42 protein-coding genes are annotated in these 41,272 nt (G+C 55.5%); 22 read left to right on the plus strand and 20 right to left on the minus strand.

The features are described from left to right. A partial coding sequence (locus VGJ94_03335) for an MBL fold metallo-hydrolase (protein HEY3275628.1) occupies positions 1 to 208 on the minus strand: 208 nt, incomplete at its 3' end. A 205-nt stretch (positions 209 to 413) separates the two neighbouring features. On the opposite strand from VGJ94_03335, the gene VGJ94_03340 reads away from it, so the two are divergent. Together VGJ94_03340 and VGJ94_03345 are read left to right on the plus strand one after the other, a co-directional pair. Continuing rightward, entirely contained in the window at positions 414 to 713 is a 300-nt protein-coding gene (locus tag VGJ94_03340; protein ID HEY3275629.1) for a hypothetical protein, read from the plus strand. A 560-nt stretch (positions 714 to 1,273) separates the two neighbouring features. Next, positions 1,274 to 1,585 (plus strand): hypothetical protein, encoded by a 312-nt coding sequence (locus tag VGJ94_03345; GenBank protein ID HEY3275630.1) that lies wholly within the window; start codon positions 1,274 to 1,276, stop codon positions 1,583 to 1,585. Between the two features lie 16 nt (positions 1,586 to 1,601). Here the strand turns inward: VGJ94_03345 and VGJ94_03350 are convergent, their stop codons facing one another. The 3 genes from VGJ94_03350 to VGJ94_03360 are packed head-to-tail and all read right to left on the minus strand — an operon-like array spanning position 1,602 to position 5,093. Beyond that, on the minus strand, positions 1,602 to 2,267 hold the full coding sequence (locus VGJ94_03350) for a molecular chaperone TorD family protein (protein HEY3275631.1): 666 nt from the start codon (positions 2,265 to 2,267) through the stop codon (positions 1,602 to 1,604). Next, positions 2,260 to 2,847 (minus strand): 4Fe-4S dicluster domain-containing protein, encoded by a 588-nt coding sequence (locus VGJ94_03355; GenBank protein HEY3275632.1) that lies wholly within the window; start codon positions 2,845 to 2,847, stop codon positions 2,260 to 2,262. Before VGJ94_03355 ends, VGJ94_03350 begins: the two co-directional genes overlap by 8 nt. A 23-nt stretch (positions 2,848 to 2,870) precedes the next feature. Beyond that, complete coding sequence (locus VGJ94_03360; GenBank protein HEY3275633.1) at positions 2,871 to 5,093, minus strand: molybdopterin-dependent oxidoreductase; 2,223 nt, start codon at positions 5,091 to 5,093, stop codon at positions 2,871 to 2,873. 176 nt (positions 5,094 to 5,269) lie between these two features. Between VGJ94_03360 and VGJ94_03365 the strand changes: the two genes are divergently transcribed. From VGJ94_03365 to VGJ94_03380, 4 genes are all read left to right on the plus strand, one after another. Next, positions 5,270 to 5,950, plus strand: a complete 681-nt coding sequence (locus VGJ94_03365; protein HEY3275634.1) for an MBL fold metallo-hydrolase — start codon at positions 5,270 to 5,272, stop codon at positions 5,948 to 5,950. Positions 5,951 to 5,959: 9 nt separating this feature from the next. Further along, positions 5,960 to 6,481: a gamma carbonic anhydrase family protein gene (locus VGJ94_03370; GenBank protein HEY3275635.1), complete on the plus strand. Its 522-nt coding sequence runs from the start codon at positions 5,960 to 5,962 to the stop codon at positions 6,479 to 6,481. A gap of 10 nt (positions 6,482 to 6,491) precedes the next feature. After that, positions 6,492 to 6,917 carry a hypothetical protein gene (locus tag VGJ94_03375; GenBank protein ID HEY3275636.1) on the plus strand — a complete coding sequence of 142 codons (426 nt, stop codon included), beginning with the start codon at positions 6,492 to 6,494 and terminating at the stop codon, positions 6,915 to 6,917. Between the two features lie 182 nt (positions 6,918 to 7,099). Next, the gene (locus VGJ94_03380) at positions 7,100 to 7,558 is read left to right on the plus strand and encodes a DUF3237 domain-containing protein (GenBank protein ID HEY3275637.1); all 459 of its coding nucleotides are present in this window, start codon (positions 7,100 to 7,102) and stop codon (positions 7,556 to 7,558) included. 348 nt (positions 7,559 to 7,906) lie between these two features. Here VGJ94_03380 and VGJ94_03385 read toward each other — a convergent pair whose 3' ends face one another. Both VGJ94_03385 and VGJ94_03390 read right to left on the minus strand, forming a co-directional pair. Next, positions 7,907 to 8,248, minus strand: coding sequence for a cupin domain-containing protein (locus VGJ94_03385; GenBank protein ID HEY3275638.1), 342 nt, complete (start codon positions 8,246 to 8,248; stop codon positions 7,907 to 7,909). A gap of 95 nt (positions 8,249 to 8,343) precedes the next feature. Further along, positions 8,344 to 9,666, minus strand: coding sequence for a glutamine synthetase family protein (locus tag VGJ94_03390; protein ID HEY3275639.1), 1,323 nt, complete (start codon positions 9,664 to 9,666; stop codon positions 8,344 to 8,346). A gap of 245 nt (positions 9,667 to 9,911) precedes the next feature. On the opposite strand from VGJ94_03390, the gene rplU reads away from it, so the two are divergent. The 12 genes from rplU to VGJ94_03450 all read left to right on the plus strand — a co-directional run bounded on the left by rplU (position 9,912) and on the right by VGJ94_03450 (position 21,235). Further along, entirely contained in the window at positions 9,912 to 10,241 is a 330-nt protein-coding gene (gene rplU, locus VGJ94_03395) for a 50S ribosomal protein L21 (protein HEY3275640.1), read from the plus strand. After that, on the plus strand, positions 10,231 to 10,488 hold the full coding sequence (gene rpmA / locus VGJ94_03400; GenBank protein HEY3275641.1) for a 50S ribosomal protein L27: 258 nt from the start codon (positions 10,231 to 10,233) through the stop codon (positions 10,486 to 10,488). Before rplU ends, rpmA begins: the two co-directional genes overlap by 11 nt. Continuing rightward, a complete protein-coding gene (gene obgE / locus VGJ94_03405) occupies positions 10,485 to 11,480 on the plus strand; it encodes a GTPase ObgE (GenBank protein ID HEY3275642.1) in 996 nt (331 codons plus the stop codon). The genes rpmA and obgE overlap by 4 nt, the downstream gene beginning before the upstream one ends. Then, positions 11,473 to 12,582, plus strand: a complete 1,110-nt coding sequence (gene proB / locus VGJ94_03410; protein ID HEY3275643.1) for a glutamate 5-kinase — start codon at positions 11,473 to 11,475, stop codon at positions 12,580 to 12,582. The genes obgE and proB overlap by 8 nt, the downstream gene beginning before the upstream one ends. Beyond that, positions 12,579 to 13,823 carry a glutamate-5-semialdehyde dehydrogenase gene (locus tag VGJ94_03415; GenBank protein HEY3275644.1) on the plus strand — a complete coding sequence of 415 codons (1,245 nt, stop codon included), beginning with the start codon at positions 12,579 to 12,581 and terminating at the stop codon, positions 13,821 to 13,823. The genes proB and VGJ94_03415 overlap by 4 nt, the downstream gene beginning before the upstream one ends. Next, positions 13,823 to 14,458, plus strand: a complete 636-nt coding sequence (nadD, locus tag VGJ94_03420) for a nicotinate-nucleotide adenylyltransferase (GenBank protein HEY3275645.1) — start codon at positions 13,823 to 13,825, stop codon at positions 14,456 to 14,458. Before VGJ94_03415 ends, nadD begins: the two co-directional genes overlap by 1 nt. Beyond that, the gene (gene rsfS, locus VGJ94_03425) at positions 14,458 to 14,844 is read left to right on the plus strand and encodes a ribosome silencing factor (GenBank protein HEY3275646.1); all 387 of its coding nucleotides are present in this window, start codon (positions 14,458 to 14,460) and stop codon (positions 14,842 to 14,844) included. The genes nadD and rsfS overlap by 1 nt, the downstream gene beginning before the upstream one ends. Beyond that, positions 14,825 to 15,193 (plus strand): TraR/DksA family transcriptional regulator, encoded by a 369-nt coding sequence (locus tag VGJ94_03430; protein HEY3275647.1) that lies wholly within the window; start codon positions 14,825 to 14,827, stop codon positions 15,191 to 15,193. The genes rsfS and VGJ94_03430 overlap by 20 nt, the downstream gene beginning before the upstream one ends. Beyond that, entirely contained in the window at positions 15,194 to 16,567 is a 1,374-nt protein-coding gene (locus VGJ94_03435; GenBank protein ID HEY3275648.1) for a hypothetical protein, read from the plus strand. 62 nt (positions 16,568 to 16,629) lie between these two features. Then, on the plus strand, positions 16,630 to 17,325 hold the full coding sequence (locus VGJ94_03440) for a ComF family protein (protein ID HEY3275649.1): 696 nt from the start codon (positions 16,630 to 16,632) through the stop codon (positions 17,323 to 17,325). After that, complete coding sequence (locus tag VGJ94_03445; protein HEY3275650.1) at positions 17,322 to 20,375, plus strand: AsmA-like C-terminal domain-containing protein; 3,054 nt, start codon at positions 17,322 to 17,324, stop codon at positions 20,373 to 20,375. Before VGJ94_03440 ends, VGJ94_03445 begins: the two co-directional genes overlap by 4 nt. Beyond that, positions 20,372 to 21,235 (plus strand): Rossmann-like and DUF2520 domain-containing protein, encoded by an 864-nt coding sequence (locus VGJ94_03450; protein ID HEY3275651.1) that lies wholly within the window; start codon positions 20,372 to 20,374, stop codon positions 21,233 to 21,235. The genes VGJ94_03445 and VGJ94_03450 overlap by 4 nt, the downstream gene beginning before the upstream one ends. 73 nt (positions 21,236 to 21,308) lie before the next feature. Here VGJ94_03450 and VGJ94_03455 read toward each other — a convergent pair whose 3' ends face one another. After that, a complete protein-coding gene (locus VGJ94_03455) occupies positions 21,309 to 21,779 on the minus strand; it encodes a RidA family protein (protein HEY3275652.1) in 471 nt (156 codons plus the stop codon). A gap of 173 nt (positions 21,780 to 21,952) precedes the next feature. Here VGJ94_03455 and VGJ94_03460 point away from each other — a divergent pair, with 173 nt between their 5' ends. Further along, positions 21,953 to 22,849: a hypothetical protein gene (locus tag VGJ94_03460; GenBank protein ID HEY3275653.1), complete on the plus strand. Its 897-nt coding sequence runs from the start codon at positions 21,953 to 21,955 to the stop codon at positions 22,847 to 22,849. On the opposite strand, the gene VGJ94_03465 is transcribed toward VGJ94_03460, so the two are convergent. Beyond that, complete coding sequence (locus VGJ94_03465) at positions 22,834 to 23,244, minus strand: pyridoxamine 5'-phosphate oxidase family protein (GenBank protein HEY3275654.1); 411 nt, start codon at positions 23,242 to 23,244, stop codon at positions 22,834 to 22,836. The two genes, VGJ94_03460 and VGJ94_03465, sit on opposite strands and share 16 nt — an antisense overlap. 244 nt (positions 23,245 to 23,488) lie before the next feature. Beyond that, a complete protein-coding gene (locus tag VGJ94_03470) occupies positions 23,489 to 24,103 on the minus strand; it encodes a TetR/AcrR family transcriptional regulator (GenBank protein HEY3275655.1) in 615 nt (204 codons plus the stop codon). A 210-nt stretch (positions 24,104 to 24,313) separates the two neighbouring features. Between VGJ94_03470 and VGJ94_03475 the strand changes: the two genes are divergently transcribed. Then, positions 24,314 to 25,936, plus strand: coding sequence for a methyl-accepting chemotaxis protein (locus tag VGJ94_03475; protein ID HEY3275656.1), 1,623 nt, complete (start codon positions 24,314 to 24,316; stop codon positions 25,934 to 25,936). 312 nt (positions 25,937 to 26,248) lie between these two features. Here VGJ94_03475 and VGJ94_03480 read toward each other — a convergent pair whose 3' ends face one another. From VGJ94_03480 to VGJ94_03530, 11 genes are all read right to left on the minus strand, one after another. Beyond that, the gene (locus VGJ94_03480; GenBank protein HEY3275657.1) at positions 26,249 to 26,917 is read right to left on the minus strand and encodes a DUF4013 domain-containing protein; all 669 of its coding nucleotides are present in this window, start codon (positions 26,915 to 26,917) and stop codon (positions 26,249 to 26,251) included. Positions 26,918 to 26,919: 2 nt separating this feature from the next. Continuing rightward, on the minus strand, positions 26,920 to 27,714 hold the full coding sequence (locus VGJ94_03485) for an SDR family NAD(P)-dependent oxidoreductase (GenBank protein HEY3275658.1): 795 nt from the start codon (positions 27,712 to 27,714) through the stop codon (positions 26,920 to 26,922). Next, on the minus strand, positions 27,711 to 28,658 hold the full coding sequence (locus VGJ94_03490) for a hypothetical protein (GenBank protein HEY3275659.1): 948 nt from the start codon (positions 28,656 to 28,658) through the stop codon (positions 27,711 to 27,713). The genes VGJ94_03485 and VGJ94_03490 overlap by 4 nt, the downstream gene beginning before the upstream one ends. After that, positions 28,639 to 29,550 carry a ParB N-terminal domain-containing protein gene (locus tag VGJ94_03495; GenBank protein HEY3275660.1) on the minus strand — a complete coding sequence of 304 codons (912 nt, stop codon included), beginning with the start codon at positions 29,548 to 29,550 and terminating at the stop codon, positions 28,639 to 28,641. Before VGJ94_03495 ends, VGJ94_03490 begins: the two co-directional genes overlap by 20 nt. Positions 29,551 to 29,721: 171 nt before the next feature. After that, positions 29,722 to 31,917 (minus strand): PAS domain S-box protein, encoded by a 2,196-nt coding sequence (locus VGJ94_03500; protein HEY3275661.1) that lies wholly within the window; start codon positions 31,915 to 31,917, stop codon positions 29,722 to 29,724. Then, positions 31,914 to 33,467 (minus strand): sigma-54-dependent Fis family transcriptional regulator, encoded by a 1,554-nt coding sequence (locus VGJ94_03505; protein HEY3275662.1) that lies wholly within the window; start codon positions 33,465 to 33,467, stop codon positions 31,914 to 31,916. Before VGJ94_03505 ends, VGJ94_03500 begins: the two co-directional genes overlap by 4 nt. Before the next feature lie 647 nt (positions 33,468 to 34,114). After that, positions 34,115 to 34,429 (minus strand): hypothetical protein, encoded by a 315-nt coding sequence (locus VGJ94_03510; protein ID HEY3275663.1) that lies wholly within the window; start codon positions 34,427 to 34,429, stop codon positions 34,115 to 34,117. Positions 34,430 to 34,755: 326 nt separating this feature from the next. Next, the gene (locus VGJ94_03515) at positions 34,756 to 35,568 is read right to left on the minus strand and encodes an ATP-binding cassette domain-containing protein (protein ID HEY3275664.1); all 813 of its coding nucleotides are present in this window, start codon (positions 35,566 to 35,568) and stop codon (positions 34,756 to 34,758) included. Between the two features lie 3 nt (positions 35,569 to 35,571). Further along, a complete protein-coding gene (locus VGJ94_03520; protein HEY3275665.1) occupies positions 35,572 to 38,391 on the minus strand; it encodes an ABC transporter substrate binding protein in 2,820 nt (939 codons plus the stop codon). 2 nt (positions 38,392 to 38,393) lie between these two features. Beyond that, on the minus strand, positions 38,394 to 38,660 hold the full coding sequence (locus VGJ94_03525; protein HEY3275666.1) for a hypothetical protein: 267 nt from the start codon (positions 38,658 to 38,660) through the stop codon (positions 38,394 to 38,396). A 75-nt stretch (positions 38,661 to 38,735) separates the two neighbouring features. Then, positions 38,736 to 39,620, minus strand: a complete 885-nt coding sequence (locus VGJ94_03530; GenBank protein ID HEY3275667.1) for an STAS domain-containing protein — start codon at positions 39,618 to 39,620, stop codon at positions 38,736 to 38,738. 198 nt (positions 39,621 to 39,818) lie between these two features. On the opposite strand from VGJ94_03530, the gene blaOXA reads away from it, so the two are divergent. Then, a complete protein-coding gene (blaOXA, locus tag VGJ94_03535; GenBank protein HEY3275668.1) occupies positions 39,819 to 40,604 on the plus strand; it encodes a class D beta-lactamase in 786 nt (261 codons plus the stop codon). A 78-nt stretch (positions 40,605 to 40,682) separates the two neighbouring features. After that, positions 40,683 to 41,174, plus strand: coding sequence for a hypothetical protein (locus VGJ94_03540; protein HEY3275669.1), 492 nt, complete (start codon positions 40,683 to 40,685; stop codon positions 41,172 to 41,174). Positions 41,175 to 41,272: the final 98 nt, after the last annotated feature.

A 41,272-nucleotide genomic window follows, 5' to 3' on the forward strand; every position in this document is an offset into this window, starting at 1 on the left:
CGATGCGCAGGAAATTACCTTTGATATCGTCTACATAATTATGGTCATCATGATCGTGGCTGGTGAGCACCACATCCGCCTCCTCGGTAATCTTTCCATAAGCAAGGGCCCCGTCGAATGCCCCGGACTGGTAAGGATCGATAATGATCTTCACGCCCTGATCGGTCGTAATCTTAAACGCCGCATGACCAAACCATTTGATCTTCATCCCTTGCCTCCTCACGTTTTTCTTGATAATAAACCGGGGGGGAAAAAGTGTCAAGGAACATGAAAAACCTTTCAGGGCGTAAAATCCTTGACAACAGGTCCTGCCTGCCGGGAAAATAGAGAAGTCGATTGAGATCACCAGTGCAGACAATAGAGACTGATTTTCCCCGCCATGGAAGGCAATGACATCTTGATATGGAGGTGCTATGGAACAGGGTCGGCTGGAGGCATATAACGAATGGGGAGAGTTACGTACCGCCCTCGTCGGTATCGAGGATCAGACCATGGAGCCGGAGTGGGTGGATGCCCTTAAATGGCTTTCCCCGGAGGGTAAACAATTCTGCCTGGACTACGGGGGCAGGAAAACGGAAGAGATCTTCCCTGACAAGGCGCGGGAGATCAGAAGCCAGCTTGTTCATTCTCCTCCCCCTCAACGCCACCATAGAATACGGCAGCGGCCCCCGCTGCCTCACCTGCGCGCTAAAGCGCGACCCGTAGACAAATAGGCCCAATAACCGTTTTCGTGTCTAACGAAACAATTTCACCAGGCGCGGTCAACACTCTCTTTAAATGAAACGTGCTTACCAAGAGCCCGCAGCGAACGCTGCGGGCCAATTCAACTGCACAGTTTTTTCCGGCATCCATATTACAAAAGAATAAAAGTGCCGGGTTGACTGGACGGCCGCACGGGCTGGAAAGTTCAGATTCGTTGCTCTGGGAGCATCGCAGGACCGTAGCCCCCTCCCAAGAGGTACAAGTTGCACTGTGGCCGGGTACCCGCACCCTCTAATCAAACCAAAAAGATAGGATCTGCGCCTGCGGGCGGCAAGTCCGAGGGCTCGAGCGAACCAGGGCGGCGGAGATGGGCTTTTCAGTTCGCGCCGGTGGCCATCAACAAAAATAAATCACCAGATAAACTATCGTCGATAAATCAACAATTTACGGCATGAAACGCCCCAAATCCTCTCCAACACCCTGTGCTCTTACACTGCTGGACGAAGAAGGCGGGCTGTGGTATAAAAAGTGTCTTACATCGGCGGCCTGACCGCCTTAAAAAGGAGCTGCTTTGGACACCTATTTTATTAAAATATCCGTAACCCCCCTGCCTGACAACCCCATGGTCACCAAAGTGGAGAGCGCCCACGTCCACTTTTGGATCGTGGAGCCTTCCCAGGAAGAGGCGCTGAAGCGGGCCACCCGCTACCTCGCCTCTTACAAATGGCAGATCGAGGCCATCGAATCCGGACCCGTGGCGACCAGCGCCGCTGATTTCGTGACCCAGCAGGAAGGATTGAAAGGCTGGTGGAAGGCGAAACAAAAAGGCTTCGCCGCCCATTTCGAGGCAAAGCCGATACCCGGGGAATTCAAGAAAAGCTGACGAGCCCCCGGCCGTCTTACGAGCTGAGCATCGCCTCGTGGAGCTTCAGATCGGCTCGTACCAGGGCTTCCGCCAAAGAAGCGGCCGCCTTGAAAAATGACGTCTCCGCTGTTTTTTCGATATGCGTGGCAAACAGGGGGATCCAGATTGCGAGGTGGTCCCTCACGAATGCCTGCTCCTCTTTCAATTCCTTGACGATGGGCTCAAATTCACGCTCATAAAGGCCCATCCTCTCCGAGAGATCGAGGCCCGAGAGAAAACGGAAAGCGAATTCAACGGCCACATGATCGTCGGGCTCTTTGAAGGCCTGCTCCTTCTCGAAACCCCCCTTTTTATATATTTCCATTATTTCACGGGTTGCGGCTCCATAGAGGGTGTGCTCGAGATAGGATGACTCGGACGGACATAAGGAGCCTTCCTTTCCCCCGGCGAAAAGGGCCGCATAATCCCTGGCCCCCTCCTTGAGCTTCAAATGGACGAGGGCCTCCTCCAGCTTTTCCGCCTTTTCCCACACCCCGGGCTCATCCCATATTGCTTTCATATGCGATAGATCAATGAGCTCTTCCCTCATGCGGGTCAAGGCCTTACGGGTCGGCTCGCTATAAAAGGAGGTGGCGAGGGCGCCGTAGAGGGAGGAAGAGATGGTCAGGCAATCGCGCAGGTTATCCGACCATTCAGACATAATAGACTTTCGGTTTTGTCCCCAGCTCCGGCTTCAAAGGTTTTGCGCCTGTCTTCAGGAGCCGCGCGACCTCGGACTTCGGATCGTCGGAGTCGCCGAACACGCGGGCGAGAGTAGTGCACGCCTCCACGCACATGGGCGGCTTCTTCGCGCTCACCCTGTGGAGGCACCAGTCGCACTTATCCACCTTGCCGGAGACGTGGCGGCGATGGGTCTCCCGCGCCTTTGCTGCGGCGCCTTCATAAGGAAGAGGGGGCGTGAAATAGCCCTTCTCCGGGTTCATATGGCGCGCCCCGTAAGGGCACGCCTCGATGCACCTGCCGCAGCCGATGCACTTGTCCTGATCCACTACGATGATGCCTTTGTCGTTCTTAAAGGTTGCCTGCACCGGGCAGGGGGGAACGCACGGGGGGTTCTCGCACTGCATGCACATCCCCACTTCCCACGTGGCATCGACGCGCTCTCGTATCACAGTGCGGTCACACCCCGGCATGGTCAGATTTTCCATTTTACACGCCACCGAGCACGTCTGACACCCGGTGCACATGTTCGTCTTTATCACCATTATATATGAGGCCATACTATCCCTCCCTGATGCGCCATTTATGCCTTTCTCACGTTACAGAGTCCCGATTTATAAGGGGGAAACCCCGAGATGGGATCGAAATTCCGGGTAACCATCACATTCACGTCCTGGCTGGGCCAGCCGTGGAACATGTCGACCATGCCCGCGCTCACCATCTCCGTAAGGTGGGCCTTAATCGTGATGGCGCCGTGGGCGTTCTCCAGCACCACTTTGTCGCCTTCCCTAATCGCCCGGGCCGCGGCGTCGCCGGGGTTGAGATTGACCACGGGCTCGGGCTGAAAATCGCTCACCCACGGCACATCGCGCCATTTGCTGTGGGTGAAAAAGGGAATCCGGGCCCCGGTCATGAGGACGAGGGGATACTTCTTCGCCATATCGGGACGGCTCGCGGGGCTCTCCACGGGCTCCTTGTAGACAGGAAGAGGGTCGAAGCCGTGTTTCTTGAGGATCGTAGAGAAAACCTCCACCTTTCCCGTGGGAGTATTGAAGCCGGGCAGCTTGTCTTTCCGAAGGTCTCCCGATGCATATTTCTTTGATTTCGGCGGTTTCGGGGCGGGCACGGTCATCATTGCGCCCGGCGCGCTCCTGAGCTGCGCCACGGTGAGGCCCGCGGGCTTCAGGTATTCATCGATGACCGCTTCGAGGTTCCCATTGGAAAAGGCATCGCCGCAGCCTGAGGCGGTCGCGATATCGGCGATGATCTGCCAGTCTTCACGCGCCTCCCCGAGGGGTGGGACGGGCTGGCGCTGATAGACGCTTCGTCCGAAGGTTGCGACCGGCGCGAGCCTCTCGAAGCAGGTTGCCGCGGGCAGTATGATATCGAGAAAGTCGTGGGTCCAGGGCCGGTAGAAGAAATCGGCGGCCACGCTAAAATCGAGGCGGGACAAGGCCTTCTGGTAGAGGTCGGGCTGGGGCCACATCTTCGCATTCCCGCCGAAGAGGAGCATGGCGCGGATGCGGCCTTTTTCCACATATTCCGGGAGATTGTTCACCTGGATCTCCGGGATCATCTCGGCCCATACAGGGTAAAAGTCACGGTCGGCGCGGTTCGCCACGAAGCGGGGAAGAAGGTCGGCGCGCCTGCAGAAGACGGGATGGCCGATCCAGTCGGGGGGAAGGGCAGGCGTGGGCGGTATGGCTACGCCTCCCGGCCTGTCGAGGTTACCCGTGATGGCCACGAGGGTGAGGACAGCCCTCACGTTCTGATTTCCGTTGCTGTGATGGACCACCGGGGAGGCGCTTATCATGACCGTGGTGGGCCCCTTGGCAAAAGCGCGGGCCCCCTCCCTGATCGCATCCGCCTTTACCCCCGTGATCGATGCCGCCTTCTCCGGGGTAAAGGACTTCACGTACTCCTTGAGCTCTTCGAAGCCGTGGACCCATTGGGTGACAAATTCTTTGTCGTAAAGGCCTTCTTCGATCACCACGTTCATCATGGCGAGGGCAAGGGCGCCGTCCGTACCTGGCCTCAAGGGGAGATGAACGCCTTCAAGGGTACGGACCATGGGGGTCTTCCTGGGGTCGACCACGAAGTAGCGCACCCCGGACTCTTTGGATTTAATGAGCCCTTTCATGGCGGTGGCGCCCGAATAAGACTGGTTCACGCCCCAGATGAAGCAGTTCTTCGTATCTTTGGAGGGAGCATTTCCCGCCGCCGTCTCTCCATAGAGAAGCATCCCCCCGAGACCGACGGACCTGGAGCACGTGGAGCTCTCGGTCCCGAAGTTGGGCGAGCCGAAGGAATAGGCGAGTCTCTGGAGGGGCGGCCGCATCTCCTTGGGGTCGCCCGTATAGAAAAGGACCTTATCCGCGCCGTGCTTCGCCTTGATCTCCTTGAGCCTTGCGCCGATGGTACGAAGGGCCTCATCCCAGGAGACACGCACCCATTTCGGCGGCTCTCCCTTGGGCGTAGTCCGCTTCAGGGGAAAACGGAGCCTTTCCGGGTGGTACTGCTCCTGAAGCTGGGCATATCCCTTGGAGCAGAGGGTATTGGCGGGATAATTGAAATCCCGTCTCGACTCGACCCTTGTAATGACGGAACCCCTCGTGAAATAGGTAATGCCGCATTTCGGCACATGGTTACACCCGTCGCAGTACGTATATCTCCTCGTCTCCCCATCGATACCTTCACTGCCGTCCGCCTTCACCTTCCGGAGAAGGCCGGGCGCGCTGCATAAAAGCATACCGGACGAGCCTGCCACCATCACATCTTTCAGAAATTCCCTCCTGGTCCGCTTCATGGTCTGCCCTCCTCGCGTCATGCGCGACTGCTTCGTAGATCATACGAAAGAGGAGAGAGGGTGTCAAGGTTTAGCGAAATTGAAGGGCACGAAGTCTAGTCCCGGGGCGCGGAACCGAATATAGTCTTAAGTTTGAAAAAATGATATCATCCTTTTTATAAGACAGGAGGTAGCCTATGAAGGCAAAGGAAGTAACGGAAAAGGTGTATATAGTAGGAAGCTCCGACTTATCCGATTCCCGGGATTGCTCGGTTTATCTGATCGATGCAGGGGACCTGGTGCTCGTTGACGCGGGGGCCGGTCCCGGCTTTGACCGGATCGTATCGAATATTAAGAATTTAGGTTTCGACCCGGGGAAGATCTCCACCCTCATCCTCACCCATTGCCACATAGACCATGTGGGCGGCGCCCACTTTTTCAAAGAGAAATACGGGCCCCAAATCGTGATGCACGACCTCGACGCCCGGGTGGTAGAGCGGGGCGACCAGAGGATGACCGCCGCCTTCTACTATAATATTAATTTCAAACCCCTGCCGGTGGACATCAAGTTTGCCAAGGAGGAAGAGCACCTTTCCGTCTGCGACCATGACATCGTCTGTCTCCACACCCCCGGCCACACCCCGGGCTCCATGTCCGTCTATCTGGACATAGGCGGCAAGAGGGTGCTTTTCGGCCAGGACATCCACGGACCTTTCATGAAAGATTTCGGCTCCGATCTCCGCCAATACCGGGAATCAATGGAGAAACTCCTCGCCCTCAAGGCCGATGTACTCTGTGAAGGCCATTTCGGCGTCTACCAACCCGCCGTCAGGGTCGCCGATTATATCGAGCGCTACCTTGACGAGTACGGCGAATAGGAGGAACCTATGACAAGAGGAGGCTATATCACGCCCTTCGGCGGCGCCACCCCTGTAATTCATGAAAAAGCTTACGTCGATATATCGGCCCGTATCATCGGGAACGTCTCGATTGCCGCAGGCGCGTCCATCTGGCCCGGCGCGGTACTCCGGGCGGACAGCGACCTCATCCGCGTAGGGGAGAGGGCCGCAGTCCTCGACCTCGCCCTCATCGAGGCCCCTGAAAATCAATCAGCCATTTTAGAAGAAGAGGCGCTGATAAGCCACGGCGCGATCATCCACGGCGCCCTCATAGGGGCCCGATCTCTTATTGGGATTGGGGCGATCGTACTCGACGGAGCCGTCATAGGCACAGGCTCCATAGTCGCCGCCGGAAGCCTCGTCCCGCCCGGCATGGATGTCCCGCCCAATTCGCTCGTCATGGGCACCCCCGCCAAACGGGTCAGGGAAACCACCCCCGAAGAGCGGGAAAATATGATGAAACAGCTCCACGGCCTTTACAGAAAGTCCCGCATCTATCTCAAAGCATAAGGAGGAGATCATGAGCCTGCAAGAAGAGATACAACAGGTATTCGCCGGCCTTCAGGCCGAATTTTCCGAGAAAAAGGGTATTATCAGTGCGGAATATACGGTAGCAGAACGAAAATCGTTCCTCTCCAAGAAGAAACTCGCCTATATCGCAAAATACCGGATCGATGAGACAAAAAAAGAAGTCCGCTTCACCGAAATGCTCAAAGAGTCAGGCTCCGGCTTCTCCTCAGGAGAAGAAAGCGGCTTCGGCTTCAAAAAAGAGACCTACAAAACCGGCTTCGGGGGCAGTGAGGGCACCATAGAAGAGCAGAGTACCCTCTTCGGTAAGAAATACTCCTACACCTTCGACTATGGAAAAATAAGAAAAGCCGTAGAAGAAAAAGTCAAAGCCGCAGGATATGGGTTCAAATATCAGATAACCCCGATAGGGCTGTAAAGAAAGAGAAGGCCACCCAAACAGTCAGCGCCCCCGGCGTATATCTGCGCCTTAATCCCGAACATTGCGTCCCGCAGAACCGTGCTTACATTCTCATCAGGCCCTCACGGGGGAAGCGGTGCGGTGCAAGCATTTATCCTTGCGCCGCGCGAGAAACCACAAGAAACCAATTGGAGGATGACATGTTCGACTATTATTTGGAGCACCTTTTTTCCTATTCCGTGACCATGAACCCGCCGGAGGTGATAGGCCCGGTACCGGAGGGCATCAGGGTCAATCTCTATATCACGGGAGGAGAGATCGGCGGACCGAGGCTCCGGGGCATACTCCGCCCTCTGGGGGCCGATTGGCTCACCATCCGCAGGGACGGGATAGCCATACTCGACGTCCACGTCACAATCGAGACCCATGACGGCGCCCTCATATATGCACCTTATTCAGGCATGGGAGACATGGGTGAGGACGCGTACGAGAAGTTCCTCAAAGGCGAGCCGCCCCACACCGTGCAGCTCCGCACGGTCCCGCGCTTCCAGACCGCCCACCCCGAATACCAGTGGCTCAACCGCCTCCAATGCCTCGGCATAGGGGAGGTAAATCTCGACCGCCTGGACGTCCATTACGACCTGTACGCAGTGCGGTAAGGTGGAAGTTCAAACCTTCCGGAGCCGTTCGGAAGATCTTAACTTCCACCTACTTGTATATCTTTGCCATTATGGCTTAGCATTTAATAATCTGCCAAGCCAGGCTGCAGTCTTTCGCAGAACAAGGCGATTAGGAGGAGCCGACGCAGGCGTATTTCTCATACGTCAAGGAGAGCGACGACGCGGGCAACGCAGGGCTGCGGAAGAATCCAGCCTGGTGCCCACGAGGGGCTGAAGTCTTTCGCATATCAAGGCGGCAAGGAGGAGCATGGTGAAGGCGTATTTTTAATACGTCGAACCGTGCCACGACGCAGCCAACGCGGAGATGCGGAAGAATTCAGCCCCTCGTTAATCGGGGTAGGCGGCTACTACTAGTATCACCATCATATTCTCTTTATCATTCTTGAGCCCGTGCGGCTCGCCTGCGGGGAGCCATATCGCGTCGCCTTCTTTTACTTCCCTTTCCTCGGCGCCCACTTTCATTATTCCGCCGCCGTTTAAGACGAAGTATATCTCCTCCACTTCATCCACGTGCTCGTCGATCGCGTTGCCGGGAGGGAGCATGGCATAGGCGAGAAATTCCATTGATTTAAGGAACTGGCTGGTCATGATCATCCTGGCCATTGCGCCGCGGTGGGCTACGTAGGTGGTGGCGAGCACTTCGGGGTCGGTCATGTTTCTTACGATCATCGGGCCTCACAATGAGACTTCTTCAGTCTCTTAAGGGTATTTTTCGGGAGCCGGAAGGCCATAACCCTCTTCCGGGAATCCGCCAATCAGTCATTCTACAGGATCGGCAGGTAGTTGTCTACCTCGTATTTCGAGACGTGGGTCCTGAAACGGTCCCACTCTATCCGTTTGTTTTCCATGAGCTTCTCGAATACGTGGTCTCCCAGGGTCTCCCTGATGAGGGGGCTCTTCTCCGCCTCCTCGATGGCCTCAGAGAGGCTGCCGGGCAAAGAGCCTATCATAAGCTCCTTCCTGCGCGAATCCGTCATATCATACACGTCTTCCTCGATGGGCTGAGGCAGGGGATACTTGTTCTTTATTCCCTCCAGGCCCGCCCGCAGCATGGCAGCGAAGGCAAAGTAGGGATTGGCCGCGGGGTCCGGGCTCCGGTACTCCGCCCGTGTGGCGTTTTCTTTACCCGGCTTATAGAGGGGCACCCTCACGAGGGTGGACCTGTTTCTGCGCGCCCAGGCCACATAAACCGGCGCTTCATAGCCGGGCACGAGCCGTTTATAGGAATTTACCCATTGGCTCGTGAGGAGCGTAATCTCCCGGGCGTGCTTGAGGAGCCCCGCGATATACCATTTCCCGATGTTCGAGAGGTAATACTTGTCCTTCGCATCATAAAAGGCATTCTTCTTTCCCTTGAAAAGGGACTGGTGGACGTGCATGCCGCTTCCGTTCACGCCGAACATGGGCTTGGGCATAAAAGTGGCGTATACCCCATACTCCCGCGCCACTTCCTTTACCACGATCCTGTAGGTAATCGTGTTATCCGCCATGGCCAGGGCGTCCGTATACCTCAGGTCTATCTCGTGCTGGGACGGGGCCACCTCATGATGGGAATATTCCACCTTTATGCCCATCTCCTCAAGGGTGAGGATCGTGTCCCTCCTTAAGTCCATGGCCTCGTCGAGGGTGGTGAGGTCGAAGTAACCCCCCTTATCCAGGATCTCCGTGCCCTGATCGGACTTGAAATAGAAGTATTCGAGCTCCGGCCCCACGTAAAAGGTGAAGCCCATGTCCGCGGCGATCTTCAGGTTCCTTTTGAGCACATAGCGCGGGTCCCCTTTATACGGGGTGCCGTCGGGCTCGAGGATATCGCAGAACATCTTCCCCACGGACGTCCCCTCCGAGTGCCTCCAGGGAAGGACGGTAAAGGTGGCGGGATCGGGTTTCGCGATCATATCGCTCTCGTCGATCCGCGCAAACCCCTGGATCGAAGAGCCGTCGAACCCCATGCCCTCCGCGAGGGCCCCCTCCAGCTCATCGACGGTAATGGAGAAGCTCTTGGCAATGCCCAATATGTCGGTGAACCAGAGCTTGATGAATTTCATCCCCGTGTCGCGGGCAGACTTCAAGACCTGTTCCTCAGTCATGACGTGCCTCCTCTCGATTGCCCTCAATGGCGCTTGTCTCATCTATGCGCACCATCCCGAATAATGTCAATGGCTTGGGCTTCTTCCGGCCATATATACTAAAGGCCTCCGCCTCCCATAATCCCGACCCATCTTTCGACGCACTTCTTTCTTGACTTTCAGGCCCTATGTATGTATTATATGTAGCTTTTTTTTGAAATGTGTTATATGTACTTTTTTTAAAATAAAGGAAGGAGTTCATTATGATGTACGCCATTATCAAGAGTGGAGGCAAGCAGTACCGGATAGCGGAAGGCATGAAAATCAAACTCGAGAAATTCGCCATCGCGGAAGGAGAAGAGGTTGATATACGAGAAGTCCTCGCGGTAAATAACGGTGAGGAGACCCTTATCGGCAGCCCTTATGTTGAAGGCGCCTACGTTCACGGAAAGGTCCTCTCCCACGGCAAGGCCAGGAAGGTCACGACCTTCAAGTACAAAAGAAGGAAAGACTACAAGAAGAAAATCGGTCATCGCCAGCCGTATACCGAATTATTCGTAGAAAAGATAGTGATGGAGGCAGCTCATGGCGCATAAGAAAGCAGGCGGAAGCTCAAGGAACGGAAGGGACTCGAGCGGTCAGAGACTCGGCGTAAAGATCCACGCGGGCCAAGCGATAAGGGCGGGAAGCATCATCGTAAGGCAGCACGGCACAAAAATACATCCGGGTAAGAACGTGGGCATGGGCAGAGACTTTACCCTTTTCGCACTGATCGACGGTGTGGTGAAATTCGACTCTTTCGGGGAAGACCGGAAGAGGGCGAATGTTTACCCTAATGAATGAAATTTGTCGATGAAGCGCGTATTCACGTAGAGGCAGGCAACGGAGGCCGGGGGGCGTCGAGCTTCAGAAGAGAAAAGTTCGTCCCCAGAGGCGGCCCCGACGGAGGAGACGGCGGGAAAGGGGGAGATGTAGTCATCGCGGGCAAATCGAACCTTACGAGCCTCCTGGATTTCAGATACAAACGGATTTACCGAGCAGAACATGGCAAAAACGGAAGCGGGAGAAATAAAAAGGGGCGGGACGGGAAGGATATTACCATCTCCGTACCTTTAGGCACCATCGTAGCGGATGATGCCGGCGTGACTCTTTGCGACGTCACCAAAGACGGCGAGGTGTTTATCATCGCCCGTGGCGGCAGGGGAGGAAAGGGCAATGCCCATTTCGCCACCCCCACCAAGAGGGCGCCCTCGCAATTTCAGTATGGCGAGGAGGGCGAGGCGAAAGACCTCAACCTGGTCCTCAAGCTTCTTGCCGATGTGGGTATCGCCGGTCTTCCCAATGCAGGAAAGTCGACACTCATCGCAAAACTTACCGACGCGAAGCCAAAAACCGGAGATTATCCCTTCACCACCCTCACCCCGAACCTCGGCGTCTATCGAGAAGAGGACGAGGTAGTAGTGATCGCCGACATCCCGGGACTTGTGGGAGGGGCTTCACAGGGCAGGGGTTTAGGTATTACATTCCTGAAACATATCGAGAGGACGGGGATGCTGCTGCTCCTTCTCGATACCTCGTCGCCCGATCCACTGGGGGATTACGAGGTGCTCCTTCACGAGCTTTCAACTTACAAGGCCGCCATGGCGGATAAAAAAAGGATAGTAGTCCTTAATAAGATAGATCTCGTTCCGGCCCAGGACCTCGTGAAATGGGAAAAGGACCTTGCGGTCAGGGGAGAAGAAGTGATGAAGGTGAGCGCTCTCGAGGGAACGGGTATCGAGGCGCTGAAAACCGTCGTCAGAAAGAAAGGTGCACCGAGGAACGTGGATGGCTGAGAACATAAAAAGGGTTGTAGTGAAGATCGGCACTTCCGTCCTGCTCGATAAGGAAAAGAAGGTCTCCATGGGCAAGATGGAAAGCATCGCCCGGCAGGTGAAAGCGGTAAAGGATATGGGGATAGAGGTGGCCGTCGTCACGAGCGGCGCCGTTGCCTGCGGGATGGAGAGCCTCAACCTCAAAAAAAGACCGAAGGAGATCGAGAAAAGGCAGGCCCTGGCATCCATTGGACAGGTGGTCCTCATGAAGATGTACCGGGAGACTTTCGAAAGGGAGAAGATGCGGGTGGGTCAGATACTGATGACCCACGAGGATATAAAGAGCAAGGTACGGTGCCTCAACCTGACCAACACCTTAAACTCCCTTATCGGCCTCAATACCATACCCATAATCAATGAAAATGACGCCCTCTCCTTCACGGAGATAAAGTTCGGCGACAACGATAACCTTTCCGCCCTGATCGCCCAGATATGCAGCGCGGACCTCCTCCTGCTCCTTTCCGACGTGGAAGGCCTTTTCGATAAAGACCCGACAAAGCACGCGGGCGCGCGGATGATAAAGGTAGTGAAGAAGATAGATAACGACATAGAGAAGCTCGCCGATGGGACCCACAGCGAAAAAAGCATCGGCGGCATGGTAAGCAAGCTCGAAGCCGCAAAAAAGGCGGGCAATTACGGCATCTCGACGAGGATCGTGAGCGGCGATGTGAAAGACGTCATCGTCCAGGTGATTAAAGGCGCGGATGTGGGCACCCTCTTCCTCCCCGAGAGGAAACTCGCGAGGAGCAAGTGGTGGACCGCCTTCGCCTTCAAGCCTAAAGGGGAAGTACTGGTCGATGAAGGCGCCGAGCAGGCCATCCTCCATAACGGGAGGAGCTTATTGCCTACCGGGGTCGTGAAAGCGGAAGGCGATTTCAGGCGCGGCGAATGCATCGAGGTGGGCAACCTCAAAGGCGAAGTGATCGCCAGGGGCATCACCAATTACTCCTCATCGGACATGCAGAAGATCAAAGGAATGAAAAGCGGCGAGATCGAAAAGAAACTCGGCGATAAATATACCACGGCGGAAGTGATTCACCGGGACAATATGGTGATCTTATGAAGCCCCTTGAACTTGCATCGGCCGCGAAACGGGCATCCCACGTGTGCGCCCACCTCCCGACGGCACAGAAGGACCAAGCACTCCTTGCCTTGAAAAAGAAGATACTGGAGAAAAAAGCGTACCTTTTCGAGGAGAACAAGAAAGATATCGCAGAGGCGGAAGCATCGGGCCTGCAGAAGAGCATGATCGACCGGCTCCGCATCGATGAGAAGATCATTGCGGAGATGGCGGCGAGTCTCGCCGATGTGGCAGCCCTTCCCGACCCGGTGGGTGAGATCGTAAAGATGTGGAAGCGGCCGAACGGGATGCGGGTCGGCAGGATGAGAATCCCCATCGGCGTAATCCTCGTGATCTACGAATCCCGCCCCAATGTCACGGTGGAGGCTTTTTCGTTGTGCCTTAAGAGCGGCAACTGCGTGATATTGAAGGGAGGCTCCGAGGCGCATCATTCGAATGCGGCCCTGGCACGCCTTATTTCCGAGGCCCTGACCGAGACGGGGATTTCCACGGACGTGGCCCTGCTCGTGGCCACGGGTGACAGGAATTATATCTACGACCTCCTCAAGATGGACGAAGAGATCGACCTTGTCATACCGAGGGGCGGAGAGGCCCTTATCAGGAGCGTGGTCAAGGAGTCCCACATCCCCGTGCTGAAGCACTACAAAGGGGTGTGTCATACCTTCGTGGACGCCCACGCGGAGCCGGAGATGGCCCTCCAGATCTGCCTCAACGCAAAGATACAGAAGCCCGCCACGTGCAACGCCATGGAGACCCTCCTCGTCCATGAAGCGATCGCGCCCGAATTCCTCCCCCCCATGGCGCGCCTTTTCGAAGAAAAGGGCGTGGTCCTCAAGGGATGTGAAAAGACAAGGGCCATTCTAACCGACCTTGCCGAGGCGACGGAAGAAGACTGGTACGAAGAATATCTCGATCTCGTGCTTGCGGTCAAGGTGGTGAAAGACATGGACGACGCGATCGCCCATATAAGGAAATACGGCTCGGACCATACGGAGGCGATCGTCACCTCCGATTACGGCAATGCATGGAAGTTCGTCCACGAGGTCAACTCCTCCCTTGTCCTCGTCAATGCGTCGACCAGGCTGAACGACGGCTTCCAATTGGGACTCGGCGCGGAAATGGGCATCAGCACGACCAAGCTTCATGCCTTCGGACCCATGGGGCTTGAAGAGCTGACGGTCACAAAGTTTATAGGTCTTGGTGAAGGACAGTTGAGGATATAATGGCGATCGGCATATTCGGCGGCACCTTCGACCCCGTTCACATAGGACATCTCAGGGCAGCCGAGGAGATCAGGGAGTCCCTGGGTCTTGAAAGGGTCTTTTTCGTGCCCGCCCCCATGCCGCCCCATAAGAGAGATAAAAAGATCGCTCATATAGACCAGAGAGTCGAGATGCTCAAGCTGGCGGTGAGAAATAACCCTTTCCTACGCCTGTCGGAACTGGAGATCAAGAGGGGCGGCATCTCCTATTCCATAGATACCATAGAAACCTTTGAAAAAAGATATGGGGAGATCTATTTTATCCTGGGGCTTGACGCCTTTCTGGAGGTAGATACGTGGCGACGATATGAGGAGCTTTTTTTTCATGCCCACTTCGTCGTCATGCTCAGGCCCACGGAATGCAGGGAGTGGGGGGCTGAAATCCTGCCGGAGGCGATAAGGAGGGAAGTGACACGGATCGACGATACCACCCTTCATCATATATCGGGGAAACGTATACTGTTCCATCGCGTGACCCAGCTCGACATCTCCTCCACCCGTATCCGGGAGGCATCGCTTCGGGAGGAATCGATCCGGTATCTCGTACCCGATAGAGTTGAAAGATTCATAAAAGAAAGGGGGCTATATAAAATATAGTGGAAACTAAAGAAAAGGCAATGCTCGCAGGAAGGCTGGCGGATGAAAAAAAGGCGCTCGATATCGCGGTGATAGAGCTGTCGGGCCTCACGGATATTGCCGACTTTTTTGTAATTACGAGCGGCACCAGCGAAAGGCACGTGAGGACCATTCTCGAAAACGTGGAGAAGGGGATGAAAGAGGCCGGCATCAAGGCCTACTCGGTGGAAGGGCGGGAACAGGGAAGATGGGTGATAATTGATTACCAAAATGTTATCATTCATATCTTTCTTGAACAGCTAAGGGAGCTCTATGACCTCGAGAGCCTGTGGATCGAGGCAAAAAGGTTCCGGATAGAGCGCGAAAATACGCAACCAGAGGTGGAAAATGGAGAACGAGAAACTTGAGTATTTCAAAAAAAGACTGCTGAAGATGCGGGCGGAGATCCTGAATAAGGCGAGGAAACTGAAAGAAGATTCCTACTCTCTCGGGACGGACGGGATTCAGGACATGGCCGATGCCGCAAGCAATTCATATACGTCTGATATTCTCATGAGTATCAGTGATAATGACCTTCATCTTCTCAAGGATATCGACAGCTCCCTCGACAAGATCGCTCACGGCGCCTACGGCGTCTGCGAAGAATGCGAGGAGAAGATAAACGAGAAAAGGCTTGAAGCAAATCCTGTAGCGAGGTATTGTATTACGTGCAAGAGACAGATGGAAGAAAAGGGAGCTGAAAGGCGGGGAGTGTAGGTGAAATATAAGTTATTCTTCTTTCTCTTTTTGCTGTTCTTCATCGTCTACCTGGGCGTCTCCCATCTCAACCCGGATAACGTAAGATTTTATGTAGGATTCGGAAAATATTACGAAGACAGCGTAGCCTATTTCGTATCTCTCTCCTTTCTGCTGGGTATCGGCGTATCGATAATTTTCGGCTTTTTCCAGGACATCAGGTCCTCTTTCGGGAAATGGCGGGAGCGGGGCAAAGATAAGAAGAGGACCGAGTACCGTGAAATAATTGAAAAAGCAAGAACCTACGAGCTTAAAGGGGACAGGGAAAAGGCGATAGAGAGCCTCGACCGCCTCGTCAAAAGAGGCCCCGAAATGGAGGAGCCTTATCTCGTACTGGCGGACATGTACTCTTCCATGAAGGACTACGGCAAGGCAGTGGAAACCCTCACTTCGGGCCAGGTCCACATGGGAAAGCAGGAGGCCCTGCTTTTGAGGACCGTAAAAGCCCGGCTTGCGATGAAGAACATGGCAAAAGTAGAGGAGGGACTCAGGGAGATTATCGGTCTCAATGAATCGAACCTCGAAGCACTGGGCCTTCTCCGCGATTTTTATCTCTTGCGGAAAGACTGGGCCCAGGCCATGGATGTGGAGAAAAGGATTCAGAAATTCATCAAAACCGACGATGAAAAAAGAAGGCTCATGGGCATCAGGTACGAGATGGCCCGGACCGTTTTCAATAAAAAAGATACCAACTCCTATGAGGAGATCACCACAGAACTCAAAGAGATGATCAATGAGGACAAGCGTTTTGTCCCCGCCTATATCCTTCTCGCCGAAACCTATAAATGCATGAGCAAGGCTAACGACGCGGCCAGGGTCTATGCACGGGGCTGGGCGAAGACAGGTCACATGGTATTCCTCCTCAAGATGGAAGACCTCTATATAGACCGGGGCGATCCGGGCGTAATCCTGAAAATCTACCGGAGAATCCTCGATCTTTCGCCGAAAAACCACCTCACCTCCTTTCTCTACGCAAGGCTCTGCCTGAGACTTGAAATGATCGACGAGGCCATCGACACCCTGAACCTCCTCCTGGGAGAGGGGCAGGAGTTCCGCGGCCTTCACCGGGCAATGGCTGAAGCTTACATCCATCGCGGAACGATGGATAGGGCGGTCGAGGAGTTCCGGACGGCCTTTCCCATGAAGCATATCTATATCCCCTTTACCTGCAACAACTGCCAGTCCGTGAAAGAAGAATGGTCCGATTTCTGCGAAAGCTGCCTGAGCTGGAACACGATCAGCGTGAAGAGAGAAGAGTTTCTCTCCACCGATTCAGCGGAAATACGAATGCTCTCCGAACGCGAAGACTGGGCCCAGGGAGGTCAGATCTTATAATGAAGATCTCGTCCGACTCCCCCTTCCCGCCCCTGCCCTCGCAATAATACCGGACCGGGACGGTGCCTGATGTTCTCCGCCTTCTCCTTGATATCCTTTACCCCCTGAAATGCGGAGGATGCGGCGCCCACGGGAGCGTGCTTTGCCGGGAGTGCGTTGAGGGCTTCCGGGTAGTGGAAGAGGCTTCCACATGCCCTGTCTGTGGAAGGTGGATGGGCACGAGAGCCGTGTGCGGAGAATGTATCACTCATAAGAGGGGGTTTCAGGAAGGCTTTTACGGGTTCTACTTCGAGAACAGGCTCAGGGATGCACTCCATTCTTTCAAATTCGAGAAAAGAAAAGACGTGGGAAGACTTCTCGTGGCGCTCATAAAAGATAAGGTCGCCTCTTTTTCAGGCAGATTCGACACCATCATTCCGATCCCGGTCACGGAAAAGCGGCTTAAGGCAAGGGGTTTTAATCAATCCTTCGTCATAGGTGAAGAAATCTCCCGCATCACCGGTCTGCCCGTGGCGCCCGGGATACTCGTGAAAACACAGGAGACCCTGGATCAATACAGCCTCTCGAAGACCGAGAGGCGTAAAAACATAAAAGGAGTTTTCTCCGTACTCGATAGAGCGTGTATAGAAGGTAAAAGGGTGCTTCTCGTCGACGACCTCTTCACCACTGGTTATACTATGAAGGAAGCGGCACAGGCCCTGAAAAAAGAAAAGGCCGGGGATGTCGCGGTATTCGCCCTGGCGCGCACAGGATCATGAAAAAACTGCTCTATGTCTTCATATCCCTGGTCTGCCTCCTCACGATAGGCCTTCTCCTCCTGTGGGGGAACCTTCCGGCAGTGGGCTCCTACGTGCTGAGCAGGCTCGCCGGCGGCACGGTCGAGATCGGGAGCTTCGCCTTCTCCTATCAAAAAGGGATCCTTTATCTGGATATAAAAGATATCCGGGCCGAGGGAAAGGTCACGGGAAACGCTAAAGACCTGAAGGTGGCCATCAACCCGAGGAAAGGACTCTATTTCAACCATGTCGCCCTCTCCGATTTCAGCGTCACCATACCGAAACAGAAAAAAGGGAAGGCAAAATTCTCTATAATCCCCACGGACCTTCTCGAGGCGAGAAACGGCGTCATCACCTACGGAACGGAAAAATTCACGATAAAAGCGCTTACGGCGGAGCACCTGAGAAAGGGCAAACCCTTCCGGTTCCGCGGCGAGATAGAGAACGACCGGTGGTTCGCCGCGCTCATGGTGGACGGTGAAGGTCTCGTCAAGGGAAAAAATGGGGCAGTAAAAGGCACGGCATCGGTAAAGGGCCTCGATATGGGCCAATGGACCGAAGATATGGCGGGTTTCGTAGATGGCGCGGGGACCTTCGCGTACGAAAAGAACAGACTCTCCCTCGAGGCGTCCTTTGCCGTTTCGGGATACGAATTGCGGATAGAAGAGCTTAAGGATCCCCGTTTTCACGAGACGCTGCGGGGCACGGCGACCCTTTCCTATGAAAAGAACGTGCTGCGGGTCCATGTACCGGAGGTAATCTTCAAAGACGCGCCATTCCGTGTGGACGTGGAGCTTACGGACCTCGACGTCTCACGGGTGGAGGTCTCTTCCGGTCTTCTGGATGTGAAGGAATTCAAGCACTATGTCGACCTTGACAAGATCGAGAAGGGTGCATCCAGCCTGTGGGACTATGTGAAAGGCGGCCGGGTCGCCATTAAAAGGATCAGCTATATCGCGGCAGGTCGCCATTCCGACGTAGACCTCGTCGTCAAAGACCTTTACGGCTCATATAAGACATGGCAGATTTCCGCCATGGAAGGAGCCGTTCATATCGACAACAAGTCCGTTTCGGCGACCGGCGTAAAGGGGACATGGGAAGATTCCTCCTTCCGGGACGTGACCGCTTCCTATGCCTTTTCGTCCAAAAAAATGAAAGTCGACGGCTCCTACACGGTCAATCTGAAAGATGTGGCCCCCATGGTGAAAAGAGATGATTTCTCCCTCTCCCAAGGCCTCTCATCAGGCAGTTTTTCAGTGGAAGCACAGGAGGGGGGCGCCATGGCTTATCGCGGCAACGGGGTCATGACCGGGGGCGGGGCGATCTGGAAGACCCTGCCCTTCTCTTTCAAGGGCGCCTACAGCTTCGCCCGGACAGGTATCAGCTTCGAGCCCCTCGAGGTAACCCGGGAAGGCACCGACCTTACCATCACCGGGTCATGGAGCCCCGACCGGATGGGCTTCAGGATCAAAGGCCCCCTGGAGGCGGCCCATGTGGAGCACATCCTGCCGCTGCCGGTCAAGACCGGGGGCATGGCCTTCATCGATGTGGGCATAGAGGAGAAGGACCTCATGTACAAGGTCCACGGGGCAATCGACATGAAGGACCTATCCTACGAGGTCCCGGGGGTGATGACCAAGAACCGGGGCTTCGCCAATACGGCGAATTTCGATATTTCGGAGGAAAAGGACCTCCTTCACCTCACCCGTCTCACCTATAACCTCGGCCCCATCGACGCCGACATCAAGGGGGACATAAGGAAAAACCGGATCATGGACCTCGATGTAGCCTTGAAAGTCGACGGCTTTGAAAAAGTGGCACCCCTCTTTGCGACCACGGAGACCGTGGCCAGGGGCGACGCCGAAGCGGTAATGTCCTTGAAGGGCGTGGACCTGCAGACGAAGAAAGTCTCCTTCGCGAAGGGGTACATCAATGTAAACAATGGTTTTTTTAAGATCCCGGGTCTCGGGAAACCCCTTAAAGAGGTCAAGCTCCAGGCGAATTTTACGGGGGATGCCTTCGCCGTGAGGGTGGACCGTTTCATCTGCGGAGCGAGCACGATGAGAGCCGGATCGCTTCATGCAGAGGGGCTCCAGGCTCCGCGCTTCGCTCTCGCCCTGGATATGGAAAGCCTGGACATGGACGATTTCCAGAGCGATTCCGAATTCAAGGCCCGGCCCTTAAAGCCCGACAGCCCATTCGGCCGCGCGAAAGGCACCCTCACGATGAAAGCAGGCGCCGTGAAGCTGGGCGCTCTCAAGGGCAGGAATCTGACTATCGAAGGTACGATGGACGAAAGAAAGGTCACGGTGAAGGAATTAAAAATGGATACCCTGGGGGGGCACGCGGCCTTTTCGGGGGCAGTCGATCTTTCCGGCCTGTCGCCCGCTTTCTCGGTGAACGGCAAGCTCGATAATATTACGAGCAAAGAAGTGCTCACCGCCCTCGATTCGGAGGCGCAGGTAGTCAAAGGGACATGGTTCGCCCAGGGAAATCTAAGTACCCACGGCCGGACGAAAGAAGAGATGATTGCCGGCGTGAACGGAACGCTACACCTCTATAGCGAGAACGGAGTAATCAAGCGGTGGAACCTCCTGTCAAAGGTGCTGGGTCTGCTCAACGTATACGAGCTCGTGAGGGGCAAGGTCGACCTCGGCGCGGAGGGCCTCCCCTATGAGCGAATGGGCGCCACATTCAATGCGAGGGAAGGCGTCTTCAGAACGGATAACTTCATTATCGACAGCCCGGCCATGGTTCTCACCGGTTCAGGCGACATCTATACCGGGAAAAATGAAATTGACGGCAACATTATCGTGTCACCCCTGGTCACCATCGATTCCATCTTTGACCGGATCCCCCTCCTGGGGCGTATTTTCGGAAAGAAAAAGGGCGGCTTCCTCTACGTCTCTTATGAAGTGAAGGGACCGCTTCAGGACCCCGACGTACGGGTGAAGTTCGTCGACACCATCGGGGGAAGGGCCTTGGAAATCATAAAAGGGGTACTTACATTGCCGAAAGAGGTATTTCAATGAAAATAGGTATTATCGGTGCTGGTAAAGTAGGTTCGGCCATAGGCCACGCAATGAAGGCAAAGGGGCTCCAGGTGACGGCAATCTCGGATATAAGGCCGGAATCTTTACGCATGGCGAGACAATACCTGGGGGAGGAGTGTCTCTACACGGACCAAAACCGGCACGTGGTGGAGGCGAGCGACGTGATCGCCGTGACCACCCAGGACCGGGAGATAAAGAAGGTAGCGGAAGAGATTTATGAAAGCGGCCAGAACGTCGAGGGCAAGCTCTTCTTCCATACGAGCGGCGCCCATTCCTCGGCCATGCTTAAACCCCTCGATGAAAAAGGGGCGATCCTCGGATCCCTCCATCCTCTCCAGACATTCCCGGACATTGAAAGCGCGATCAACGTGCTGCCCGGCACCTATATATTCATCGAAGGAGGGGAAGACGCCCTCGCCACCCTCACCCATCTCGCAAACACCATCGGACATGAAGCCGTGGTTATCGAGGGGGCCCATAAGGTCCTTTACCACCTTTCCGCAGTCTTCGTCTGCAACCTCCTCTGCGCCCTCTTCGGAAGCGCGGAAGGGGTGATGGAGAGGATCGGCATCGGTCTCGAGCCCTTCCACCCCATAATCAATGCGACCCTCAAAAATATCGAGGAGAAGGGGCCCCTCATGTCGCTTACAGGACCGGTAATCAGGGGCGACGTGGAGACAATCGCCGACCACCTGCGCGCCATGGAAGGCATGGAAGGCCAGAAAGCCGTCTACAAGGCCCTGTCGCTGGCCGCCCTTCAAATGACAAAGAGAAGGGGCGTCCTCGACGATGAGACCGTCAAAAACATGGAGACGCTACTGAAGGGGATCAAGGGATAAGCCCCCGGAAGCTCCCCGCCGGTCGAGGCCCACTCAGGCGCCGCCCCCGCAAGGAGACCGGGTTCTTTACTCCTTATTTATTAATGGTGGCGAGACACTCGATTTCCACTTTTGCTCCCAGGGCGAGACCGTTCGCACCGATCGCGCTTCGAGCCGGCAGCCGGTCTGTTTTGAAATAGGTCATATAGATCTCGTTCATGAGCGGCCATTCCAACATATCCGCGATCATGACCGTGCATTTAAACACGTTGTCCATAGAAGAGCCGTATTTTTCAAGGGTAGCCTTGATATTCTCCAGGGTCTGCCTCGTCTCTGCCTTTATGCCTCCCGGCGCCACCTTCATCGTCCGGTAATCAACGCCTATCTCGCCGGAAAGATAAAGGATGTTCCCCACCCGCGCCGCGTCTGAAAAAGGCAATGCCATGGGACGGGGCGTCTTGAGATATTCGACCGGCCTCTCCTCTCTGCCCTGTCCCGCTCCCGCACCAATCGCACATAAGACTGAAAATGAAACTGCAGCAATAAGAATACCGGTTACTCTCATTCTCTTTCCTCCTTTTCCTTTTTGTCCTAATACCGTATACAGCGGCCCGTCCGTAACGCTCTTATCTGCCCGCCGCACCGTGGTGCGGGCCTTCCCGCGCCGTACCTTTTACTTGATATTATGCGCAAAAATAGTTATGAATTCAAACGCGCATGGCACCTAAAACGAGACATATGTGGACCCGGACCGCGATAGCAGCCGGTTCATTGGCTCTTTTCCTTCTGGTTGCGGGTGATTTCCTTTACGCCCAGCGCAGGGGCGGAGGCGGGTCTATGCAGCAGCAGGGAAGAGGAAGGACCGAATACCGGGAGCCGACCCTTCCTCTTGATTTTGACGACCGGCCCTTCGAGATGGACCAGGCGCGCCTGCCGACGTTTTATGTGGGGTATGAGCCGGGACGCCTCTATGACCGTTTGAAAAGCCGGAAATCAGACCCCACCCTCGTCTATGCCATCCGCTTCAACTCCGCCGATACGCGGTATGATCCGTCCGACGAACTCCTTCACGTGCGGTGCCGCCTGTCGGGGGTACTTGCAAGCAGGAAAGAGACCGACGCCCTGAAGGGATTGAGCGTCAAATATACGCCCCTCATAGATAACCGTTATTCGGGCACGGACGCATCGGGCGCACGAGTTGAAATGGAAGAGATCAAATTCCAGGAGTACCTCCTCGCGTTCCGGAATTTCAACGAATACCCGGTGGAAAAGGCGGGATCTTCCACCGCCGGCAGGGTTTTACCGGGAAGGGTTGCCGAGCTTCCGTGGAGCGGAGCGGATGACCGCATGCCCCGGGATGCGATCTCGGGCACCATCCGTTTCACACCGAAGGAGGCAAAGCAGATGGCCGACAGGGTCGCGGTCCTCCTCGTCTTCAGGCCCGAGGCACCCTACGGGGGAAGTGAATCGATGGAAGAGCGGCCCGGCCGCGGGACTTACCGCCACCTCTTCGCCCAATACTATTACATCTATGCACGCCTTCTGGAAGTATGGCTCTACGATTTTGACACGGGGAAGATATTTGAAAAGATGAAGCCCAGGAAGTCCGTCCGCTTCCCTCAATCTTCTCCGTGAAATGTGCCGGCCTGCTCCTGCCATGAATAGAGGGGCATTATCCGATCCACGTGAAAATAGACGAGGAACGTCTTCTTCAGGTCTCCCGCGGGGAGATAGTAGCCCGTTTCGGACCTGAACCGCTCCACCGCCGCCGGGTCTTCCTCCTCCCTCAACTTAGTAATAAAAAGGCGCCTGCCCCGGGAAGCCGGCGCTTTTTCGATAAACAAAATCGACGCATGGGGGTTCGACGCAAGATTCGCGTGAGACAGCCGGTCGAGCATAATCAGCGCGATCGTCGTTTCATCGACCACCCCCGGTTTGGTATAGACCGCCTGATCCACCACCCCCGTCGAATCCGCCGTCGCAAGCACGCACAGCCCGTCATTTCCGTCAAAATACTCTTTGAGCGTCATCTCAACCTCCTCGGAATATGAGCGATTATAGGGATTGGGGGAGGAGATTGTCAAGGAGAAGGGCCCCGCCCGGAGGGTGGGTGGGACGAGTTGGGTGCCTGAGTGCTCGACGAGCCTTAGCGGGTAATGAGCGCAGCCGAAGCGGGGACTGCAATGCCCTCCCGGCGGCGAGTCACCCAACTGAGGATACATTGGTTTTCTTTGTTGCCGGTGCTGGAGTTGCTGGGTTACTGGAGTTGCTGCTCTATTGTTTCACCGATAACCCGCTCATTACCATTTCTACTGCCGTGGCGGCTATTTCCTGTATTTCTTCTTTTCTGTTGTAGTCGAACCAGAAGGTGACCCAGGTCAGCATACCCAGTACCAGGAGGGCCAGCCTGGACGGCTTCGCCTTGTTGGCGATCACGCCTTTTTCCTGCAGCTCTTTTATTGTATTCCTCAGCAGGTAGTAATGCTTCTTCCACATCTGCCTCACTTCCTTGAAATAGTTATCTCGTATTGCCAGAGTCTCATGGAGGAGGACCCTCAGCTCCGGATGAGTGCAGACTATCTCCGCAAAACCCTCTATCATTTTTGTGAGTCTGGCAAGAGGGTCTTCTACGGCGGACATCTTTTCCAGGTGGGGAGCCAGGTCTCTCTCTATGGCCTCCATGTGGAGGAGGTAGAAAAGGTGTCTCTTGCTCTTGGCATAATAGTAGAGGGTGGGTTTTGTGATCCCGGCGGCTTCGCAGATGTCGTTGGTGGTGGCCGCGTCATAGCCTTTCTCGAGGAAGAGCTCCATGGCCGCTTTGAAAATGGCATCCCTGTTTCGGGAGACGGAGCCCCCGTTCTTCTTTTCCCTTCCCTGCCCTTTCGCCATATTCCTTCTCTCACGCCATGTTCCGACAGGACCTTTAAGTACGCATCCAGCTTGCTGGTCGGTCGGGTAATTATAGCAGAAGAGCGTATTTATTGGAAGTTTTTGATAATTTCTTAAGTAACTTTTTAAGATGGCGATAATTTATTTTGAACACATAGATCACTTGGTAGCACATGGACAGGTTAGACGATAAAACACGAGGAGCGCGCCATGAGATTCGGAGATCTTAAGATCAGCAGGAGGCTGGGCATCGGTCTGGGGCTTATAATTGCCTTTATGGTCCTTCTTACCATTACCGGCATATGGAGCCTGGGCACTATAAACGGCAAACTTGAGCAGATAATCGGCGTGAACAATACGAAGATCAATCTTGCGCACATCATACAGACTTCCATTGCAAACCTCGACAAGGCGGTTCTCACTATCGTGGTGGCCAATGAAGAGGGCATGACAAAGACCGAAAAGCAGAAGATCGCCCAGGCGCGGGAAGCCTACAAAACCGCACTCGAGAAATTGGAGGGCATGGAGAAGAGCCCCAAGGGCAAGGAGCTTATCGAGGCGATCAAAGGAAACGTGGCGATTGCCCGGACTGCCAACGATAAGGTAATTGAGCTTGCGTCTGCGGGAAACACTCAGAGTGCAAGCACCCTGCTCACGGGCAGTCTTCAAATATCGGGCATGCTGTCCGAATCGTGTGACGAGATGGTGAAGTATCAGAGCGAACGCACCGCCATAGGCGCAAAGGAGGCGAGGACCACCTTCGTACGGGCGCGGTTCGTGCTCATTATTATCGGCGCGGTAGTTTTCGCATTCGCCATATTCCTTGCCTCTTTCCTGGCGCGGGGAATCGCAAAGCCCTTAAGCGAGGGCGTAGCCGTGGCACACAGGATCGCAGACGGCGACCTGACGACGGAGATCGAAATAAAATCGCAGGATGAGACGGGACAGCTTTTGACCGCAATGAAAGATATGGTGGGGAAACTCCAGAAGATCATCGGCGAGGTGAAGAGCGTGGCCACGAATATGGCGGCGGCGAGCCAGCAGTTGAACCAGAGCTCCGAGATAATGTCCACCGGTGCGGGTGAGCAGGCAGGCCGGGCATCCCAGGTGGCCACTGCTTCGGAAGAGATGTCCCAGACGGTGCTCGATATAGCCAAGAATACATCGGCCATCGAAACGTCCGCAACGGATACGGCACGACTCGCAAAGGACGGGGAGGACGTGGTCGACAGGTCAGTGGAGAAGGTGAAGGCAATCGCGAGGACCATAGGCCAGTCGGCGGAGCTTATCAAGTCCCTGGGAGAGCGATCGAACCAGATTGGAGAGATCATCAGCGTCATCAACGATATCGCCGACCAGACCAACCTCCTTGCCCTCAATGCGGCAATCGAGGCGGCCAGGGCGGGCGATGCGGGTCGCGGTTTCGCGGTCGTGGCCGATGAAGTGAAGAAGCTCGCGGAGAGAACGGGCAATTCCACCTCGGAAATCGGAGGAATGATCCAGTCGATACAGAATGAGGTCCACCAGGCGGTGATCTCCATGGAGAACATCAGCACTGAAGTGAAATCCGGGGTTGACCTGAGCAGCCAGGCAGGAGACGTGCTCCGCAATATAGTGGGCAGCGTCAACGAGCTCCACAGCATGGTCCAGCAGATCGCCTCGGCCACGGAGCAGATGGCTGCAACCTCAGAAGAGATCAACAGGGATATCGAAACCATAGCCTCCGTCTCCAAAGAAACCTCAAAAAGCTCAGAGCATATCGCCTCGGCCTCCCAGGAGCTGGCGGGCCTGTCCATCACCCTGGAGCAGGTAGTCGGAGGATTCAGGGTTTAAGAAAGAAAAGTTACCATCGGGTCCCCATAACCCCTCATTCCCCAAAGGGAATGAGGGGTTATTCTATATTCCAGCCCCCCAACAAAGCCTCTACGGGCTTTGCCCGAGGAGGGCGCGACGAAATCCTATAAAACAGTGGATCTTTGTAAAGCGTTAATGCGGAAGAGAAAAAAGCAGGCTCTTCCCGATGAGATCAGGCGTGGTTCAAAAACGGATGGGTCAATCTCAATCGTCCCGCGTGATGTAGCCCGCACCGCGGGCGAGAAGGGGAGGCTCCGATAGCTTTGCTATCGGAGGGGGCGCCGCAAGCCCCTATGGTAGTTGCACGTCTCTTTCCACGATCTCCGTGGAAAGAGACGTGCGCCGGAAAATCTGGGTGAAGTAGTAGGTGGAGACGAGGAGGACATAGTAGGTCACCACCGACAGAAGGGCGACCATGATGAGCTGGAGGAAAAAGGCCTTGGGGATCGGGATGATCTTCCAGCAGACGAACAGGGCGAGCACCGTGCCCACATAACCCGCCAGATAAGGCAGGGTAACTTCCTTGATGGCCCGGAGGATCTTCTCAAATTCAAGGGCCTGCCTGAAATCGGATTTTTCCGAAAAGGTGATGAAGGCAAAGGGCAGGAAGAAGGAGGAGATGAAGAGGGCCACATAAGAGAGCTGAATCATGATCCCGCCGAAAAACCCCGTGAGGCTGCTTAAGGACTGGAGGAAGAAGCCGCAGGAGAACATGAAGAACGGGATGGCCCCGTAAAGAATAAAGAGGAGGAGCATTTTTGCCCCCTCCATCCATATCTCGTACCTCCGGTCCCATGTGGGCAGGCCCACGCTCCCGATCATGACCACCCTCGACACCTTTGAAAGATACCCGAGAGAGAAGAAGTTAAGGACCGGTATGTACAACAGCAATCCCCCGTATATCCATCGCGAGACATAACGGCTGTTCAGGCTGAACTGGATAAAAGGGATGACATCCATAATTATTTGCCTTTGGCCGCCTTGCCGATGAAATCGAGAAGACCTTCAGGGGTATAGCCCGTCATGCCGCCGTCCATGGTGATGGTCTCGCCATTGATATATGCCGCCTCTTTCGTCGCCAGATAGAGTATGAGACCCACGTATTCTTCCACATCCATCATCCTGCCCATGGGTGTCCTGCCGGAAAGGTAGTTTACGAAGGCCTCTTTCCTGACGAGCCCCTCGTTCATCCCGCCCTTGATGAACCCGGGAGCCACGGTCACCGTGGTGACCCCGAATTTCGACCATTCATAGGCAAGGGTCCTCGCCATGACCATAAGTCCCGACTTGCTCACCGCGTAGGGCAGAAAACCCTGCTCTCCGAAGAGGGCGACCTGGGACGCGATATTGATGATCCGTCCGTACTTCCCTTCGATCATCTTTTTGCCGAATATCTGGCACGCATAGAAGGCGCCTTTCAGGTTTATGTCGATCGATTTGTCGAATTCCTCTTTCTTCATCTTCGCCGCGGGTCCGAGAGCATTCACCACGCCGGCGTTATTGACGAGCACGTCGACCCTGCCCCACTTATCCATGGTCTTCGCCGCCACGTTTTCCATCGCGGCATAATCGGTTACGTCCGCATGGAAGGCGAGGACCGGTTTTCCCTTGAATTCCTCCTCGAAGCGGGCGACCGCCTCTTCGGGGATACCGCAGACTCCCACGGAGGCACCTTCTTTGAGAAATTCCTCCGCCATGGCCTTGCCCAGGCCGCGGGTCCCGCCCGTGATAAATACTACCTGCCCTTCAAACCTCATAACCCACCTCCGTAGAATTTCCTTATCCTGTCATCAAAAAGGTCGACCAGGTCCCCGCTCGTTGCGAGGTCCTTCCCCATCGCCTCCCGCCACACATCGGGCCGCTCCATGCAGAGGTAGACGAAGAGGTCGGGACTCCGGCTCTTCAGCATATCCTGGAGCATCTTATAGACCTTTACCCTCTCTTTCTTCAGGTAACGGTATTTCCCGTCTTCTCCCCGTATGAATTCACCGTAGAGGAGGTTTCGCCTTTCATGCTCGATAAAATGGTCCATGAGCCCCGGCGGGAACCTGAGAAGCCCGAGGCTTATCCATATGATCCTCTCCGGATCGAGGATCCTGCATATGTCCTCTGTCAGATACTCATAATCCTTCTCGAAACCGTCATAAATGATCACGGGGTCGAGGTGGAGCCCTACGAAGGAGCCCATCTCCTGCGCCTTGCGGGCCGCTTTCAATCTCTTGTAAAGGGGACTCGTCCGCCGCTCTTCCCGATCGATCGACCTCTGGGGGGCGAGGGAGAAAGAGACCACGGTATAGGGATTGAGAAAAGGCGCAATAGGAGAGATATCCGCCCACTTCGATTTCAACTCGAGGAGGGCCCGCTTCTTTTCCCCGAAATATTCCATCAGGGGCCCGTTGAGCCTGAATCTCCGGTCGAGGGCCAGGCTGTCGGACAGTTCGCCCGTGCCGAACCTCAACACATGGTCCAACTCACCCTCTATCTCTTCCTCTATCTGGGAGAGGATGTAAGGGATATCACCGTGCACGCTTATGCCGGCGGTATTCATATAATATTTGAGTATACAGTACGAGCAGGAGAGGACGCACCCCTCGATGAGGTCGATCGTCTTGTAGCCGCAGCAGACGTGGTTCTTCGTGCCGGGGCAGTCCCGGACTATTCTCCCTTTCGTCTCGACAAAATTAACCTCTTGTAAGTTCAAGGATGCTCCCTATCGATCCATTGTCCAGGGTCCTGCGGAGTTTTTCCAGGGCCTTCTCTAAATCCTCAATATCCCTGGTTCTTATACCTATATCAATATACTCCTTTTCAAAAAAAGGGTCTACCCTTATATCAATGTTCGGGGGCAGCGCCATCCGGACCTTCACCTCTTCCAGTCTCGCTTCCATGGAGGTGAGCAAGGGATGGGTCCGTTGCTTCAGCTTCGCCCGTAAATCGCCGGCATTCTCCGTGCCCCCGAGGGCAACGAAATCGATCCGCCCTTCTTTCACCTTCATAAGCGCGATCAGGCGCAGGAGGTCTCGCAGATACCCTTCAGTGACGTGCAGCGGCGAAAGGAGCGCGAGAAGCTCCTTTCTCTCCGCCTCATTGAATTTCAACAAATCTTCTATATTCCTGAGGGAAAGGCCATTCGTGTGGATAAATGCCTTGAATGGGTCCCCGGCCCGTGCGAGGGCGAGAAAGGTGCTCAGGACCTTTTCATGGGGACTGCACCCGAGGACCTCCATGGTCCCGAAGGTCTCTTCCGATGAAAAGCCCGCCGCGGCCATCTTGTCCAGGGCGATCGCTTTTTCCACCACATTAAGGCCTCTCCCCGCGTTTGCATGGATCGCCCGGATAAGAGCTCCCTTTTCTTCAAGGCCGGACTCCACGAAAGCAGGCACTTCCGTAAGCCCGAGGCGCAAGGCTGCCTCCGCCCTTTTATGTCCCGATATGATGACAAAAGGGGAACCTTCGAGGAGAAGGAGGGGCTCCACAATCCCGACAAGGTCTATGGAAGGCAGAAGAGGCCCCGGCTCCATGGGATAGGAGATACAAAACCTCCGGTCATCCACATCGATGCGCTCAAGGGCTATAGTCGCGAGATAAGCCATATAATCCGAGCGTAAACAATAACAGAGGGGGAACGGGGTGTCAATATTTAGGACAGGCGCAGTGAATGGGCGCGCGATGCACGTGCGCCAAAGAAGAGTGGATGAGAAACCTGGATTATTTGAATATCGCCGGTCTCAACGCCCGTGGGCTGCCCGTAAGGATTGCCCACCCTAGATGAGAGAATATCCCCCTTCCCTGAAAAGTATGAGGCAAACGCGCGTTGCTTCTGGATCGTAGAGGGTTCCCTTCATGCCCTCTATCTCCGCGAGCGCTTTGGCGACATCGGCGCCGGGAGCGTAAGGGCGGGGGGCAACCATGGCCTCCACCGCGTCGGCGACCGCGAGAATGCGTGCCTCGAGGAGTATCTCGCTCCCCTTGAGGCCGAGGGGATATCCGGAGCCGTCGATGCGCTCGTGGTGCTGGAGGATGATCTCCGGGATCGGATAGGGGAGGCCCGTCTCCTTGATCAGCTCGTACCCCGACCGGGGATGGACTTTTACAAGGTTCTGCTCCATTTCGGTGAGGGGGCCCGGTTTCATCAGTATTTCGGCAGGCACCGATATCATGCCCACGTCATGGATGCGGGCCGCTTTTTCTATGTTATCCGCCATATCAGCTGAAAAGCCCATCTCTATGGCGATGGCCCTCGCGAGCCGGGAGACCCTTTCCTGGTGCCCTTTTATGCCCGGGTCCCGGGCTTCGGTGATCCGGGAGACCATGTCGACCATGCCGCCCAGGGTCGATTTAAGCTCTCTTAACTCTTCTTCTGCAAATTTCCGGGTGGTGATGTCCTCTACGGTGCCTTCGTAATAGACAAGCCTCCCGGTGTCGTCGCGGACGGCATGCGCCGTGTTGGAGACCCAGTGGAGGCTGCCGTCTTTTCGTCGCATCATGATCTCGAAGTTCCTGACCGAACCTTCCTCCTCGACGAGCTGCTTGAGCCTTGCCCTCCGGCTCGGGTCTACATAGAGCTGATGGGCGATGTCGGTGACGGACGCGATCATCTCCTCGGGAGAATCGAATCCGTGGATTCGCGCCAGTGCCGGATTTACGCTCAGGTAACCGCCCTCCGGCGTGACCTGGTAGATGCCCTCCACCGCGTTCTCGAATATGTTCCGGTATCGTTCCTCCGATCTCCTTAAACCCTCCTCCGCCTGTTTTCTCCTCGATATGTCCCGGGCAATGGAGAGGACCAGGGTGCGGTCCTTTTGGGTGAAGAGGCGGGAGCTGATCTCCACGGGAATCCGGTCCCCCTCCCTGGTTACATGGGTAGTCTCGAACCAGACCGATCCGGTTTCGATGAGACTCTCCATTATCCCGGGGAGGTCGACCGCCCCTTCACGGGCATCTATATCCCTCGGTCCCATGGAGAGCATCTCTTCCCTCGTATATCCCAGCCGCTCGCATCCGATCTCGTTTACCTCCACGAAGCGTCCCGGCATCCCGGAGGGGGTGATCTCGAAGAGGTATATGGCATCGACCGCGGTGTTAAAAAGGGTCTTGAATCTTGATTCGCTTTCCTTGAGGGCCTCTTCCGCCCCCTTTCGTGCGGTAATGTCTTCGAGGGTGCCCTCATAATAGAGGACCTCTCCCTTTGCCCGTGCCTTCACGGCTCGGACATTGAGAGAGCCCCACATGAGGCTCCCATCCTTCCTGTGGAACTGCGCTTCGAAGCCCCTTACCACCCCGGACGTCTCGAGAATCCTCTTAAAAGTACGCCGGTCTTCCGCGCGGGCATAGAGCTCGGAACCGATGCTCGTGATCCCTTCCTTCATCTGCGTGGGTGTGACATATCCGAACATGCGGGCCATGGCCGGGTTGACCGTCATGAGCCTGCCCTCGGGGGTGCTCTGGAATACGCCTTCCACCGCATTTTCGAAGATGCCCCTGTATTTCTCTTCACTCTCCCGGAGCGCCTTTTCCGCATCCTTACGCTCCGTGATATCGGTAAACATGGCAAAGGAGCCCTGAAACCTGTCCTCTCCGTCAACAATGGGCGACGCGGAGGCGTGGGCCCACAGGACAGTCCCGTCCTTTCTTTTGAGCCTCCTCTCGTATCTGCCGGGAATGCCCTGGCGCCGCATGGCGGTCTTCTCCGCGAGGTCGGGGAAATCTTCTTCGAAGAGAAACTCGTCGTGCCTTCTTCCGATCATCTCCTCCGGCTCGTAGAGGAGCATGGCGGCCATCCTCCTGTTCACGAAGGTGGTGAGGTAGGTTTCATCGAGGACCCATATCCCCTCTTCGGCGGTGTCTATAATGCGCCGGTATCGCTGCTCCGGATCGGACCTGCGGAGCTCGTCAAGACGCTGCCCCATTCTTCGGATCTCATCCAGAAGCTCTTCGTATGTCTTTTCTGCCTCTTTCATGCGACTGTTCCCATTTTTGCGGCCCTGCCGAAGGGGATGCCCAGCTTTCGCATCCTGTGGCGAAGGGTTCCGGGGTTGATGCCCAGTATAGCCGCCGCCCCGCCGGCCCCTTCAACCCTCCCTTCCGCGGCCTCCAGGGCACGCCGAATGTGAAGGGCCTCGATGCCCGTGAGGGTCATGCCGGTCTCTTCCCTGGTCTTCTCCGCCTCCCTGTCATGGTCCCCCTGAAGGCCTACGATATCTTCGTAAGTGAGGGGCTTTCCTTCGTGGATGATGATAGCGCGCTCCACCGCGTTGGAAAGCTCTCTCACGTTGCCGGGCCAGTCGTATCCGATGAGCTTCTCCATGGTCCCCGGTGCAAGGCCGGGCACGAAATTGAAACCAACCTCCCGGGATTTCTTACGCATGAAAAATTCGACCAGGGCAGGAATATCCATCCGCCGCTCCCGGAGGGGCGGGATATGGATGGGAAAGACGGAGAGGCGATAATAGAGATCGTCCCTGAAGAGGTTCCGCGCCACGAGAGTGCGGAGGTCCTTATTGGTGGCCGAGATAATCCGTATATCGACCTTGACCGACTGGACGCCGCCCACCCTCTCTATCTCCTTTTCCTGGAGTACCCTCAGGAGCCTTACCTGGGCATTGGGGGGAAGCTCGCTCACCTCATCAAGAAAGATCGTTCCCCCATGGGCCCTTTCGAATCTTCCCCGCTGCTGGGATGAGGCCCCCGTGAAGGCGCCTTTTTCGTGGCCGAAAAGCTCGCTGTCGATCAGGGAGTCGGGGATGGCCCCGCAGTTTACCTTTATGAGGGGACCTGAGTGGCGGGGCGAGAAATTATGGATCGCATTGGCCATGAGCTCCTTGCCCGTCCCTGTCTCCCCGTAGAGCACCACCGGGCTCGGCTGGGGCGCGACTTTGAGGACCTGTTCCATGGCAGCTTTCAATCCGAATTCGGCGCCCACGATCTCCTCGCTGTAGCCGCGGCGAAGCTCGTTCTGAAAATACCTGCTGTCATCGGCCAGCAGTTCTTTCAGCTTCATGAGCTCCTGGTAACGGCGGCTGTTGGCCAGGGCTACTGCCGCGGGCTCGTTGATGAGGGACCATAGTCCCCCGTGCTCCTGTCCATAGCGACCCCTCCCTTCCACGCGGCCGATAAAGGAACCGACGAACTTGCCCTCGATGATAAGTCTCCCCACGATGATCGAGGAATCGGGCCAGCGGTAGTGGCGGGCGACGGGTTTCAGTATCTCGTCCTCGTATACGTCGCCGCATACTCTTACGCGGGGAAATTTCACCGGATCTTCGAGCTGACCCCGCAGGGGCATGGCCATGGTGATCCGGTCGGCCCGGGCAACACCCCCCTTTTCATCGGCAGTCGCCACCACTTCAAGTACTCCGGCGAGGGGGTCGTAGACGGTGAAGATCAGCTCGTCGGCGGGGATGATCTCCCTGATGTAGAGGAAACAGCGCCAGAGGGCCTTCTCGATTTCGAGACTCCCGCAGATGCGCAGAGTAATCTCCCGGAAGAACCGGTTTTCATCTATTTTCATAGATTCTTCTCGTATTCAATTAAACTGTCGTATACAACAGTTATACCTGATTTCCAAAAAAAGGTATACAAATTTAGGAAAAATATTCTGTCGCTGAGGGAGACGGAGGTTGCCTGCCCGGTCCTTTGGACAATTATTGGGCGAATGCTCGCTTGATAAGGCAAGAGGCCATCAGGAATGGTTGCGACTCTTCGTTCCAATTGGAAAGACTTGGAGGCCTCGGTGGAACAACTGTCGATAGATGGGGAACTCCTTCTAATCAGGGAGATTAATTTCATGAAAACAGAGGGTGGTAATTAATGTGTAATTTAATGGTGCGGGGAGGACCGGTTGTCAGATTGAGCGGGAGTAGGAGGAGCAACGGGAATGGAACCGGTCCCTGTGAGAAAGAGTAAGAACTTGGAATCTTTGTGGAGAAACCCCGACAAAAGTCAAGCGTGTCCGGGAAGCATGTGCAGCCAAGGAGGTCACGCGGTCTCGGACACGCATCGATCTTTTTACCCCGGGGAGGGGTTTACTGATACACAGGCGGATTGAAGCCCGGGCAAGCTCCATCCCGCTTTATTACACCACTTCTGATCTCAAATGAACCTTTTACACGAAGCAGCATTTGAAATCGCCGGGAAGGGCACCGGAGACAACTCTTTTTAGTGATACCTTACCTTCAGACCCCGCTCCATGGGAAGGGCGGCCTCCCGGCTTATTCGCGCGGCCCGGTCGAGCCTTCTCTCCCTGCCGGTGTCCAACCGGACGACCCTGTCGAGAGAGACGCATCCGAACACTTCTATAAGGGTCTCATCCATTTCACCGTGGGGCAAGGCAAAATCGGCCGTGCTCATTATTCTGCCTTTTCCTGTTTTCACGTTTCCAAGAGAGACGCATCCGAACACCTCTATAAGCGCCTCATCCATTATACCGGCCCTAGACCCGCCTTCGGACTCAAACCCCCGTTCTCGTGCCATAATGCCCTCCCGTCCCAGGCCTTTATCCGGGTACGTCAAGGCCCTTGTATGACCCTGACCGGTAAGCCTGGTATGACGACTATCGCGATCGGCCCTGTCCCTGTGTAGCCGGCCGATTTGTTTCGAAGTGATACTCCGTAAGTAGCAATGTGCATGCCATGGTCAAAGCGTAATATTATTAAAGCGTTAATCGAGGTGATAATTGTCAGCTATCGTCGGCGATAGCCATCGACTATCATATGCAACAGAAATTCACATAACTGCCAGATGAGTCAGTTGTGAGGAAAGGGTAAGGCAGGAATGGACGAAGAAAGTGCCCGGGAGAATCAGAGGTATTCTCTTCTCAACTGTTCTATCATCTCGCCGGTCAGCTTCTCCGCTTTTCTCAACTCGGCGAATTTTGCGAGGAGGTCGTCGACGGTAAGCCGCTCCTTCTCCTTTCCCGGGATATCGTCGATGATCCGGCCCTGATGCATCATCACCGTGCGGCTCCCCATCTCCAGGGCCTGCTGCATGCTGTGGGTCACCATCAGGGTGGTGAGGTTCCCCCGCTCGATAAAGGTCTTGGTGAGTTTTATGATCTGGGCCGCAGACCTGGGATCGAGGGCGGCAGTATGCTCGTCGAGAAGGAGGACCTCCGGTTCCCGTATCACGGTCATAAGGAGGCTTATGGCCTGGCGCTGTCCCCCGGAAAGGGTGCCGATCACCGTGCCGAGGCGCGTCTCGAGCTGCATCTCAAGCTCCGCGACCCTCTGCCTGAAGAAATCGATCCGCTCTTTGGTGAGACCCCTCCCGAGAAAGCGTTTCCTGCCCCTCAGGTAGGCGAGGAGGAGGTTTTCCGCAATGGTCATGTCCGGCGCGGTCCCCATGAAGGGGTTCTGGAACACCCTGGCTACTGAGCGTGCCCGCTCGAAGTCCCGCTTCTTCGTCACATCCTTCTCGTCGATGACGACCCTGCCCGAGTCGGGAAGTACCGTACCCGCCACCACGTTGAGGAGGGTCGACTTTCCGGAGCCATTGGTGCCTATGAGGGTGACGAACTCGCCTTTCTTTATGAGAAGGCTCACGTCCCGGAGCACACAGACTTCGTTTACCGTGTGGGGATTGAATGTCTTATTGATGCTGCTGAGCTCGATCATCTCCTACCTCTTCACGATCGCTGCCTTTGAGAGCAGGCTGTCGGGGATCTTTACCCCGTAGAGGGCGGCCAGTTTCAGATTTACCCCTATTTTTTCAGGGACATAATCCTTGATCGGGATCTCTTTCGTCGTCTCGCCCCGGATCACGCGTTCGGCAACTCTCGCGGTCTCGACCCCAACCTCATGGTAATCGGCGCCGATGGAAAGGAACGCGTCGTGCTCCACGTCGGTGGGATCGTTGGTAAAGTAAGGGATCTTCCGGCCGTTCAGAATTTCGGCGATCGTTCTCGAGGCGAGTATCACGGAATTGTCTCCGGAGGTAAGGAAGAGGTCGATCCCCCTGTTGAGAAGGGCCGACAGTGCGTCCTTCACCTCATCCGTAGACGTCACCGTCCGCTCCACAAGTTCGAAATCATATTTTTTCGCCCATTCCCGCGCCTTGAGGGTACATGCCTCGGAGCTTGCCTCGGAAGGGTTCCACACGATCCCTATCCGTTTTGCCTTGGGAAACACGGTCCGCATCGTTTTTATGGTCGCCTCCACGGGCTGGAAGGTCGCGATGCCGGTGAGGTTGGGGATGTGGTCGGACGGACTTTTGGCCACTCCAAGCCTGTAGGGATCGGTGACCGTGCCGAAGACATGGGGTATGGTCTTGTTGCCGTTGGCCGTGACCTGTAACGCGAGAGAAGAGACGGTGATGATATAATCGAAGCCCTGGCGCACCATGTCCTGCACGATGGCCTGGGCAGTGCCGTAATCGTTGTGCGAGTTCTTCAGGGTTACTGTAATCCCGTATTTATCGAGGGTCCCGCTTTTCGTCAGCTCGTCCATAATGCCCTTCGTGCTCTCCACGAGGAGGTAATTGTCCGAAAACTGGAAAATGCAGAGCCTCCTGGCGCTTCGCCCGGGCACCGCGGCGCGATAGACCGCTGCCGCTTCTGCGACAAGGTCGGAGGGGAAGGTGATGCCGAGCTTTTTCGCCGCGGCGTCATTCAGTTTCAGGGTGAGCTTGCGATACTTTTCAAAGGGTATATGGGCGGGTTTTTCGCCCTTGATGATCCGATCCACAAGATGGGCGGCCTGGGTGCCGCTCAAAGCGTAGTCGTACCCGTAGGCAGCCAGTGCACCGGCCTGGAGACGCTCTATGTCGCCCGTGAAAACGGGGATCTTCTTCGCGTCCGCTGCCTTTATCACGGAGTCGAAGGCGGAGTAGACAATATTATCCGGGCTCAGGACGAAGGCGTCGATCCCCTTGTGGGTGAGCGACGTCGCCGCCTGGTAGACTTCCGATGAACCTGCGACGGTGGCGCCCACAAAGGTGACGTCCCGGTTTTGCGTAACGGCCTGTTTCAGGTTATTGACGTTATAGACCGAATTTTCCTGGGAGGGGTCCCAGATCGCCCCTACTTTTATCTTTCCGGGCAGGATCCTTGTCGCGAGGCCGAGGAGCTTATCCTCCGGCACGGAACCGTAGACGCCGGTCACATTCGGGAGGTGGTCCGTGTCCGTCTTGCCCGCCCCTATGATAAAAGGGTTTGCCACCGTGGCAAAGACAATGGGGCGGTCCTTGATCTTGTTCACGGCTGCCTGGGTGCATCCCGTGGAGATGGGGACCACGATGTCCACGCGGTTATGGAGAAATTTATCCATGATCGAATTGACGGTGGTCATCTCCCCGTTTGCATTTTCGAGATCGATGACGACGTTTTTGCCGTTCTCGTATCCGAGCTTCTTCATCTCTTCCACGAAGCTGACTCTCGTGATGTTCAGGAGGTCGTGGTCGACGAGCTGCACCACGCCGATCCGTATCGCCTTCGAGGAGAGGACGGTCCGGTTGCCGAAAATTCTATAGGCGGCGAAGGAGCCCGCGCCGAGACAGACTACCAGGATGAGGCTCACCCATGCCTTGCGATGGTGTCCGGTCTTTATCGCTGATGCCGCGCGGCCCATTTTCTTCACGTCCCATCGGTGAACGACTTGGGGCGACACGAGGATTACAAGGACGAACAGGGCGGTGATGAGCTTGAGGTCGATAGGGTCGAGACCCACGTAAAGGGCCAGGGCCACCATGAGACGAAAGGCGATGGAGCCGATGATGACGGAGAGCACTTTCGCGTAGATCGACCTCGTCCGTATGACCGATTCCCCGATGATCACCGCTGCGAGACCGAAGACGATGGAGCCGATGCCCATGCCGATGTCGGCGAAGCCCTGGTATTGGGCCACGAGGCTTCCCGATATGCCTACAAAACCGTTCGCAAGCGCGATGCCCACCATCTTCATGGCGTTGACATTCACCCCTGATGCGCCGGCCATGGCGGGATTGTTTCCTACTGCCCTCATGGTGATGCCGAAATCGGTCTTGAAAAAATAGGAGACCACAAGCCAGAAGAGGAGGGCGACCACAAAAAAGACCATGGCGAGTAGCAGTTCATGGGGCATCCCGGGATTCAGGTTGCGCAGCATCGTGATCACGCCGGGTTGGGAGAGGAGGGGGATATTCGACCTTCCCATGATGTGGAGATTTACGGAATAAAGGCCGGTCATGACGAGGATGCCCGCGAGAAGTCCGTTGATGCTGAACCGGGTATGGATGAAGGCGGTGATGACGCCTGCCAGGGCCCCTGCGAGAAAAGAGAGGGTGAGGGCCAGGAAGGGGTTTACCCCCGCCACGATCAGTACGGCGGTTACCGCCGCCCCGGTGACGAAACTCCCGTCTACCGTAATGTCGGGAAAGTCATGGATGCGAAAGGTGATAAACACACCCATGGCCAGGAAGGCATACAGGAAACCGAGGTTTATCGCGCCCATCCAGAGGTCCACGACTAGCCCTCGAGCTCGATAATGGCCGCCATGCCTCCCGAGAACCGTGATTTCCCGAGGAAATGCTGGATCCTGTGCACGGAAAAGTCATTGAAGATGCGGGCGATCTCGGCGTCAAAGCCTTCAAGGCTGTTTCCCATGGGCGCCTTATCGAAAATGGCGCCGTGGACATGGAAAGCGCTTCCCTCCGACAGGAGGGCCTGCGTCATGGGCCCCAGGAGGGACCTCTCCCGGACCGCGATGCCCGTGGCCACCACCACATGATTCACGAAGGCGGGCTCCACGGGAAAATCGATCCAATGGGGAAAATTCTCGTTGTCGAAAATACGGCCGCCCCCTGCCGGTTACAGCTCTTTGATGGGCGGCTGCTTGAGGTGCATGGCCCAGACGCCTTTACTCTCCGCGATTATGACAAAACCGATCACGTTTTTCGACGAGATTTCCATAAATGACATTATCAGGCCGGCCAGATCTATCGTGCCGCCGGGGGCCTCTTTAAAGGAGAGGAGGTATCGGTAGTCGCCCCGAAACCCGAACCCGTGAAGCATCTTATAGGTAATGCCCCGGTCTTCATCTGCCTTGAGCACAAAATCAACGGCGGACTGTTTTACGGCGGGATAAAAGAAAAAATTGTTCTTCACCGTCATCGACTCACCGAAAAGGGCTTTATATTCTTCATAGGAGGAGCCGAGGGCGGCCAGACCACACCCGAATTCCATGTCCGTCGGTCTCACTTCCACTACATCCTCTTTCGCAAAAGATGCAGTCTCGGCTTTTTCAGGAGAGCCGATTGCGAGAAGGGACCCCATGGAGCATTCCCGCTCCACGTATTCCACCATAATGCCCTTTATTTCTCTTGGCACGATCCCCGAGCCGGCCTGCCCGGCGCCTGTCGGTCCCGCGATATCCGCAAGGCCCCCTATGATGCGGAAGACCTGGGTAAAGCCGCTCATCCTGAAGATCTCGAAGACGGAATCGGTGATGCCCGAAAGTATGATCTCGCCCCCCACTTTTTTCAGCTCCTTCTGGGCCACGAGAAAGATCCTGAGGCCCGCGCTGCTCACGTAGGTCACGTCCGCCATATCCGCGAGAAGGGTGCGCTCTCCCGCAAGAACAAGGTCTTCGAATATTTTTTGGATGGAGGAGGCGCTCAGCGCGTCGATGCGACCTGCCATGGCGATGCACTTCAATCCAATGCCGGCGAGGTCCTTTAGGTGGTACTCGAACACGCCCTTAGTGTATCACAAAATCGGCGGAGGCTCCTCATTTATGTTCTTTTGCAATAAATGTCTGTTGACAATTGAGTTGCCCGAAGTATTCTATAAAAATTGTCGGTGCCACCGGGTGCTCACGCCGGATGATGCCCGAAAAAGGACCGATTTAATGGGGGGATGGTCACTGAATCTCAAGAAAATCAGGAGTCTCTTATGGGTGTCGTGAAAAGCCTCGTTGTTCTGACTTTCATCTTTCTCTTCGCCGGGGCATCTTCTGCTGATGACCGGGAGCTGGAAACGCTCTTTGGGAATCGGGGAGTGGAGGGGGCCATTGTCATTTCATCCCTCGATGGAAAGAAAGAGTACGTCTGGAACGAGGACCGGGCCCGGAAGAGATTCGTGCCGGCATCGACGTTTAAAATCCCTCACACCTTGATTGCCCTCGATCAGGGGGCGGTCAGCGATGAGAAGGCGGTAATACCATGGGACGGGAAGAAGCAGGAGGTGAGGGGCTGCAACAACGATCAGAGGCTGGAGACGGCGTTCCCCCTCTCCTGCGTATGGTTTTATCAGGAGCTGGCAAAGCGCATGGACAGAGCGAAATACACAGAGCTTCTCGGAAAAACAGGTTACGGCAATGGCCTTGCCGGGCCTGATCTGACCACCTTCTGGCTCGCGGGCGATCTGTCGATATCTCCTTACGAACAGGTCCTGTTCCTTCGGAATCTTTATCACGGGTCGCTCCCTTACAAGAAGGAACATATGGAAGTGGTGAAAAAGCTCATGGTAAACGAGGTGAATCCCCTTTTTACGGTCCGCGCAAAGACCGGCTGGGCGGCAAGAACCTTGCCCGAACAGGGTTGGTTTGTGGGATACGTGGAGACGGGAGGGCAGGTCTGGCTCTTTGCAACCCACATCGATATAAAGAAAGCCGCCGACCTCGCGCTACGCAAGCAAATCACCCTCGATGCGCTAAAATTGAAGGGGATAATAAAGTAAAGAACGATGGACTCCTTGAAACGATACATCATTAAAATCATCTTGCCCCCGGGGCGCACATTATGATAAAAAGGGGGCATGAAGAAAAGATCGAGAGGACTCGCGGCCGTCCGCATACCCGTCATCCTTTTTGTCCTTGCCGCCCTGACCGGCTGCTATTCACTCCGTGTCGATATGACCCCCTATTCCGCACCGTCCTCCTGTCCCGTCACCGTGACGGATGAGCGTGCCGATCCCCGGGCGATCGTGGGAAGCGAGATCGATTTCACCATCGCACCCCCCCTTACGAAGGTGCTCAAATCGAAGCTCTGCCGTAGCGACACAGTGGCCGAGTACGTGACCCGCAACACCACCGTAATACGGATAAGCCGCGCCGAGATCTCCAGTTTCGGCTTCGTAGGCACTACAAAGATGCTCACTATCGAAGGTAGCCTTTGGGCAGGTCTTCGTCAATATCAGATCGTTGCCCGGGGAACAATTGAATCGGACGTCCCCGAGCGGTTTTGGCCGGCCCTCCTCAATTCAGCGCTCGATGACTTTGTAAAAAGGGTGGAAGAAAAACTTCCCTGAGAGGGATGCCCCTTACAGCAGTGACAATTCTGTCACATATCTCACCTGTTTTCGACATTCCTTGTCGTTCCATGGACTTCGTTTTTTATAAATCCTTT

This window comes from Syntrophorhabdaceae bacterium (genome assembly GCA_036504895.1).
Classification (GTDB): domain Bacteria; phylum Desulfobacterota; class Syntrophorhabdia; order Syntrophorhabdales; family Syntrophorhabdaceae; genus PNOM01.

Bases quoted from the DNA above. Each gene is read 5' to 3' on its own strand.
- VGJ94_03430 (HEY3275647.1), top strand. From the start codon at position 14,825: ATGGAGAACGAGAAACTTGAGTATTTCAAAAAAAGACTGCTGAAGATG.
- VGJ94_03355 (HEY3275632.1), bottom strand. From the start codon at position 2,847: ATGGCCTCATATATAATGGTGATAAAGACGAACATGTGCACCGGGTGT.
- VGJ94_03465 (HEY3275654.1), bottom strand. From the start codon at position 23,244: ATGACGCTCAAAGAGTATTTTGACGGAAATGACGGGCTGTGCGTGCTT.
- VGJ94_03505 (HEY3275662.1), bottom strand. From the start codon at position 33,467: ATGAAAATAGATGAAAACCGGTTCTTCCGGGAGATTACTCTGCGCATC.
- VGJ94_03375 (HEY3275636.1), top strand. From the start codon at position 6,492: ATGAGCCTGCAAGAAGAGATACAACAGGTATTCGCCGGCCTTCAGGCC.
- VGJ94_03360 (HEY3275633.1), bottom strand. From the start codon at position 5,093: ATGAAGCGGACCAGGAGGGAATTTCTGAAAGATGTGATGGTGGCAGGC.
- VGJ94_03510 (HEY3275663.1), bottom strand. From the start codon at position 34,429: ATGGCACGAGAACGGGGGTTTGAGTCCGAAGGCGGGTCTAGGGCCGGT.
- VGJ94_03495 (HEY3275660.1), bottom strand. From the start codon at position 29,550: ATGGCTTATCTCGCGACTATAGCCCTTGAGCGCATCGATGTGGATGAC.
- VGJ94_03455 (HEY3275652.1), bottom strand. From the start codon at position 21,779: ATGAGAGTAACCGGTATTCTTATTGCTGCAGTTTCATTTTCAGTCTTA.
- VGJ94_03370 (HEY3275635.1), top strand. From the start codon at position 5,960: ATGACAAGAGGAGGCTATATCACGCCCTTCGGCGGCGCCACCCCTGTA.
- VGJ94_03340 (HEY3275629.1), top strand. From the start codon at position 414: ATGGAACAGGGTCGGCTGGAGGCATATAACGAATGGGGAGAGTTACGT.
- VGJ94_03540 (HEY3275669.1), top strand. From the start codon at position 40,683: ATGAAGAAAAGATCGAGAGGACTCGCGGCCGTCCGCATACCCGTCATC.
- VGJ94_03385 (HEY3275638.1), bottom strand. From the start codon at position 8,248: ATGATCGTAAGAAACATGACCGACCCCGAAGTGCTCGCCACCACCTAC.
- VGJ94_03350 (HEY3275631.1), bottom strand. From the start codon at position 2,267: ATGTCTGAATGGTCGGATAACCTGCGCGATTGCCTGACCATCTCTTCC.
- VGJ94_03365 (HEY3275634.1), top strand. From the start codon at position 5,270: ATGAAGGCAAAGGAAGTAACGGAAAAGGTGTATATAGTAGGAAGCTCC.
- VGJ94_03475 (HEY3275656.1), top strand. From the start codon at position 24,314: ATGAGATTCGGAGATCTTAAGATCAGCAGGAGGCTGGGCATCGGTCTG.
- VGJ94_03470 (HEY3275655.1), bottom strand. From the start codon at position 24,103: ATGGCGAAAGGGCAGGGAAGGGAAAAGAAGAACGGGGGCTCCGTCTCC.
- VGJ94_03450 (HEY3275651.1), top strand. From the start codon at position 20,372: ATGAAAATAGGTATTATCGGTGCTGGTAAAGTAGGTTCGGCCATAGGC.
- VGJ94_03485 (HEY3275658.1), bottom strand. From the start codon at position 27,714: ATGAGGTTTGAAGGGCAGGTAGTATTTATCACGGGCGGGACCCGCGGC.
- VGJ94_03390 (HEY3275639.1), bottom strand. From the start codon at position 9,666: ATGACTGAGGAACAGGTCTTGAAGTCTGCCCGCGACACGGGGATGAAA.
- obgE (HEY3275642.1), top strand. From the start codon at position 10,485: ATGAAATTTGTCGATGAAGCGCGTATTCACGTAGAGGCAGGCAACGGA.
- VGJ94_03500 (HEY3275661.1), bottom strand. From the start codon at position 31,917: ATGAAAGAGGCAGAAAAGACATACGAAGAGCTTCTGGATGAGATCCGA.
- VGJ94_03480 (HEY3275657.1), bottom strand. From the start codon at position 26,917: ATGGATGTCATCCCTTTTATCCAGTTCAGCCTGAACAGCCGTTATGTC.
- blaOXA (HEY3275668.1), top strand. From the start codon at position 39,819: ATGGGTGTCGTGAAAAGCCTCGTTGTTCTGACTTTCATCTTTCTCTTC.
- proB (HEY3275643.1), top strand. From the start codon at position 11,473: ATGGCTGAGAACATAAAAAGGGTTGTAGTGAAGATCGGCACTTCCGTC.
- rplU (HEY3275640.1), top strand. From the start codon at position 9,912: ATGTACGCCATTATCAAGAGTGGAGGCAAGCAGTACCGGATAGCGGAA.
- VGJ94_03515 (HEY3275664.1), bottom strand. From the start codon at position 35,568: ATGATCGAGCTCAGCAGCATCAATAAGACATTCAATCCCCACACGGTA.
- VGJ94_03445 (HEY3275650.1), top strand. From the start codon at position 17,322: ATGAAAAAACTGCTCTATGTCTTCATATCCCTGGTCTGCCTCCTCACG.
- VGJ94_03460 (HEY3275653.1), top strand. From the start codon at position 21,953: ATGTGGACCCGGACCGCGATAGCAGCCGGTTCATTGGCTCTTTTCCTT.
- nadD (HEY3275645.1), top strand. From the start codon at position 13,823: ATGGCGATCGGCATATTCGGCGGCACCTTCGACCCCGTTCACATAGGA.
- VGJ94_03415 (HEY3275644.1), top strand. From the start codon at position 12,579: ATGAAGCCCCTTGAACTTGCATCGGCCGCGAAACGGGCATCCCACGTG.
- rpmA (HEY3275641.1), top strand. From the start codon at position 10,231: ATGGCGCATAAGAAAGCAGGCGGAAGCTCAAGGAACGGAAGGGACTCG.
- VGJ94_03380 (HEY3275637.1), top strand. From the start codon at position 7,100: ATGTTCGACTATTATTTGGAGCACCTTTTTTCCTATTCCGTGACCATG.